Origin of the sequence: Aneurinibacillus sp. Ricciae_BoGa-3 (genome assembly GCF_028421645.1) — a bacterium.
In the GTDB taxonomy this organism is placed as follows: domain Bacteria; phylum Bacillota; class Bacilli; order Aneurinibacillales; family Aneurinibacillaceae; genus Aneurinibacillus_B.
Map to the genome: position 1 here is coordinate 167,047 of NZ_CP116888.1, position 56,766 is coordinate 223,812.

General features: G+C 37.4%; 62 protein-coding genes, 31 tRNA genes and 1 pseudogene (1 of these 94 only partly in view). 50 read left to right on the plus strand and 44 right to left on the minus strand.

Annotated features, from left to right (window positions below; translation table 11 throughout):
* The 17 genes from PP175_RS26360 to PP175_RS26440 all read right to left on the minus strand — a co-directional run.
* On the minus strand, positions 1-127 hold the 5' portion of the coding sequence (locus PP175_RS26360; protein ID WP_272444086.1) for a hypothetical protein. Its footprint begins 32 nt before the window's first position; the window shows 127 of its 159 coding nt (coding positions 1-127); it begins with the start codon at positions 125-127; the stop codon falls past the left edge of the window.
* Between the two features lie 171 nt (positions 128-298).
* Positions 299-496, minus strand: a complete 198-nt coding sequence (locus PP175_RS26365; RefSeq protein WP_272444087.1) for a hypothetical protein — start codon at positions 494-496, stop codon at positions 299-301.
* 104 nt (positions 497-600) lie between these two features.
* Complete coding sequence (gene iscB / locus PP175_RS26370; RefSeq protein ID WP_272444088.1) at positions 601-1,887, minus strand: RNA-guided endonuclease IscB; 1,287 nt, start codon at positions 1,885-1,887, stop codon at positions 601-603.
* A gap of 792 nt (positions 1,888-2,679) precedes the next feature.
* Positions 2,680-2,949 (minus strand): hypothetical protein, encoded by a 270-nt coding sequence (locus tag PP175_RS26375; RefSeq protein ID WP_272444089.1) that lies wholly within the window; start codon positions 2,947-2,949, stop codon positions 2,680-2,682.
* Positions 2,950-3,052: 103 nt separating this feature from the next.
* Positions 3,053-5,887: a transglycosylase domain-containing protein gene (locus PP175_RS26380; protein ID WP_272444090.1), complete on the minus strand. Its 2,835-nt coding sequence runs from the start codon at positions 5,885-5,887 to the stop codon at positions 3,053-3,055.
* Positions 5,888-6,589: 702 nt separating this feature from the next.
* Positions 6,590-7,423, minus strand: coding sequence for a 3'-5' exonuclease family protein (locus PP175_RS26385; protein WP_272444091.1), 834 nt, complete (start codon positions 7,421-7,423; stop codon positions 6,590-6,592).
* Positions 7,424-7,553: 130 nt separating this feature from the next.
* Complete coding sequence (locus PP175_RS26390; protein ID WP_272444092.1) at positions 7,554-9,881, minus strand: DUF2325 domain-containing protein; 2,328 nt, start codon at positions 9,879-9,881, stop codon at positions 7,554-7,556.
* A gap of 248 nt (positions 9,882-10,129) precedes the next feature.
* Entirely contained in the window at positions 10,130-10,261 is a 132-nt protein-coding gene (locus PP175_RS26395; RefSeq protein ID WP_272444093.1) for a hypothetical protein, read from the minus strand.
* A gap of 23 nt (positions 10,262-10,284) precedes the next feature.
* Positions 10,285-10,407, minus strand: a complete 123-nt coding sequence (locus PP175_RS26400) for a hypothetical protein (protein WP_272444094.1) — start codon at positions 10,405-10,407, stop codon at positions 10,285-10,287.
* A 340-nt stretch (positions 10,408-10,747) separates the two neighbouring features.
* Positions 10,748-11,194: a hypothetical protein gene (locus PP175_RS26405; RefSeq protein WP_272444095.1), complete on the minus strand. Its 447-nt coding sequence runs from the start codon at positions 11,192-11,194 to the stop codon at positions 10,748-10,750.
* Positions 11,195-11,256: 62 nt separating this feature from the next.
* Positions 11,257-11,640, minus strand: coding sequence for a hypothetical protein (locus tag PP175_RS26410; RefSeq protein WP_272444096.1), 384 nt, complete (start codon positions 11,638-11,640; stop codon positions 11,257-11,259).
* Positions 11,641-11,892: 252 nt separating this feature from the next.
* The gene (locus PP175_RS26415; protein ID WP_272444097.1) at positions 11,893-12,201 is read right to left on the minus strand and encodes a hypothetical protein; all 309 of its coding nucleotides are present in this window, start codon (positions 12,199-12,201) and stop codon (positions 11,893-11,895) included.
* Positions 12,202-12,425: 224 nt separating this feature from the next.
* A complete protein-coding gene (pth2, locus tag PP175_RS26420) occupies positions 12,426-12,863 on the minus strand; it encodes an aminoacyl-tRNA hydrolase (protein WP_442870502.1) in 438 nt (145 codons plus the stop codon).
* Between the two features lie 263 nt (positions 12,864-13,126).
* Positions 13,127-13,201, minus strand: a tRNA-Asn gene (locus tag PP175_RS26425).
* 1,035 nt (positions 13,202-14,236) lie between these two features.
* Entirely contained in the window at positions 14,237-14,686 is a 450-nt protein-coding gene (locus tag PP175_RS26430) for a hypothetical protein (protein ID WP_272444099.1), read from the minus strand.
* A gap of 153 nt (positions 14,687-14,839) precedes the next feature.
* Positions 14,840-14,913 (minus strand) — tRNA-Gly (locus PP175_RS26435).
* 1 nt (position 14,914) lies between these two features.
* A tRNA-Arg gene (locus PP175_RS26440) sits at positions 14,915-14,990 on the minus strand.
* Positions 14,991-15,188: 198 nt separating this feature from the next.
* Between PP175_RS26440 and PP175_RS26445 the strand changes: the two genes are divergently transcribed.
* Positions 15,189-15,551: a hypothetical protein gene (locus PP175_RS26445; RefSeq protein ID WP_272444100.1), complete on the plus strand. Its 363-nt coding sequence runs from the start codon at positions 15,189-15,191 to the stop codon at positions 15,549-15,551.
* Positions 15,552-15,603: 52 nt separating this feature from the next.
* Here the strand turns inward: PP175_RS26445 and PP175_RS26450 are convergent, their stop codons facing one another.
* From PP175_RS26450 to dnaN, 3 genes are read right to left on the minus strand one after another with little or no spacing between them, the layout of a single operon-like run.
* On the minus strand, positions 15,604-15,879 hold the full coding sequence (locus tag PP175_RS26450) for a PQ-loop domain-containing transporter (protein ID WP_272444101.1): 276 nt from the start codon (positions 15,877-15,879) through the stop codon (positions 15,604-15,606).
* Entirely contained in the window at positions 15,876-16,220 is a 345-nt protein-coding gene (locus tag PP175_RS26455) for a hypothetical protein (RefSeq protein ID WP_272444102.1), read from the minus strand. The genes PP175_RS26450 and PP175_RS26455 overlap by 4 nt, the downstream gene beginning before the upstream one ends.
* A gap of 19 nt (positions 16,221-16,239) precedes the next feature.
* The gene (gene dnaN / locus PP175_RS26460) at positions 16,240-17,346 is read right to left on the minus strand and encodes a DNA polymerase III subunit beta (protein ID WP_272444103.1); all 1,107 of its coding nucleotides are present in this window, start codon (positions 17,344-17,346) and stop codon (positions 16,240-16,242) included.
* A 561-nt stretch (positions 17,347-17,907) separates the two neighbouring features.
* Between dnaN and PP175_RS26465 the strand changes: the two genes are divergently transcribed.
* Together PP175_RS26465 and PP175_RS26470 are read left to right on the plus strand one after the other, a co-directional pair.
* On the plus strand, positions 17,908-18,342 hold the full coding sequence (locus PP175_RS26465; RefSeq protein WP_272444104.1) for a hypothetical protein: 435 nt from the start codon (positions 17,908-17,910) through the stop codon (positions 18,340-18,342).
* A gap of 23 nt (positions 18,343-18,365) precedes the next feature.
* Positions 18,366-18,920, plus strand: coding sequence for a hypothetical protein (locus tag PP175_RS26470; RefSeq protein ID WP_272444105.1), 555 nt, complete (start codon positions 18,366-18,368; stop codon positions 18,918-18,920).
* A gap of 82 nt (positions 18,921-19,002) precedes the next feature.
* Here the strand turns inward: PP175_RS26470 and PP175_RS26475 are convergent, their stop codons facing one another.
* Positions 19,003-19,638 carry a hypothetical protein gene (locus PP175_RS26475; protein ID WP_272444106.1) on the minus strand — a complete coding sequence of 212 codons (636 nt, stop codon included), beginning with the start codon at positions 19,636-19,638 and terminating at the stop codon, positions 19,003-19,005.
* A 251-nt stretch (positions 19,639-19,889) separates the two neighbouring features.
* Here PP175_RS26475 and PP175_RS26480 point away from each other — a divergent pair, with 251 nt between their 5' ends.
* Positions 19,890-20,369: a hypothetical protein gene (locus tag PP175_RS26480; protein ID WP_272444107.1), complete on the plus strand. Its 480-nt coding sequence runs from the start codon at positions 19,890-19,892 to the stop codon at positions 20,367-20,369.
* Between the two features lie 333 nt (positions 20,370-20,702).
* Here the strand turns inward: PP175_RS26480 and PP175_RS26485 are convergent, their stop codons facing one another.
* Together PP175_RS26485 and PP175_RS26490 are read right to left on the minus strand one after the other, a co-directional pair.
* Positions 20,703-20,912, minus strand: coding sequence for a hypothetical protein (locus tag PP175_RS26485; protein WP_272444108.1), 210 nt, complete (start codon positions 20,910-20,912; stop codon positions 20,703-20,705).
* Positions 20,913-21,215: 303 nt separating this feature from the next.
* Complete coding sequence (locus tag PP175_RS26490; protein WP_272444109.1) at positions 21,216-22,184, minus strand: 3'-5' exonuclease; 969 nt, start codon at positions 22,182-22,184, stop codon at positions 21,216-21,218.
* 258 nt (positions 22,185-22,442) lie between these two features.
* Between PP175_RS26490 and PP175_RS26495 the strand changes: the two genes are divergently transcribed.
* The gene (locus tag PP175_RS26495) at positions 22,443-23,594 is read left to right on the plus strand and encodes a hypothetical protein (protein WP_272444110.1); all 1,152 of its coding nucleotides are present in this window, start codon (positions 22,443-22,445) and stop codon (positions 23,592-23,594) included.
* A 910-nt stretch (positions 23,595-24,504) separates the two neighbouring features.
* Here the strand turns inward: PP175_RS26495 and PP175_RS26500 are convergent.
* A complete protein-coding gene (locus tag PP175_RS26500; protein WP_272444111.1) occupies positions 24,505-25,983 on the minus strand; it encodes a recombinase family protein in 1,479 nt (492 codons plus the stop codon).
* Complete coding sequence (locus PP175_RS26505) at positions 25,980-26,189, minus strand: hypothetical protein (RefSeq protein WP_272444112.1); 210 nt, start codon at positions 26,187-26,189, stop codon at positions 25,980-25,982. The genes PP175_RS26500 and PP175_RS26505 overlap by 4 nt, the downstream gene beginning before the upstream one ends.
* Positions 26,190-26,381: 192 nt before the next feature.
* Here PP175_RS26505 and PP175_RS26510 point away from each other — a divergent pair, with 192 nt between their 5' ends.
* From PP175_RS26510 to PP175_RS26535, 6 genes are all read left to right on the plus strand, one after another.
* Positions 26,382-26,777, plus strand: a complete 396-nt coding sequence (locus PP175_RS26510; RefSeq protein WP_272444113.1) for a hypothetical protein — start codon at positions 26,382-26,384, stop codon at positions 26,775-26,777.
* A gap of 1,669 nt (positions 26,778-28,446) precedes the next feature.
* Positions 28,447-28,677 (plus strand): hypothetical protein, encoded by a 231-nt coding sequence (locus PP175_RS26515; RefSeq protein WP_272444114.1) that lies wholly within the window; start codon positions 28,447-28,449, stop codon positions 28,675-28,677.
* A gap of 34 nt (positions 28,678-28,711) precedes the next feature.
* Entirely contained in the window at positions 28,712-28,888 is a 177-nt protein-coding gene (locus PP175_RS26520) for a hypothetical protein (RefSeq protein ID WP_272444115.1), read from the plus strand.
* Positions 28,889-28,922: 34 nt separating this feature from the next.
* Complete coding sequence (locus tag PP175_RS26525) at positions 28,923-29,300, plus strand: DNA ligase LigA-related protein (RefSeq protein WP_272444116.1); 378 nt, start codon at positions 28,923-28,925, stop codon at positions 29,298-29,300.
* Positions 29,182-30,975, plus strand: a complete 1,794-nt coding sequence (gene ligA, locus PP175_RS26530) for an NAD-dependent DNA ligase LigA (RefSeq protein ID WP_334314242.1) — start codon at positions 29,182-29,184, stop codon at positions 30,973-30,975. Before PP175_RS26525 ends, ligA begins: the two co-directional genes overlap by 119 nt.
* A gap of 74 nt (positions 30,976-31,049) precedes the next feature.
* Positions 31,050-31,736, plus strand: coding sequence for a hypothetical protein (locus PP175_RS26535; protein WP_272444118.1), 687 nt, complete (start codon positions 31,050-31,052; stop codon positions 31,734-31,736).
* 49 nt (positions 31,737-31,785) lie between these two features.
* Here the strand turns inward: PP175_RS26535 and PP175_RS26540 are convergent, their stop codons facing one another.
* The 10 genes from PP175_RS26540 to PP175_RS26585 all read right to left on the minus strand — a co-directional run bounded on the left by PP175_RS26540 (position 31,786) and on the right by PP175_RS26585 (position 38,720).
* Positions 31,786-32,238: a hypothetical protein gene (locus PP175_RS26540; RefSeq protein ID WP_272444119.1), complete on the minus strand. Its 453-nt coding sequence runs from the start codon at positions 32,236-32,238 to the stop codon at positions 31,786-31,788.
* A gap of 210 nt (positions 32,239-32,448) precedes the next feature.
* A complete protein-coding gene (locus tag PP175_RS26545; protein WP_272444120.1) occupies positions 32,449-32,724 on the minus strand; it encodes a hypothetical protein in 276 nt (91 codons plus the stop codon).
* A 69-nt stretch (positions 32,725-32,793) separates the two neighbouring features.
* Positions 32,794-33,489: a hypothetical protein gene (locus PP175_RS26550; protein WP_272444121.1), complete on the minus strand. Its 696-nt coding sequence runs from the start codon at positions 33,487-33,489 to the stop codon at positions 32,794-32,796.
* 59 nt (positions 33,490-33,548) lie between these two features.
* A complete protein-coding gene (gene lepB / locus PP175_RS26555; protein WP_272444122.1) occupies positions 33,549-34,103 on the minus strand; it encodes a signal peptidase I in 555 nt (184 codons plus the stop codon).
* Between the two features lie 30 nt (positions 34,104-34,133).
* Positions 34,134-34,862 (minus strand): hypothetical protein, encoded by a 729-nt coding sequence (locus PP175_RS26560; RefSeq protein WP_272444123.1) that lies wholly within the window; start codon positions 34,860-34,862, stop codon positions 34,134-34,136.
* Positions 34,863-35,013: 151 nt separating this feature from the next.
* On the minus strand, positions 35,014-35,940 hold the full coding sequence (locus PP175_RS26565) for a CPBP family intramembrane glutamic endopeptidase (RefSeq protein ID WP_272444124.1): 927 nt from the start codon (positions 35,938-35,940) through the stop codon (positions 35,014-35,016).
* A 74-nt stretch (positions 35,941-36,014) separates the two neighbouring features.
* Positions 36,015-36,572, minus strand: a complete 558-nt coding sequence (locus tag PP175_RS26570; RefSeq protein ID WP_272444125.1) for an HNH endonuclease — start codon at positions 36,570-36,572, stop codon at positions 36,015-36,017.
* A 207-nt stretch (positions 36,573-36,779) separates the two neighbouring features.
* The gene (gene ssb, locus PP175_RS26575; RefSeq protein ID WP_272444126.1) at positions 36,780-37,244 is read right to left on the minus strand and encodes a single-stranded DNA-binding protein; all 465 of its coding nucleotides are present in this window, start codon (positions 37,242-37,244) and stop codon (positions 36,780-36,782) included.
* A 106-nt stretch (positions 37,245-37,350) separates the two neighbouring features.
* Complete coding sequence (locus PP175_RS26580; protein WP_272444127.1) at positions 37,351-37,995, minus strand: YfbR-like 5'-deoxynucleotidase; 645 nt, start codon at positions 37,993-37,995, stop codon at positions 37,351-37,353.
* Positions 37,996-38,009: 14 nt separating this feature from the next.
* The gene (locus tag PP175_RS26585) at positions 38,010-38,720 is read right to left on the minus strand and encodes a hypothetical protein (RefSeq protein ID WP_272444128.1); all 711 of its coding nucleotides are present in this window, start codon (positions 38,718-38,720) and stop codon (positions 38,010-38,012) included.
* Positions 38,721-38,904: 184 nt separating this feature from the next.
* Here PP175_RS26585 and PP175_RS26590 point away from each other — a divergent pair, with 184 nt between their 5' ends.
* The 38 genes from PP175_RS26590 (at position 38,905) to PP175_RS26775 (ending at position 47,004) form a co-directional block, all read left to right on the plus strand.
* On the plus strand, positions 38,905-39,336 hold the full coding sequence (locus tag PP175_RS26590) for a hypothetical protein (RefSeq protein WP_272444129.1): 432 nt from the start codon (positions 38,905-38,907) through the stop codon (positions 39,334-39,336).
* Positions 39,337-39,757: 421 nt separating this feature from the next.
* A tRNA-Ser gene (locus tag PP175_RS26595) sits at positions 39,758-39,847 on the plus strand.
* A 3-nt stretch (positions 39,848-39,850) separates the two neighbouring features.
* Positions 39,851-39,927, plus strand: a tRNA-Cys gene (locus PP175_RS26600).
* Between the two features lie 4 nt (positions 39,928-39,931).
* A tRNA-Thr gene (locus PP175_RS26605) sits at positions 39,932-40,007 on the plus strand.
* A gap of 4 nt (positions 40,008-40,011) precedes the next feature.
* Positions 40,012-40,086, plus strand: a tRNA-Asn gene (locus PP175_RS26610).
* A gap of 161 nt (positions 40,087-40,247) precedes the next feature.
* Positions 40,248-40,469 (plus strand): hypothetical protein, encoded by a 222-nt coding sequence (locus PP175_RS26615; protein WP_272444130.1) that lies wholly within the window; start codon positions 40,248-40,250, stop codon positions 40,467-40,469.
* A 95-nt stretch (positions 40,470-40,564) separates the two neighbouring features.
* Positions 40,565-40,855 carry a hypothetical protein gene (locus PP175_RS26620; RefSeq protein WP_272444131.1) on the plus strand — a complete coding sequence of 97 codons (291 nt, stop codon included), beginning with the start codon at positions 40,565-40,567 and terminating at the stop codon, positions 40,853-40,855.
* Positions 40,856-40,877: 22 nt separating this feature from the next.
* A tRNA-Asp gene (locus tag PP175_RS26625) sits at positions 40,878-40,951 on the plus strand.
* A gap of 3 nt (positions 40,952-40,954) precedes the next feature.
* A tRNA-Gln gene (locus PP175_RS26630) sits at positions 40,955-41,030 on the plus strand.
* Between the two features lie 4 nt (positions 41,031-41,034).
* A tRNA-Asn gene (locus tag PP175_RS26635) sits at positions 41,035-41,110 on the plus strand.
* 1 nt (position 41,111) lies between these two features.
* A tRNA-Trp gene (locus tag PP175_RS26640) sits at positions 41,112-41,185 on the plus strand.
* 3 nt (positions 41,186-41,188) lie between these two features.
* Positions 41,189-41,263, plus strand: a tRNA-Asp gene (locus tag PP175_RS26645).
* An 81-nt stretch (positions 41,264-41,344) separates the two neighbouring features.
* Positions 41,345-41,428: transfer RNA gene (locus PP175_RS26650), tRNA-Leu, on the plus strand.
* A 179-nt stretch (positions 41,429-41,607) separates the two neighbouring features.
* A complete protein-coding gene (locus PP175_RS26655) occupies positions 41,608-41,823 on the plus strand; it encodes a YiaA/YiaB family inner membrane protein (RefSeq protein WP_272444132.1) in 216 nt (71 codons plus the stop codon).
* A 133-nt stretch (positions 41,824-41,956) separates the two neighbouring features.
* A tRNA-Ile gene (locus PP175_RS26660) sits at positions 41,957-42,032 on the plus strand.
* A gap of 5 nt (positions 42,033-42,037) precedes the next feature.
* Positions 42,038-42,128 (plus strand) — tRNA-Ser (locus tag PP175_RS26665).
* A 1-nt stretch (position 42,129) separates the two neighbouring features.
* Positions 42,130-42,205: transfer RNA gene (locus PP175_RS26670), tRNA-Ile, on the plus strand.
* Between the two features lie 4 nt (positions 42,206-42,209).
* A tRNA-Glu gene (locus PP175_RS26675) sits at positions 42,210-42,284 on the plus strand.
* A 74-nt stretch (positions 42,285-42,358) separates the two neighbouring features.
* Entirely contained in the window at positions 42,359-42,790 is a 432-nt protein-coding gene (locus PP175_RS26680; protein ID WP_272444133.1) for a GatB/YqeY domain-containing protein, read from the plus strand.
* 44 nt (positions 42,791-42,834) lie between these two features.
* Positions 42,835-42,909 (plus strand) — tRNA-Glu (locus tag PP175_RS26685).
* 5 nt (positions 42,910-42,914) lie between these two features.
* Positions 42,915-42,991 (plus strand) — tRNA-Met (locus PP175_RS26690).
* A 110-nt stretch (positions 42,992-43,101) separates the two neighbouring features.
* A tRNA-Leu gene (locus PP175_RS26695) sits at positions 43,102-43,183 on the plus strand.
* A 1-nt stretch (position 43,184) separates the two neighbouring features.
* Positions 43,185-43,261 (plus strand) — tRNA-Pro (locus PP175_RS26700).
* Positions 43,262-43,336: 75 nt separating this feature from the next.
* Positions 43,337-43,397 (plus strand) — tRNA-OTHER (locus tag PP175_RS26705).
* 8 nt (positions 43,398-43,405) lie between these two features.
* Positions 43,406-43,488, plus strand: a tRNA-OTHER gene (locus PP175_RS26710).
* Between the two features lie 176 nt (positions 43,489-43,664).
* Positions 43,665-43,742 (plus strand) — tRNA-Pro (locus tag PP175_RS26715).
* Position 43,743: 1 nt separating this feature from the next.
* Positions 43,744-43,819: transfer RNA gene (locus PP175_RS26720), tRNA-Val, on the plus strand.
* 5 nt (positions 43,820-43,824) lie between these two features.
* Positions 43,825-43,898, plus strand: a tRNA-Met gene (locus tag PP175_RS26725).
* 132 nt (positions 43,899-44,030) lie between these two features.
* A tRNA-Leu gene (locus PP175_RS26730) sits at positions 44,031-44,115 on the plus strand.
* Positions 44,116-44,509: 394 nt separating this feature from the next.
* Positions 44,510-44,601 (plus strand) — tRNA-His (locus PP175_RS26735).
* 8 nt (positions 44,602-44,609) lie between these two features.
* Positions 44,610-44,696, plus strand: a tRNA-Tyr gene (locus PP175_RS26740).
* Between the two features lie 15 nt (positions 44,697-44,711).
* A tRNA-Tyr gene (locus PP175_RS26745) sits at positions 44,712-44,800 on the plus strand.
* A gap of 5 nt (positions 44,801-44,805) precedes the next feature.
* Positions 44,806-44,897: transfer RNA gene (locus tag PP175_RS26750), tRNA-Ser, on the plus strand.
* A gap of 28 nt (positions 44,898-44,925) precedes the next feature.
* On the plus strand, positions 44,926-45,156 hold the full coding sequence (locus PP175_RS26755) for a hypothetical protein (protein WP_272444134.1): 231 nt from the start codon (positions 44,926-44,928) through the stop codon (positions 45,154-45,156).
* 118 nt (positions 45,157-45,274) lie between these two features.
* Positions 45,275-45,586: a thioredoxin gene (trxA, locus tag PP175_RS26760; RefSeq protein WP_272444135.1), complete on the plus strand. Its 312-nt coding sequence runs from the start codon at positions 45,275-45,277 to the stop codon at positions 45,584-45,586.
* 146 nt (positions 45,587-45,732) lie between these two features.
* Positions 45,733-46,533, plus strand: a complete 801-nt coding sequence (locus PP175_RS26765; RefSeq protein WP_272444136.1) for a hypothetical protein — start codon at positions 45,733-45,735, stop codon at positions 46,531-46,533.
* Between the two features lie 48 nt (positions 46,534-46,581).
* Positions 46,582-46,854 carry a hypothetical protein gene (locus PP175_RS26770; protein WP_272444137.1) on the plus strand — a complete coding sequence of 91 codons (273 nt, stop codon included), beginning with the start codon at positions 46,582-46,584 and terminating at the stop codon, positions 46,852-46,854.
* Entirely contained in the window at positions 46,855-47,004 is a 150-nt protein-coding gene (locus tag PP175_RS26775) for a hypothetical protein (RefSeq protein WP_272444138.1), read from the plus strand.
* Between the two features lie 46 nt (positions 47,005-47,050).
* Here the strand turns inward: PP175_RS26775 and PP175_RS26780 are convergent, their stop codons facing one another.
* The 4 genes and pseudogenes from PP175_RS26780 to tnpA form a co-directional block, all read right to left on the minus strand.
* On the minus strand, positions 47,051-47,770 hold the full coding sequence (locus tag PP175_RS26780; RefSeq protein ID WP_272444139.1) for a hypothetical protein: 720 nt from the start codon (positions 47,768-47,770) through the stop codon (positions 47,051-47,053).
* Positions 47,771-48,056: 286 nt separating this feature from the next.
* Positions 48,057-48,422 carry a hypothetical protein gene (locus PP175_RS26785; RefSeq protein ID WP_272444140.1) on the minus strand — a complete coding sequence of 122 codons (366 nt, stop codon included), beginning with the start codon at positions 48,420-48,422 and terminating at the stop codon, positions 48,057-48,059.
* A 320-nt stretch (positions 48,423-48,742) separates the two neighbouring features.
* Positions 48,743-49,820, minus strand: a pseudogene (locus PP175_RS26790) (RNA-guided endonuclease TnpB family protein).
* Positions 49,821-49,825: 5 nt separating this feature from the next.
* Positions 49,826-50,224, minus strand: a complete 399-nt coding sequence (gene tnpA / locus PP175_RS26795; RefSeq protein WP_272444141.1) for an IS200/IS605 family transposase — start codon at positions 50,222-50,224, stop codon at positions 49,826-49,828.
* A 406-nt stretch (positions 50,225-50,630) separates the two neighbouring features.
* On the opposite strand from tnpA, the gene PP175_RS26800 reads away from it, so the two are divergent.
* A complete protein-coding gene (locus PP175_RS26800; RefSeq protein WP_272444142.1) occupies positions 50,631-52,016 on the plus strand; it encodes a hypothetical protein in 1,386 nt (461 codons plus the stop codon).
* Between the two features lie 81 nt (positions 52,017-52,097).
* On the opposite strand, the gene PP175_RS26805 is transcribed toward PP175_RS26800, so the two are convergent.
* The 5 genes from PP175_RS26805 to PP175_RS26825 form a co-directional block, all read right to left on the minus strand.
* Positions 52,098-52,439, minus strand: a complete 342-nt coding sequence (locus PP175_RS26805; protein WP_272444143.1) for an ASCH domain-containing protein — start codon at positions 52,437-52,439, stop codon at positions 52,098-52,100.
* Between the two features lie 4 nt (positions 52,440-52,443).
* Positions 52,444-52,578: a hypothetical protein gene (locus tag PP175_RS26810; RefSeq protein ID WP_272444144.1), complete on the minus strand. Its 135-nt coding sequence runs from the start codon at positions 52,576-52,578 to the stop codon at positions 52,444-52,446.
* A gap of 18 nt (positions 52,579-52,596) precedes the next feature.
* The gene (locus PP175_RS26815) at positions 52,597-53,415 is read right to left on the minus strand and encodes a hypothetical protein (RefSeq protein ID WP_272444145.1); all 819 of its coding nucleotides are present in this window, start codon (positions 53,413-53,415) and stop codon (positions 52,597-52,599) included.
* 297 nt (positions 53,416-53,712) lie between these two features.
* Positions 53,713-55,083 carry a hypothetical protein gene (locus tag PP175_RS26820; RefSeq protein ID WP_272444146.1) on the minus strand — a complete coding sequence of 457 codons (1,371 nt, stop codon included), beginning with the start codon at positions 55,081-55,083 and terminating at the stop codon, positions 53,713-53,715.
* A gap of 223 nt (positions 55,084-55,306) precedes the next feature.
* Positions 55,307-56,479, minus strand: a complete 1,173-nt coding sequence (locus PP175_RS26825) for an RNA-guided endonuclease InsQ/TnpB family protein (RefSeq protein WP_272444147.1) — start codon at positions 56,477-56,479, stop codon at positions 55,307-55,309.
* Positions 56,480-56,766: the final 287 nt, after the last annotated feature.

A 56,766-nucleotide genomic window follows, 5' to 3' on the forward strand; every position in this document is an offset into this window, starting at 1 on the left:
TCAAGGAATTCAAAACATCTTGAACGTCTCGTCCAAAACCGCTTAAATCGGTATCTTTTTTGTATTTCTCCAAAATAACGTTAAAGGCTTTAATTTTGATGTCATCAGGTAAATTTAAAAGGTTCATTTTTGTATCTCCTCTCTGTTATTGGTTTTGACTGTTCTACTTTATTGTATACATAGTATCGAGAAGATATTATCATTTTAATATTAACTATGTAAAAAGTCAAGGTTTACCAAGTCTAACCCTCATAAAAAAGGAAAAAGCCCCCATATAGGGAAGCTTAACCGTTTGACATTATTTAACTTCGACTTCACACCAACCCGTCAGTTCAGAAAAAGCAACGACCTCTTTGCTTCCATCTTCGAGTTCTACATACAGTCCAAAGCCTTCCACTTCATCCAGAACGATAGCTGTTGGATTTTCAGCTTCCGTGATTTGATTATCCCGATAATATAAAATTACGGTTTTACCTTTAAATTCCGATGCTCGCATCTTTATCTCTCCTTTGTTAGTAAATGTTGTCTTTTTATATTTACTTCCTTCTATTACAGAGCACTTAGCATTCACAGAACTTAGTCGCAGGAAGCCCATCGCCTTTAGGCATGGGAGGAATGCGATGCCTTTGCTTCCTGCAACTGATAGCTATACCCGTCAAATCGTTGAATGATTTGACAATGTTTATAGTTGATTCCTTGGGCGATTCGTTTACCATCTTTATTTTTAATATCAAAACTTCCCGTTTTGCGACAAGCAACTTCGCCATACCACGTACCTTTGTATTTTCCCTTTGGAACAATAGCTTTTATCATGTCGCCAGTTTGAAATCCAAATACCGTTTTTTGTCGCATCAGGTATCCTCTTGGAAACCCAAATTGATTCACATTCGTGCGACAATGAGAGCCACGACCTTTTGCTTTGATGTGCAATACTTGATTTGTTTTCAATTGCAATGAAGGGGGTGTCGATTCTCCTATGCAACACGCATCATAGTGATGGTCTTTTGGAAGTCCAACGGCAATACGGTTCATTTTGGTTCTTGCTCCTGTGCCACACTCCACAGATAGCCCCGTTGCTTGTAATATTCCATAAATTTTCCAACGTGTGGCATTGACAACGGCAGAATCTTTAAAAAAGGCAACATTTCCTTTGACGTGGGGAAACCCAAATTCCTCTGCTGTTTGGTTCCCTTTCCGTTGATTACAGTCATGACAAGCAATGGTTAGGTTATCTAAACGATTGGAGCCTCCTCTTGATTTTGGAAGAATATGTTCCACTTCCAACGGAATATTCCTTTTGCCACAATACGCACAAGTGCGATGATATCGTTCTAAGAGATACTGACGCACCTCATAGCCCATCAACGTTCCTTGTTGGTATTCCACACCCGTTATGCTTGGATTTTGTAATAGTTGCGTATCAAACTTGACATTTTCATAGGAAATGTCAGTAAGGGGAATGATTTTTTGGAATCGGTTCACCCATGTTGCAATGTTATGGACACGACTTTGTAAGGAAGGGGGAACCCAACCTTTTTTCCGTTTACGATTAACAAAACGTGGTGGACGATATCGCAAATTCTTGGAACGTCTGCGTCTGCGATAAGCCTTTCTTTTTTCCAAAAGCTCTGTAATATCGGAACGGTGATGTAATTGTGCCATAAAAACAACTTTATCTTGCTGTAAAATGGCAAGCCCTGTATGGCGACTACCATAATCAATTTTTAAACGATAATTTTGTGCCTTTGTGGAAATTGATTCATTCAAAATAATGGTAAATGGATACCTTTTGAAAATTTTGGCTTTCTCTTGTTTTAATAGTTTCCTTGCTTTGGCTGAATGACAAGGGTCTAATGGTTTTCTATTGGTATCTAAGACAAAGACCATAATAGAATTACTCCTTTCCTCGCCCGAAGGCGGTAACATTCTACTCGACCATATTGAAAGAGCTTGTTCAACTTACCGCACCGACTCGTACCACCCAAGTCTTTTAACGATAAACGACAGTAGCAACGGACTGTAGAAGCATCCGTTGGTGTCATGACCCCATCAATGTAGCGGATTTGCACCGCTTGGTCTGGTCATAATAAGGCTTTTACAAGCCCACGCTTTTTAAGCGTGTGGTTTATGACACCACCAAAACCCGATTAACATCAAGGGTAATCGAAATAAAACGAGTTTCCCACACAGGTAAAGTAAAGCAAAGATTACTATTATAAGTTCTCCAACCAATGTTCCAAAATCGACTATCCAAAATAAGGGACGTAAAATCGGAATTTGCTTCATCGTTTCCCAAGTACCTATCATCTTACTTACCTCCGAATATTTCTACTCTCCACAACTCTTACTTCCACAAGTCGGACAAGGACGACAAGTTCCCACAATTTGTTCAAACACGGTTTCACAGCAATAGCATTCTATGAACGTGGTTTTAAGAGTCATCTGATTTGAATTTTTACCTTCTAATAGTTGTTTTTCCATTGGATAAACATCCTTTCTCGTATGTGTTTAGTAACACCTGTTTTCTAATCTTCTTGTATCTTATTCACTTCATGTTAGATTCATAAATCCTCTTTATTTATATGAACAATTACATATTTCTTTATATTCTTTTACAAACGCTTAAGACAATTTTAGAAAATGATAAAAATAAAACCCCCTACATTTATTAGGGAGTTTTTACAAAAAGGCTTGTTCCTTTTCCTTTTCTTCCACTTCAGCCGTTTCTTCTTTCGCATAGAAAGACAAAAGCTCTTGTAATCGATTTCTCTCTTTTGAACTGTAATTCACGGCTCCACACATTTTACATTTTTGAATACGAGCCGCTACAGGCATTGAGGTATGTTTGTTAATCTGCAGATGAACCGTCGCACGTTTGCTTACCGTTTCTCCGTTGCATTTGGGACAAGCATTATCCACTGTCGCTTGCTCATTTTTACTTGTTCTCACTGGATTGACGCTCCTTTTTTTTGAGATTTTAATCAATTATATCATCAATTTAGATTATAAACAATAAAATAAGGCTACTATGAAGTTCATAGTAGCCCATTTGTTACGGTGCAGTAATTCCGCTAGATGAAACGGGAGGCGCAACGGTTTGGTTACTTGCCCCTGTATCCGTTCCAGTAGATGTAGAGGATTCATGTGGTGTCGTAACCGAAGACGTTCCTCCTTGCTGATTGACGGGTTGATTCGGGTCAACAGGCGAACTATTTGTGGTTTGTCCACTCACATCGGCTGGATTAGAACTAGGAATAGGTGCAGGTGATTGAGATGCATTTACTACACCAGGATTCATCTGATTTTGGTTGTTCGGTTGAACAGGTGCAACATTTGTTTGCGTTGGTACATTTGTTTTTGGCTGTGCTTGATTCACTGGCTTTTGAACCGTCGGTTGTACAGGAACCATTACTTGTGGAGGCAACACAGGAGCAGGATGTTCTACTGCATAACGTTCTGCGTCCAATCGTTGTACCTCATTGTTGTAGCGGTCGATTAAGGGATAATAGGCATCCTGATGTTTAACATCGTCAATCAGCCTTTTCGTGCTAGTTATCAGAGCATCTATAAACATAAAATCATTCGGACTTAAAACATGGGCGTTCTCTAATTGTGTGACATTCGTATTTGCATAGGTTTCTCTTTGCGTTTCCTGTTCCTGAGTCAACCCGAATTTCTTATAATCATTTTTCCTTGCTTCTTCTTCGGCTCTTGCCTTAGCCCTTGCCTTAGCTTCTGCCTCCGCTATGGCTTTGTCCCGAAGCTCGACATAAATTTTTGGAATCAATTCTTTTGTCCACCATCCATGACTATCATTGGCATCCACTTCTCCTGTGTATGGATTATGGTACATATACGAAATGCGGGACGGAACCGTAAAGTCTTTACTTGGCAGTCCCTTATGAATGGCTAACATGTAATTGTGCCAAATCTCCCCTGGATAGGTTCTTCCATATAATTGCGGAATGGCAACAGGATTGTCGTTACCCACCCACACAACTGTTGTATTGTACGGGGTGTACCCTGCAAACCATCCATCTTTTGAATCGTCTGTCGTACCTGTTTTGGCGGCAGTTGGAATATTGTAAATCCCTAATCCATGACCAGTGGAGTGTTCACCCGTTACAACCCCTTTTAGTACATCGGTCATCAAATAAGAGGCTCCGCTGTCGTAGATTTGTTTGGTATCGTGTTTGTTTTCATACAACACCGTATTGGTAACATCCTCTATTTTACTGATTCCAGTTGGACGAATGTACTGTCCATTATGTTCAAGCGTAGCATAGGCTCCTGCCATCTCCAGCGGAGTTGTTCCATACGTAAATCCACCAATCCCAATAATCGGATTTTTATCTTGGTTGACAATATTACTAAACTCCATGTTGGTTAAATATTTAACCATATTGCCTGCCCCATATTTCTCAACAATTTTAAAAGGAATGGTGTTGAGTGAAAGATTGACAGCAAATCGCATATCAACACTTCCGTAAAAGGTATGCTCTGCATTAATAGGTCCATTCGTGATAGCATCATCCACCATCGTAGAAGATGCCAACATGCCCCTCTCAAAGGCAGGTGTATAAGCAACTAACGGTTTAATACTAGAACCAGGTTGCCGATAAGAAAGGAAGGCACGGTTAAAGGTATTGGCTACCTCTGATTGGGTTCTGCCACCTACAATGGCAACGACATCCCCTGTTTGATTATCAATGCTTACGCCCGCTCCCTGTGTTTTGTACAGACCTGTATTCGAATTTTTATCTGAAAAATCGGTTAAACCTTTGTTGATACTATCCTGCAAAAGTTGTTGTTTTTGTAAATCGATGGTGGAATGAATTTGATACCCACCGTTGCGAATTTGCTTATACACTTCATTAAACAATTCGTTAAAATTAGCGTTGTACGTAGCTCTTTCCGCTTCCGAAGCGAAGGCATACTTAAAAGTGAAACCTTCATGCTCCATGAGTAGCTTTGTTGCACTGCTCAACACAAAAGAAATCGCATAGCTATCAGGTTTTATCTTTTCCTTCTGCAGGTGAAGCACAATCTTTTCGGAAAGTGCCTTTTGATATTCCGCTTGAGTAATTAAATGCAAATTTCTCATATTAGTGAGAATAAGATTTCTTCTTTGGAGCGCATAATTCATATGTTGAATCGGATTGTAATGACTTGGATTGTTTGGTACACCCGCCAACAGTGCAACCTCTGAGAGTGTTAAATCTTTTGATGGTTTGCTAAAGTACATTCTGGAAGCCGTATCGATTCCATAAGCACCACTCCCAAAATAAATATTGTTCACATAGTATTCCATGATTTGGTCTTTGGAATATATCTTTTCTAGCTTAATGGCAATAAGCATTTCTTCTAGCTTGCGAGAAAATCGTTGCTCACTATTCAAGAATACATTTTTTACAAGCTGTTGGGTGATGGTACTTCCGCCTTGTGTAATTCTTCCTTTGTGTTGTATCATCGAAGCCAACGCTCGAAAGTTTGCTTTCACATCTACCCCATTGTGTTGCATGAAGCGATTATCTTCAATGGCGACAAAGGCATTTTTGGTGTACCGATTCATATTTTGGCTATCCACATAATAATAGTGATGGTCTGCCAACTTCGTCATGACATTGCCTTTGTTATCATAAAGAACGGTATCTGTTCGACTTTTAAAGGTTCCTTCATTAATGGATGCTATCTTTTTGTTCGAATCATCCACGATAGCTTGCATGGCAGGTTTATATTTGAATGCCAGTACGGACACTGCGCCTACACCCATCACAAAAAGAGACAAAACCGTTATCCCCGTTACTTTCCTAACCTTTTTCCACCGTCGTTTCCTTTTTTCTTTCTTCACCCTCTTTATTTCTTTACGGTTTTCTTCGTCTTGCAAAGGTCTCCCCTCCTGTTTCTATCTGTAAGGATGAACGTTTACTCTTCCTTATTTATTATTTAGTCATATTTTTATTTATGTAGCTTATAGTCAATATTATTATAGGAGTTTTAAGTAAAAAGGTCAATTTTATTTTACAAATAAAAAACACCCAAAGCGGGTGTTCGCTGTAAACTATGTAGACCCACCCCAGGGCTTCCGCCCTGGGGCGTATTACGAGCAGATGAATAGAAATGATTTAGATGGTGTAAGAACATGAAGCAAATGATGAATCAGTGTTGCTTTGTATCAACTTCTCTAATTCTTTCATTCATGCCACTCTCCTTTTCAGTGTAAATAGATATTTACCTTGATTTGAATCGTGCTACTTGTTGCTCTCATGCTAGATTATATACCGCTCACCGAATCCTATAACTTTACCTCTTTGATTTTGACGTTTTCTCTTCATCTCGTCTCGCTCAAACGTTGTTCGACACATTTTATGGGTTGGAATTCCTAAAAAAGCCAACAATAGTAACAAGTAAAGTTAAAAGAGGAGGCATTCGTATGCAAGAACGACATTATACAGGAAATGACGAGTTCAAATTTTTTAGGGGAATGATATGGGGAATCTTATTCAGCTTCCCATTATGGGCGATTATCATCCTAATCAGTAGATTTCTATGGCACTACTTTCGTTAAACAAAAAAAAGCACCTGGTGTTTAGATAGACACAGATGCTTTTTCTTTTTGTATCGAGTCGTCGTCCTCTGTGTCAAACAAACGAATCATCAGTTGTTCAAGAGATTTCGCTTCGCCCACTCGTATTTGATTTACCCGTTCATCTTCCGAAACATCGGTTGGATAAGCAACTCCTTCAAACGTTAATCCATAACCTTTTCCTTTGGACTTACATTCTATCGAAATATGCCATCCTTCTGCCATTTTTTTAACCAGTATTGCCTCTCCGTTTGTATTCGCTTTTCTTATGGTTAAACGAGGAATTTCTCTCTTTGGTTGCTCTTTTTCTTTTGGATGTTTAATTTTGACAAATACATCCTTATTGCGTTTGACATCAAATTTAAAATGTTGAACCAAATTGAGGGTATTAAAACACCGTTGTTTTGCAGACGTACCATTGCCAACAAAGCTTAATCCATAGATGTCCAAAAAGTCCTCAAGCGAAAGATTATCGCCAACACCCATACGGTAACTCATTTCATTTTTGATATTCCAATATTGGTAGTTCATAATTTTATAGAAGTCTTTTGTTTTCGATTTGTAGTTAACTTCTTTGGATAGCTCTGTCAGTCTTTGCATCTCCACCATCTCAAAGGTTATAAATTTGCACGTATAGGGTGACCCAACCCATGCTTCAAATTCGGTCAGCATCCCGACAAGTGATGCATTCACTTTATTATCCAGTTCATATTCAAACGTAGAAAGCAATTGTAATTCTGGATTGGTTCTAAAGGCAACCAGTTTCATCTCCGTATTAATTTCTGTTTTTGTCTTGTTTTCTTCCAGGTTAAAAAAAACATAATCGGGTATCTGCACTTTTTACTTCCCTCCTATTCTATATCTGTTCAATTTTTACCATTATAGTTGGATTCGAACAAGGTTAATAGCGTTTTTCAACACTATCTGTCCGAATAAAAAAAGGAAGCCCGAAGGCTCCCGATTGATTTCAAATGACTTGCGTATCTTCGCTTACCGTGGATTCAAATTGTTCTAAAAGACGATTAGCCCCTTCAAACTCAGAATAAATGACAGGTACATCTAACGGTTCCTCTTTGATTCGCCACATATTGTCGTGGGAAACAAATTCCGTCACCACCAACACGGCATCTTTTTCCTTTAAAGCACTTTTAATTTTCCCCCACGAAAGATACCCATCAATAACATTTGCTCGACATCCCTTCTTTAGGAAAGCCATCTTATAGGAATTTTCATAGGTGATATTTCCAATAATGAGTACTTCTTTCGTAACGTCAATTTTTTCATACGCATTTGATTTTTTTACAACAGAAGAACTATTGGAACCTACCGTTTTACGTTTACTTTCTGGTGTTGCTTCATCTTTTTTCGTAAACAAATAATTGTTAAATTCATCGATTTTAATGATTTGTCCTGATTCAACAGCATAGGGTAGGTCTTTTAAAATAACGACTTCACCTGAGAGCTTTTGCAAGTATGGTGTTTCATTTTTTATTTGTACGACACCGAACTCCCCATTTTGATAATAGGAGGATAAGGTATAAAACTTCGGAATGTTATATACGCTGATGACTTCATCTTCATGAAGACAAAGAATTTGTTGTTCTTTCAACTCTTCTTGAGAATCCTTTACCATTTTAAAAAGTTCTTCACCTGTCTCAATATCTCGTACCAGTACACCATTCGGAAATACCTTTAGGACATAATACACGCTTTGCCCTCTGGATTTAATGGATTTTAAATAATGGTCAGCATTAAAGTGTAACGGGCGATAAAATCGAATAAATTGATTTTTTGCGTCAACCGCCACAATTTGTTTGTCTCTTAATTGGATGGAGGAAGGGATGTTTTCTAGTTTCACTAAACTCCCGTTTGCTTTTTCTATAAACACATCCGCTCCCTGAATGGATACCATAGCAAACTCGTGAATCGAATAATCCCGTTCATGTTCTTCAAACTTACTTACATATGCCCACCTGAAATGTCCTTCTTCATCCACTTTCACGAATTGCCATTCCCCAATATAAGTTGAAGCAGAGAGGTCTTTGATTTCTATTCGACTTTGATTAGGAAACACGATGTAATGTGTATTATTTTCAATCATACAATAACCGATTTTTGGTGTTGGCTTGATGCTATCTGTGTGTAGCTCATTGTTTTCGGAAATTGCCTCTTTCGGTTTTACAAAAGGTGTAAGAATGTTAGATAAGGATTCTGTGAAACCATTCGTATCTAAAAACTCTTGAAGCATATTTTCTACTGTTCTATCTTGGAGTTCCTGGATTCGTTTTTTACAATCACGAATCTCCCCCGTTTTATCCCTCAACTCTGATTTTAACGTTGCCACCTGCAGATTGAGATTTTCAATCATGGTTGTATACATCGTCATTGGCTTTTCTTTTAAATGAGTTAAGTCGGATGTTAATTTTTCGATTTGTTGGTCTTTCTTTTGGATGTCTGCATAGAGCCGATTCACCATTTCTTTATCTGCAATATCTTCGGTTTTGTTTTCTAAATCTGCAACCTTTTTATTCAATTCCTTTACTTCATTCGTCAGTTTACGCTGGCTTTCTTTTTGTTTGGTATAAACATCTTCTTTACGTTTCATTTGGGATTCTAATTTTTCAATGGTTATCGCTTGTTGTTTGCTCAGTATCTTATAATGTTGGGTATCTAACTCTTTGATTTCATTAAATTTCTGAAATAGCTTAACAAAAATGCTAAATCTTAATTCTTGACCTATCTTGGACAGTCCACCTTTGCCCTTTACATCAAACAAGAGCTTATCCATTTTAGCGGTCAACGCAATGAGACCCAATGTATTTAAAATCGGCTTATCTTTCATACAATATTTTTCTAAAAATTCATCGGGTGAAACCTCATCTTCTAAGTCTCCTGCATGATAAGAATCCATTAAGGTGGTGATATTCTTATGAAATAACATTTCAACAAATCGCTGGATAGCTAGAATTTTAGTACTGAAAACAACGGCATCGGGGTCAAAAGAAAATCGGTAAGCATTGACGTATATCAAAGGTGTTAATTGCGTTTCTTCAAATTGGCGGGTAAATTTGTCCATTACTTCTTCTTTTGATAGTTTTCGTAACTTGGCTCCTATGTATTTTTGAGACATTTTATTGAAATCTTTTAGAATTTCTGGATGGTCACATATCAAGTCTACTTCTTCTTCGCTTTTGTGAGAAATCAAAAAATTGAGAAATAGAAGCTCCCATTTATCTAGTTCATTACAGAATTGGTGAATAGGGAAGTCCTGTTTCGATAAAAAATCAATCAACATAATGTTTATCCTTTCTTTTGTGGTAATTTTGGATTCTTTTTATCGTACCATAGCCAAATATCTAAAACACCCCTGTTTTTACCTCATTATTTTTCTTTATAAACCCTATTATCGGCATTTTATTCCAAAAATATTTATTAAAAATAAAAAGCCACAAAGTTTTTTTAACCTGTGGCTTTTCTTTTATAAACTTGTAACTTCATTTCAATCATAATTTTATGAAAGAAATTTTCTCAGCGTACCGATATCTATTCATCATCTTCTGCGAGGCCATCGGAATCATCCGAATCAAAGCCTCGATTCAGACAATCGTAGCAAATGTCTTCCTCGTATCCATTTATCGAGATAACCACCCTGCCGCAAACTCTGCAATAATTCATGTTCATTTTCCTCCTAATTTAAGTTACTCCATTTGATTCAGGATATCTTCAATTTCCCCATATACCCGTTCATGGTCGCCTTTTTCGACATTGTCTTTCCACTCTTCTAACTGTTCTTTTGTTATAATCCAGCTATCCTTTGCCATCTATAAACACTCCCTTTAATAAGTAAAAAGCTTTTCCCTTGTTTCTGAAAACTTTTATATTCTACTCAATAACCCTTTGATTTATTTTGCGAAAAACGTCTCTCAACGCAAGCGTATCAAGGGGTTTACCCTTCTTATAACTTTCGGAAAACATAAACCTATATATTGCAGAAAAAACAGTGCTTTTTATGTTGGGAAAAAGGCTTCTTTAAGATAGTGAAAATCTTTTTTTGAAAAGTCATGTCTTCCTTAAAACCTCTCTCATTCAACGCCGATGCGTTAAAGAATCGGAACCACAAAAAAAGGAGCAGGAACCTCCAGAATCCTTACCCCCTTTGTGTTAACAAGCTAAAACCAATTCTTTTAAACATCTTTCTTGTTCACCAGAAGATACTTCTACTCTACCATTCTGGAAAATGACGAAAGTTGTTCCTTCTCCTTCAAAACAGAGAGAATCAATATCCACTTCATCCTCATAATAAAGGCTTTGCAGTAGCCCAATTAGATGGGTTATGTCCGATAAACGAAGGGGTTCTATGCTTTCTGTGAAAATACGATGAAGATACCCATTAATCGTTTGCATTAACTCTAATGAGAGTTCTGTTTCAAATGAGAGGGATATACAATATTTTTGCTTTCCATAGTGTTCGATTAGATTTCTTGCATTGCGTGAAGTCAATATAAATTGACGCACGTTGAAGGGGTACATCCTCTCTAATACATCCCTATATCCTTTAATAGAATAATCATAAGGAATGGCTACAAAGGAATCGTCAGCAAAAAACAAGGCATCGGTGTACTCCTTTTTTTATTAGACTGACCGTTTCGTCAAACCTTTCGGTAAAGATTTCAAACAGCTTGTACTCGACCACATAACTCCCTCCTTACGTTTAATTTTCTCTTGGCATGGGTGGTTATCGGTTTTAACTGTAAACTATGCCTAGCAATCCGCACCACATGCGAATCGAGAGTCGTTATTTCGAGATGAAGTATTCCATTTTCATCCAACCATTCGTTTACTTGATGGTGGGATACCTCTTGATGAAATTCATAATTGTCGTCAATAAAATTTTTATACAAAGCATTGAGATTAAGCACCCCATTACATATAACGTCACGCAACAAAGTATTATTCATTAGGGAATGAGGGAATGCCTTTAATTGATACCTGTTATCCTGGTAAATACAACTATGTATAAATACTCGCTTATCAAATACTTTTAAAATGACCATTTTTATATCCTCCATCTTTATTTCTAAAACGTTTATCCATTACATCTATGTTAAAGGCAGTTATTTATCATCCAGACAGACAAAAGAGAGTATGTGAAGGGGAGTACACATACTCTCTTTAAAAATAGGGGGGAGAAGTTACCACTAAGGGGTAAAAGGGTAGTTGTTTACATGTGGTACACACAAATAACAACGAAAAACAGATGGCTAATCTGTTCTATATGCTTATCTTATCATTATTTTAGACTATAGTCAATATTTAATTCTTCGTCTTCTATTGTGTTGTTTCAGTGTGTTAAAAAAATGCTCTTGGGCGTTTCCATTGAGATTTGCTAACAATCGCATCGCTCTATTTTCATTTCGGTCAATCAAAAGGGTTTCCAGAATGCTTTTATAGAACGTAAAATTGCGTTCCTCGATATCCACCAAAACTTGTTTAGCGTTGGATGATTCAGCCCTTTGAATTCTTAGTGCTTTTCTTTCCTCAAAAGCCTTGATATAACGGTGAATCGGTTGATGCATGACTCTGTCGAATAATTCTTCTATGTTTACTGTTTGCATTTAATTTGTTCCTCCACAAATGTTTAGTGGCTTTATGTAACGTCTATTTTAAGTAAAACGATTACGCACACCATGTATAATAGTCCATTATATACTGTTTTTAGTCTATAGTCTATATATTTCTTTTCAATGAAAAAAGCACGAATCCAATGTCGTGCCTTCTATCTCTTGTAGGTACAATAGAAATCTGGGTTTTTCCAGCGTCTAGTGACTATTTCATTTCATTAGAGTAAGGTAAGGTTTCCTGTTATGCTATCAATGGCATCCGCATCAGCGGGACCTATCGCTAGGCATGTCTTTGTCCGTACACCATGAAATTCGGTTTGACCAGAATCCGTAATTAAGGCTACGGGTAAATTCGCATCTTTTGCTTGGTGATAAATTGAAACCAATTCCTCCTCCGAATTAGCACGTACACATATCTTCGTGAATTTATCATCCATCCAATCAAGCATGTCTAATGTAAGGGAGATTGGATATGTTTGTTCTTCTAACACAGGGTATCCCTTTTCACGGCAAAATGTCTCGAACATGTCCATGAAATTTTTATCTGTTTTTACTCTATCGAGAAATACTTTTAAAGCGGCGTGCGCACCCTGTGCTACCATCTTTCCTTTTCTCATATTCAAATCATTTCGCATGACAATCACTTGTTTAATCACTTTTATCATCCTTTCTACTTATCAAAAATAGCACATTTAATGGAACGATGGTAATTTTCTCTTCCTCTCGTCCGTTCCATTTTTACCCTTTCAATATAAAAGAGGATGGTTATTATCCCATCCCCTCGTTGTTATTGGTTACACCATTTTTGAGTATGTTGTACATACTGTGCTAAATCTTTGTATTCGTTGGATACTCGTCCGAGAAGTGCTTGTAAACGGGCATTCAGCCTATGTGTCTAATCATCCTTTTTATGTTTAAATGGCTCTGGAGGTCGGATTCGAACCGACAGCCCCCTGGTTAACAGCCAGGTGCTCCACCGTTGAGCTACTCCAGAATAAGCGGAGAGGGTTTATCGCTCCACCGACCTACCCTCGTCAGAGAGAACTCTGATTGGTTGTTTACATCATATCAATATTTTTTATTTTAGTCAATAGTGAATATCAAATATTTTATAGTCTAATTTGTTAAACAGCATGAAGTATGTGAACAAGAACAAAAAGAAACTGTTGTTCATGACAAACTTGTAGATACAGAGGCAAAAAAAGAAACGGCATCTGATGGAACAGAAACCGTTTCAGCAATAAATGTTCAAACCACTTCTAATTCTCGGCAAAGGAAAAAGTGGTTGAAACGTACGATAAACAAGTTAATGAAAATACGAAAGATATGTCGTTTGGAGAGGATTTTATACGTATAACGTATAAAGAATCCACTCGTAGAACAACAAGCTGACTTTTCGACTGAATTCGTTCTGCAAGTTGAACGAGAAACAAAAGAAAGCCAATTAATACAGCACTCATAATTACATTCGTAATTGTACACTAAAACCGACAACATTACCTGTCGTAACAGGTAAATATTGTACTCAATCCCCACCAATTGAGGTCGTTACAAAGGTCTCGATAGATTACTGCCATAACCTATCTGCGTGGGGCGGGTCACTCACGACCCTCCTCACTCCCTCTGCAACATTATCCCTAAACCTGTTTCCTGGCAGGAAATCAGGCTTACCTAATCCAAATTTTCCTACGACCCAACCTTCGTAGCTTTAAGTTCCTGCAAGCAGAGTTAAATTACAGGCACTCTCCCTCCCCAAGTCTTCTCTGAAAATCCCTCAGACTCTGCCATGCCCATCCAGTGCTTCGACATGGGGTACACCTCTGTTTTTACTCCTCTTGAAGCGTCTCGTCTCCAAACGTTCAACAGTTCAACGAGGATGATTCTCGACTACCAACCCTCAGATAGCCGAAGGATTAAGTCTATGTGTACAACGCGATAATCGCTACACGCTCTCTCCACTCCAGGAAAGGTTTCCTTATCCTTGTCCCACTCCCTTACTTGCTCAACCTTTAGTGGGCATTCCTAAGTATTATTTATGCAATTGAGGAAACGAAAATGGTTTAGTCGTTGAGTAATGAGACAATTTCCAATCATTATCCTCAAATACAAACTGTAAGTAATCATAGCTTAAAAATTCGTCGTTACTAAACAAATCTGGTGTCGTATCTGTCCCAAATAGGCTATCCGTCTCTCTGTCAGTTTCACGATGAACACGAACCAGCATATAGGAAAGACCATTCTGGTAGGTGTAATCTATAATATCTGCATCAACAAATTTTTGATTGCCGTAGACAAGAATACGATAATTTTTTGCTTCCAGATATCTCTGATACCCTTTAGACAATTTTCCTTCTAAAAATAAGCTAAACTTTCCTGTCAGAAAAGCATCTCCTACTTTAGCAAACACAATCTCCACATGTTCTTTAAATTGCTTCTCGTCAAAATATGGAAACTGTTTTTTTATTATTGAAATGTCCATTTGGGGGTTTCTTTTTTTGTTTATGAATTTCGGAACCATCCAAAATCCAGTGATTAACCATATCAATGGAAAGAGGATTATCGGGTAATAATAAGCTGGAATTGAGGTTGAAAAATGAATAAAACTCACCTCCACTGCCGTGAATAGTGGTATTGGAGCGGCTGATGGGAATCGAACCCACGTCATCTGCTTGGAAGGCAGAGGTTTTACCATTAAACTACAGCCGCATGGCGGGGATAGCAGGATTCGAACCTGCGACACTCGACTTAGAAGGTTGATGCTCTATCCACTGAGCTATATCCCCAAGGTAGTTTTATATCCTATACATTTTCTTCTCATGTATTCCTTTTTGATGGTTCTATCATAACACTATATTAGACTAAAGTCAATATATTTATATTTATTGTTTATATTCATTTATTAGTTGGAAAAGAACCGAATAAGATATACAGAACAGATTAAACAGGTGTTTAGATTAAACAGTTCAAAAGGAGAAATGAACATGAGAAAGTCTCACAACACTGAATTGATACGAACATTTTTTTCGGAAACGATGCCACGCATTGCAACCAATCTAGAACGGCTAGTTTCAACGATGGAACAAAATCAACAGAATCAAACACAGATGATTCAAGACATCGTAAGAGAAGGAATCGAACAGGTAAGTGCTACTTCCGCTCCCACTGACATCAAAGAACAGATTGAGCGCATGAGTAAAGAAGACGATAAAATGCTCAATCATTTCTTTCAAATTGCCAAATCAGGTTTGAATGGAAAAGAACAAACGGAACTGCAGAGGGCTTTTGATGACATGACGAAAAAGAGAAGAGAGAATTTTAAAGGACTTATAGCAAGTCTGAATTAGTAGACTAAAAAGAGGGCTGGATTACTTTTATCAAAGTACCGCCCTCTTTTTTTTACTTTTGTGTCCGATACACCATAAGCAGGGTCAGCATGATGACATCTATGACTAACGACAACGAGTTGGTCAGAAGAAAAGCCATGCCTGCATGATGTATCACCAAATAAATACCGTAAACCTCCATTAGTCCCATACCAAATAGGAACAGACAATACGTACTTAAATGAAAATCACCCACTGATTTTGTTTTTAAAATTTTAACAATCTGTGGAATGTTACCAACGGATAGAATAATCCCCCCCATTAACTGTAACACATCAAAAAAATTCATAACGACCTCCTTGAACGGTTTTCTTCCTTTTTCCAATATTGCCGATTCATTTCCGACACGATGACATTATCTTTGATTATCGGTTCATCTTTCTCTTCTCGAAATAAAGCGGGATAAGAAGAGGTTACAGATATGGTTAATGCCATTCCGCTACAGCCAAACCCAAATTTCTCTTGCATCAATTTTGCTACAGAAAGGATGTTAAACTTGGTATTCCCCTGGCTTTTATATTCCTCTACGCATTCATCAAACATATTCATGTAATCTTTTTGGCTAAATTTACGTTGATGGGTTAAGATAACGGGAATTTGGTCTGCTTTGTGTAATTGATAATTAAACATGTGATTCACCTCATTTTTTTTAGATAGAAGGACGAACTGGCAACACCATATGTTTATAGGCTTTGTTGCCCACCGCTTCCAAAATACATGGACTCATGTTATTGATAAATCCAAAGGACACCCGCTCACCAGCCATTACGGTTAAGGCTAAAAGTAAATAGCTCAAATTAAACGTGATGGATAAGGGTTCCCCTGTCATATTTGCTTCGATGGTCTCCTCGATATTTCCTGATTCCGTAGCAATCTGTACATCAACCACATCATCTTCAATTTTCAAAGAAACCAATGCCAACTTACTTTTTGGAATAAATACCGTTGCACGCTCCAAAATATTCAAAAGTGCGTTTTTATCGATAATCGCTTTTGTTACAGCCTTCATCCCAAATATTTTTTTGTATTGGATGAATTCACCCGTTAACAATGTCGTTTGTATCCTAACACCATCAACAATGAATAATAGTCCTTTATCAGAGAAAGAAATGTGAACTGTTGCATTCTTATATGACGCTAGAATTCGCCCAACTTCAACCAGCGAATCTACAGGAACAACGACTTCTTTTTCACCTGTCACTTCTGTTACCTTACAAATTTTAAGAGACATGCGGTATCCATCTGTGGAGACTAATGTCAGATAATTTCCTTCCACTTTAAATAAGATTCCTGAAAGAATCGGACGACTTTCGTTTTTAATCGTCGAACCCGATGTTTGCTTAATGCTTTCAATAAGGCTTACCCCATCTATTTCAAACGACGTGGTAGACGCAAACGATTCAAGTTGCGGATATTCGTCTGCATTTGCTGTTTTAATGGTCATTTTTGATGCTTCTATTTCAAGCACCAATTCATCATTCTCTGTCCTCAAAGTAATCTCGATATCTTTTTTGATTTTTTTCAAAATCGCATCTAACAGTTTACCTTCCACACACACGCTTCCTTGTTGTATAACGGAAGCCGAACAGTTAGAAATCACAGAAAGTACACCGTCCGTTGAAGTTAGGGTGACACCGTCTGCTTTGGCTTCGACGAGCAGATTTTTCAAGATAGGTTGTTCAGTTTTCGTTGGAATCGCCTTTAAGTTCATCCCTATCTGTTTTGCCAAGATTTTTTTAGGAATCTTAAATTCCACTTTTTCACCCCCTTTCCATCTTTATTGACTATAAACAATATTTTAGAATGATTAACTGCGTTTGTAAATGTGTTTGGTCATTTTTTATGTATGCGTAGGCAAAAAAAATAAGAGGGATGCAAAAAACACCCTCTTATCTCCTGTTACAAGTAGTTCTCCCCCTCAAAAGAACGCAACTTGTGTCAGGCAAGCAACTGCTCCAAAAGAAACACGTTGAGCTAACTTAGGAATTCTGAACTTTATCCCTTCGCTTTCGTTGATAAGTACAAAACATAACTTAACCAACAAATAGCTTAGTAAGATGGTTCCCACCTTAAGTAACATGTTTGCCTCTCCTTTTGTTTGTATTTGAAACACGAGAATGTGTGTTTCACCTAATTCATGTGTTTATTCATTATATGCACGTCCATTCAATTCATAAGAAACGGTAAAATAATGGGTTAGTTAATTAATTCTTTCCATTTTATTGACTATATGCTATAATACATTTACAGAATACCATAAGCAATTTATCGGGCTAAATCATGCCTAATCAAATATTTTGAAAGAAGGAACACAGCGATGATGTTAATAGATGTTATGAAAGAAGTATCTTTTGAAGGAGTAAAACGCCAATTGTTACTTACGCACCGCCCATTTGAAGGTGTAATGGACGAATTCAAAGCGTACTTTACAGCTATTCAATCCACCCCTTCAACCCTTCAACCTCTTGAAAGCCAAATTGTGATGAACCGTGAATTTTTTGAAACGGCTTATTTCATTCCGAATACAAAGCAGGATGTACGGGAATCCCTCACCACCTTTGTTCCATTAGAAACCATGCTGGCTTCACAGGTAAAACAACAAGACCTGGATGAACTGGATAAAGATATTATTGTGGCTGGTGCTTTGTGCATGCTCACCTCTAATGGAATCTGCTTTAACGAAGAGGAACGAAAACAGGAAATTGAGCGGACGAAAGAGCAGTTAAAAGAACTATCAAAAATTGCCATTTAATAAAAATAAGGACGGTATCAATCGTGGGAACGTCATCTTTGGCAGACCATTATATTTCTCGTTTTATGAATGAAGGAAGACCTTTTCTTATGCAGTTAATGGAACCTTTTCCTTGCCGTATTGATGAATCGTGTTATTGTTCATTCAATCCGAATCAAACACTACAGGATTATAAAGGTTCTCACATAACCGAACTTGATTATATTGAAAGTCCTGTACTCTTTTTTGATTTGGTCATCCAAAAGAACCGTTTATCGCTTCAAATGCCTGCTCTATCCATCTTTATCACGTTTGTTGACAGGTATGAACTCGTAGAGGCTGGCAAGCAAAAACCAGAGGCATTTCAACGAAGTTATGAATATCAATTTAGACCATCAGAAATCCAAGTACCTTTAAAACTGGAATCATATGAAGTCTTTTCTGCGACGGTGACAAGAGCTATATATGAATACCATCAGTCATTGATTGGGGCAATTTTAAACGGCAAAGTGGTTTCAATTGATGAAGGCTTTGTTCTGAAAATATCCGAGCAAGAAAGTAAAGTAATAATGGATGACAAATTTTTAAGTATGAACTAATAAAAGGAAGCCAGAGAGCTTCCTTTTATTTATTCTGTGAGACTCCCATCCGTGATTGGAGAAAAACAAGGAAAGCTTTCGCTTACCTCTCTTGCTCTTGTAGTGTTTTATATTTTTGTAAGAAATACATGATAGATGGTACAGTAGTGACTAACGCCCCCAATATAATGATTAGATTTTCTGTGATGGCAAAAAATCCAATCCAAAATGGTAATTTATATACGGGGATAGGGGTTACGTTCGATTGTTTCATACTGTTGGTTATCATATCGGACAAAAAATAAGCATCAGCCACAAAAAAGACAACAACTACACACATAACAAATGTCAACACTCCTTTGAATACTGTGGAGTCTTGAATCTTTTCTGCAGAATTTAAAATTTTTAGAAAAAGTGTAACTTCTTCATCCTTATTTTTACATTGGTCAGTTGATGAATTTTCCTCAGATGAATTTTTCTTCACAGATTTTGAGATGTAAGGCAGAAGTTGAAATAAGGATATCACAATGAGAATCATCGTAATTAATCCATTGTCCATTAGCCTTTCACTAACGATTCTTACTAATAGAATTAAAATAAAAAGAGGCAGTAACAAGATAGCACCCCAAACGTAAATGGGTCGCTGTGGATTTTTATATCTGTATTTGAAAAATAAAAAGCCACCGTAGAACAGTAATAGAACGATGAGTACGAACACAATCAAAAAAAACTTACTCAATTTACTCTCTCCCTTTAAACGATTTTCTCTCACAGTCATTCCAATTTTTATATGACGAATTGAGGAGAATTTATGCTCTTACCTTACCAAAATAATCCTTTTTAATAAATATAAAGATTTAATAAATTGCACATTGGCGAATAGCTTTAAGCAACAACGTTTATCTTAACAAACTTGTAAATAATATTTTACATATTATTATAAATAGACTACAATTGTATTAAAGATTAAAATATGAGGAGTGATAAAATATGCAAGTAAAAGTATTGGCTACATTGGAGTGGCATGAAGGTATTCCAGACGGAAAGCAAACCGTGTCGTTTGTTATTCCTGAATTTGATATTGCGAATAATAAAGAAGCGTGGGAAATTGGTCTTCAACTTTTAATTGAGTATGGCGTTCAACCTGAAACCATTAAGGATATTGAAACCTATAACGGTTCGCTTCAATTTTCTGCTCTGATGGGACGATTTGACCAACCGCTTGCACCGCATGCTACACGTTTTACCACAATGGCTGATGTCGAGATTACATACGACTATGTATGGGAACATCGGGGTAAAGTATACGAACTAAATGAGCTTTCGAATCAAACCGTTATTCCAATGGAAAAGAATTTCGAAACATGTGTGAAATGCGGGAGACCTTTAACCGAAGATAGTTCGAGAATAGAAAATTTAGCAGGGGTTACCTGTTGGAATTGTTATATGGAATCAAAGCAAACGAACTAACGTGTAACTAAAACCAATAAAAAAGGCATTCTCAATTACGATAACGGGTTCTCTTTTGAGGTGCAAACACTATAAATCGCATGATAAATGGGATGCTAAATCGCAATGTTTTAGCATCCTGTTTTTTGTTGGTATACCAACGTTTATAGCAAATTAACATACCAAATCGCATGGTAATTCGCAAAGCAAATAAACACTGGCGAATAAATTTTCTCTATTTGCTAATCGTGGACAGTGAATAAACGAATAAAAAGAAAAAAATACAAAGGGTAATCTACCTTTGTATTTTTATATACTTATCTTGGTTGAATGACGCACTACAAAATTATCGTTTTATTCGCATTGTGCTTTGAGAATAATTTTGGCTATTGCAATTTTTGCGTTGTTAAAAGTACGAGTCATTTTGCCATTGTATGTTCTCTTATCAACTCTTAATGTCTCCTGTTCCAATTTCAATATTTCATCGTTAATCTGCTTCGATGTCATATTTGCAAACCAACCTCTTTCTTGATAATCGTTTGCAAGAGAGCCTTTATCATACATTTTCATCATCCTTTTCTATTTCGTGAAATTTATCAAAAACGTTTTTGCCCATTCGTTTCACACTTTTTGCTTTCTCCTTTTATTATCTATCTCCTTCCTGTTCGTTAAGTTCAAAAGAACGCCTGTTACATAGAAACTACTATATGATATACAAAAGATTTTTAGAAAATGCAAAAACATGGCTAATTCGTTCGTGAATTGCCATGCTTTTTCGTGTGTTATTTAATCTGTTTTTTTACGTTTTGCACCTCAAAAGAGAACTCGTTACAATTATGAGGAATGCCTATTTTCTTTCCCTTTTCATTAGTTTCTGAAACTGCATAAATCATCTATGGTTTGAAGTTTTAAGAAGCGAAGAACGGTTTCACATAATGCATCAAAGTTAATGTTCTGCTTCACATCTTTGTTGTACCAGGTTCTTGTGTGAACATCAAAGTAGGCTGTGCCTACAGATAAGGTCACATAAAGTCTGCGAACGGCTTTGTTGGAAACGATTTTCTCCCAATACTTCACTCGTTTTACTCGATACTGAATTTCTTGCTCCTCTTTCGGCTCCTCTTCTACATTTGAATCTGCCTGCTCCAAGTCTGCATAAATGTCAACCGATGGGGTCTGAGATTCTTCCACCTCCATTTGTAACGCATAATTAAACAAATCAACCTGTTCATGCTGATTTTCCGCAAATGACGGATTAAACAACTGCGTGGCATACTTGTTCTTATAAATAAGGAGCATTTCGGCTGTTGCCATTGCATCATCTAAGGCCCTGTGATGATTAGTTAATTGGACGCCTAATTCCTCACACATTTCATTCAATTTGTGTCCAGACTTGTCGGGAAAATAAAGTTTAGAAAGTGGCAGAGTATCCACCACTTTATTCGTAGGATAAATACCCACTTTAGGGAAGAAGAACATGAAATATCTATCCCAATCGAATGTAGCATTATGAGCGACTACAATAGCATTCCTTAAAAACCGATAAAACTCTGGTAATACTTGTCCGTACACAGGCTTGCCCGCAACCATTTCATTGGTGATTCCTGTTATTTCGGTAGTCTTGGGATAAATCTTCCGTTCAGGATTAATGAGTTGGCTGTATGTGTCAATGATTTTTCCATCTTGTATTTTGACTGCCCCTATCTCAATAATCATTCCGCCCTTATCTGGTGAAAGGGCTGTGGTTTCTATATCCAATACAACAAAATCACTGCCTATGTGAAGAATATCATTCATTTCTTTTGCTTTTTCTATGGTGGTTTTTGCTTTTTCCACGGTCTCTCCTCCTTCTTCCGTTATGAACATAACCCCTGTTTTTTTAATTGCTATATTATAGTGAGGAAACGCCCACTTACATTCCTATGTATCATCCTTTTTATGATACAATTTATATTGTTTATAGTCAATAATTACATTTTTGTTTTTCATAGTGTCAATGTAAATAAATAAAGTGTATCAATTAAGTAAAATATAATTTACATATTTATTGTTTTAATATATAGTTTATGTATGTAATCCAGGAGGAAATATTGAATGAATACGTTAGTCCTATCTCTTAGAAAGAAGGAAATACATTTCGATGTTAAGGGAAATGTACAGGATGGAGAAGTAGTTGGGAAAGTTCATTGGTTTCGTGTAGTAAGAGATAATGATTACTTTTATATGAAGGAAAAACATTACGCTACATTAAAAGAAGCATTTAAAGCTCTCTATTCCAAGGTTAAACAGTATCCTAATACAACATACTTTCTCTACATGAACTATGAAGATAAAGTCATTGGAACAGAATGTACCACCCGTCTATTCAATGTACATATGTGTCAGAATGGTAAAGTGACGATTGACTTTGGATATGACCAAGATTTCTTTTGTTCACTCCATCCAAGGCAATCAACCATTATTTTTGAGGATGACCGAAACGAAGGAAACACCTTTCTGTTGGACTGGTTTCCCAAAAAACGCAATGTGAAACCTACTCCACTTCAAGCCCAAATCCAGTCCTTTAGAGAATTCAATGTGATGGATATTAAATTAAACGGACAGGTCAAGGATGAACAAAAAGCAAGGGTCTTTTCGGATTTGATGTTTTGCCTTAAAAATATCAACAAAATATTCACCATGACTGAATTTTTCGCTATTCGAGAAATTTTTTTCTCAAAATACAAAACTGCAAAGGGTAAATATGGAGCAAAACCATTAGCCATCTCCTTGAACCCACACTACCATGCCAATCGAGATTCTACTTATCATGAATACGGGCATTTACTTTTTGATGCGGGGCAAGAAGGCATTTATCGATATACGAACTCATACGGTTGTCCACGGGTTGACCGAACCAAAGCCATTGATAAAATGAATGACATCTTATCGCTTCTTTATGAAGAAACTACAATAACCGAGATAAAGAAACGAGCAGAATGGAAATCAAACCGCAGTAAATCCAAAGTGAAGTGCAAAAAAGTTGCCAAATACGAGGAGTATCTACTACAACCTACGGAAGTATTTGCTCGATTGTTTGAAGCTACTCTTCTCTTTTATGACCAGCAAAGAGGAGAAAACCTGGACTATAAACTGGATTTTACTGAAGAGGAAATTAAGAAAGCAGAACCTTTGCTGAAGGAGTATTTATCGCTTATTCGAGCCGATTACCAGGAAGATATACGTTTAGGAACTCCCGTTGTCTAACAAAAATAGGTAAAGCGTGAATTTAAAAGGACTAAACACAGTAATTGTTTTTGTTAGGAAATAGTGAAAGAGCCAACCTATTGACAGGCTGGCTCTTCTGAATGTTTCCAACTTGTTCCGTATATAAGATAAGACAGAACAAAAAAGACGGAAACACATTTTTCAGTTGTTACATTTTCCAGTTCAGATGTTTCAAAGGAAAGACTTTTCACTGGTTAAGAATCCAAACAGGAAGTTTGATTTAAGAAATTACCATTTCTTAAATGAACACGCATTAATTTGTGATAATTTCATTATATCATGAATTGCACTGGATATAACAGTCTATACAGGTCGTAGTCCGTTGAGGAATAGAAGTTTCTCCTCTAAGGAAGTTTACGAAGTTGTATCCAAACAGCATTCAAGACAGGAGAAAGTATTATTCTCGTTACATAATCATCTATCTTATTTCAAAAAAAGGAGGATGAACAAGATGCATATCTTTAAATCATTTAATCATACATTGAAAAAACTGCCCTATCCCCTTTTACTGCTTTTGTATATTTTTCTTACGGCTCTTCCGTTATGGATATATCAACAGATATCTCTCTTATCTACCCATGATTTCACACAAGGAATGGGTATTATTCTACTTCAAATCATTGTGCTGATAGCATTTCAAAAATATAAGAAACGAAAAAAAGAAGAGATTGTCACATCAGACGAATGTTTTGTTCTTCTTCCATCGACATTTCCTTTTTACCTCTTTTCTCTCTTTACAAGTCCCTATTTTCTTCACGTTTTATGTTTCATCCCTTTCTTACTGTCTTTGTTCATTCCCTATGCCTACATCTATAAGGCTGTAAGTTCTCTAAAATAAGACGCAATCCATTTGATAGAGGTGATTTCTCATTATTGAAAAATGACCTCTTTATTTTTTGAATTCGATTTCGACATAATCGGGATGTACCGTCACCCTATTAATAAAGTTTTGAACCACTACTTTTATTTCGGGTACGTTATTTTTTTTTACATATGTTTTGAACTGAGACAATAACTCCCGTATAATTTCGTCCGTTATGATAGTTTTAGACTTGGTTTGTTGTAAGGTATGGATATTTTGTATCAGGTTTTGTTTAACATTCTCTAATTCATCCATTTTTCGCAGGAAAGATTCATGTGTAAATCCTTTTGCTATCGCTGAAACGATATTTTCGATTTCATCTGATGTTTGTTTTAGTTGTTTGTGAAGTCTTCTTAATTCCGCTTGACTACTATCCTCTTTTTGAAAAATAAATTCATTTAACTTGTTTGTTAACAATGGGATTCTTTCTTCTTGAAAAAGATTTTGACAAAACACTTGAAGAACATAATCTTCTACATATTCCTTATTGATTTCTTTATTATGACATGTTTTTTTCTTATCTCGATTACCACAACGATACGTCACATATACGTTTTTATTGCGCCCTGCTACTCTTCGATTTCCTACCATAGCATGACCACATTCACTGCAAAAGATTAAACCTGAAAGTAAGTAAGTAGTAATCGCTCTATATGTACCTGACATTCTTTTGTTTCGCTTCATTTTTTCTTGTACTTTCATAAACTCATTTTCGCTAATAATAGCAGGAATCCCCCCTGGAATTTTGACAATTTCCTCTTCAGGTTTTCTTTGATTGCTTCTTTTCCCTTCCATATCTTTTCCAACTGATTTATTAAAAATGAACAACCCGTAGTACTTTTCGTTCACCAATAAATCGTGAATGCTATTTTTTCCAAACGGCTTACCTTTTTTCGTTTTATAGCCTAATTCGTTTAACTTCTTAATTATTTGGTTATAACCATATCCATCAAGGTACATGGAGTAGATTAAGCGTATACAGGATGCTTCTTGTTCATTAATAACATATTCTTTGGTCACTGGATGTACATCATAACCTAATGGTGGTTGCCCTCCCGTATGCTTGCATTGCAAAGCGGTTTCTTTCATACCCTTCATGACTTCACGCGAGAGATTTTTGCTATAATACTCTGCCATTCCTTCCAGAACGGATTCAAGTATGACGCTCTCAGGTGAATTATCTAGTTGTTCAAGAACACTAACTAGGCGTACTTTGTTTTTTGCTAGTTTTCGTTTGTAGAAGGCGCTGTCATATTTGTTTCTGGAAAATCGGTCAAGTTTGTGAACCAACACAGCCTCAAATTGACCATTAAAACTGTCTTCTATCAACCGTTGAAATTCGGGACGTTTGTCAACGGTAGCTGACTTAGCACGGTCAGCATAAATCTCAATGATATGAAAATGATGTTTCTTAGCATATTCTTCAATAGCTCGAACTTGTGCTTCAATAGATTCTTCCCGTTGGTTATCGCTAGAGTAACGAACATACATAACTGCAGACTTCATGATTCTGTTTCACCTATTACTCCGTTTTTAAATGATTGTATACCGATGTGACTTTCATAAATCTTATTTAATATTTTAAGTAAAGGCAAAATGGCTTCTTCATTCTCATAAAAAGATGGCATATTCGTTTTGGTTACTTCCGATTTAAACTTACGATGATAAAGATTTTCTCTTGAAATGATTGAATTAGCTATAATTTGAGCCAAAATAAGTTCCCCCTATTTATCAAATAACACGGCACTATTCATAATATTAAATTATTAGATATTATACCATGAGTTCTAAAGCATGTAAGAAAAAGTATCTTTTTTATTTTTTATTTATGTAAAATAAAATTTACATTTTTTATAAAATGTGATAGTTTTATATGTGTGATTCAATAACAGGGAGACAACAACATGGCATCCATTAAACAACGTATAAACAAAGAAGATATTCTGTTCATGGAAACACAAGAAGAAATTCTACACACCATTAGAAATCCCCTGGTGGATTGTCTTCTACAAATAGACAACGTCCTTCTAAAACCTTATCAGACAACAAAAGCCAGAAACAAATATCAATTTAAACTTTATGAGGTAGCGTTAGATACCAAAAATGACATGTTTTATGCCATTCTTAAACATATCGAAAATGTTGTACGCACGTTTGTTGAGACCATTAAACATTACCTGGAAGAAAAATACGATATCAAACTGAATTTTACGATAGGTGATACATGTGACTTTGCTCATTTATCCCTTGAAACGGTATACGGATTAATTGATAAAGAGTTACCAGACGCTTCCTTTTGACTGGAATTCACAGAAGAGGTAAATCGAGAACTTAAATGGAGCAAACAGGAAGTAGTCTTTTGTTGAGAATCGCTAACCTTCCCACACAAAAAGCCAACCTCGTACATACAAGGTTGGCTCTTGAGAATGCTCCCCCTTTATTCTGCATATAAGATAGAACAGAACAAAAAAGACGGGAAACACATGATTTAGGTGTTGCTTTTACCAGTTTAGACTTTCAATAGGAAAAAACCTTACACTGTATAAAGAAATCCAAAAGGTAGTTTGAATTAAGAAATTACAGTTTCTTAATTCAACACACTGAAATTCAAGATATATCTTATTATATCATGAATCGCACTGGATATAACAGTTTATATAGGTCGTATTTCCGTTGAGGAGTAGATTCTTTCTTTCCTCATGGAAAAGAATATCTACTTCATTTGTTCGAGTTTAATAATGAGGTAGGTGATAAACACTTTGAAATTTAACCTTCGCCATCTCATTCTAAATGGTTTGAGAACGTTTGTGGGAACACAGATTATAACGTTTTTCCCAGTGTTGTTTCCTTTAATAATTGTAGCTAATTTGTTGGGGATAATTGCTATCGACAAATATTATTGGAAACAACCGTTCTTTAATCACAAAAGAATGATTTGGAACTGCTTGCTCTTGGTTTGGAATATGGTTTCTGCCATGATTAGTGTAGAAGGACATGGACTTATTGCATTTGGTCTTAGTCTTCTCGTAAGTTGGTTAGGAACACTATTGTTTGAAACTAAGTAAGTTGTACGAAGGTATATCCTAAAGTGCATTCAGACGAGTAGAGTTTTCTTCTCGTTACATATACCCTCAAGCGATAAAAACATAATGTAAAAATATAAGTAAAGGAGTCATAAAATATGAGAGTCTTTAACATTACTATTAATAAATTAAGCCGATATTCTTCTTCCTTATTGTTCATTTCATATATTTTGCTGGCAGGTATTCCTCTATGCATAGACGCAAAAATGTCCTTTTTACCCATGCGGGATGTATTGGGATGCTTCTGTTTTATCTTTATTCAAATCATAGCTGTGATTGTTTTTAGAAGATACAAGCAAAGAAAAGGAGAATTCACACTTACAGTAGATGAAGGTTATATCTTTATGCCTTCCACTTTTCCTCTCTATTTATTGATTTACGTTACACCTTCTGTTTTATATTTTTCGTTATTCGTTCCGTTATTCCTTTCATTTTTGTTTCCAGTTGCCTATATGAACAAATTATGTAAGCCTTCCTCCACTTCAGTTTGAGTGGAGTTTTTCTATCCAACAAGAAGCGAAAAAGCATAACCAGGAATTAGGCTATATCGTATTAGAGTCCTAATCATATATAACGATTTATACGGTAGATTGGCGTTTAAATACCCAAAGACAATGCATTTTAGTTCTTAACCAAAGTACAGTATCCTTTCTAGGGGTGCTGTTCTTTTTTTATTTCACCGTTTTTGTAAATTATATTTTACTATTTATTAATTATATAGTACAATAAAAACAATATACATAGATAGTGAATCTTACTTAATTTCTCTGTTCGCCCTCTTTTTTCTTTGAATCAATCCCCTTTTTACAATCTACAATATAGTGATTTATATAAAAAAGGAAAGATATTATCTTACAGTGAAAAGGGAGAGATATTTATAGCAAGCATGATGAATGGTTATCATTATGACATGGCAAAGAAAGGCGCAAATGAATACGCTGTTCGAGTTGATGGAACAAAGGTCATTATGCGAAGCACTTACGCTTCGGCTTTAGATGTATACAATTACGTCAAAGAAACGATGATGGCAAGTGAGCAGTCCTATTCTGTTGAACTCGTTAAAGAATATGACGCAAAAACGAAATCCCGTATGGATGTCGTTGTGAAAAGTGCGTAACGCTTTTACTTATTTTACAAAAGGAGAGATTTTAATGAAGACCTCGTTGGATGTTGTGAATTCAGGTTATAATGCTATTATTCAAAACGGTGAGTCATTTAGCATCGTAGGCGGTAAGGAAAACATTTTGTTCGTACAACACGCACAAACAAAAGAAATCACTTCCATTGCAGTTGAAAACGTTCAAAACTTCTGCACACAACAAAAATAAAAGGAAAGAACTACTTATAGGGAGGAACTTAACAATGGCAAACGAAATCGTATTAGATAAGGATTCTGCAAAGCAACGTATCGCATTTCTTCAAGAGGAAGTCACTAAACATGACAAACTCTATGAAATGAACAATCCAATTATCACCGATACGGAGTATGACAAACTCTATAGGGAACTTGTACAGTTGGAACTGGCGAATCCAGAGTTCATCACACCAGAATCCCCAACTCAACGCATTGTTGCGGTGATGGTAGATGGTTTAAAAAAAGGTAACACACTCGACTCCGATGTTGTCTCAGGAAAAAGTTCACACAGGAGAAGAAATTGTGAAATTCAGCAAAAAAGCCAACAGCCGTATTATCGCTCAACAAAAACTGGATGGACTTACCATTGTTCTTACCTACGATAATGGAGACTTACAGTTAGCCGTGACGAGAGGCAATGGGTATATTGGCCAGGCGGTTACACACAACGTTCGCACGTTCAAAGATGTACCCAAACACATTCTTTTCCAAGGAAAATTGGAAGTACGCATGGAAGCAGTCATTCCTTTCGTGGAATTCCAACGAATTAATGTCAATGGGGAATATGCTAATGCTCGTAACTTGGCTTCTGGAACGATGTCTCAACTGGATGCTAACATTGCCAAAGACCGAAACATGATGGGAATTGTGTTTGATTTGGTATCTGCAGAAGGTGTAGAATTCTCTACCGATGTAGAAATGTTAGAGTTCTTAAAAACTCAAGGATTCCATGTGGTTCCATATGAGGTCTTTGACAACACTGAAGAAGGCATAACGGCTTTGGTAGACTACTGTCTCACCTATCATAAGACGATTCGAAAAACCCTACCCTATCAGATTGATGGATTGGTTCTTAAATTTGACGATTTGGAGATTCGTGAGGAGTTAGGTTACACCGCTAAATTTCCACGTTGGGGCTGTGCCTTTAAGTTTGAATCGGAAGATGCGACAACCACACTAAATAAGGTTGTAGAGCAGGTTGGAAAAAGTGGACAAATTACGCCTGTTGCTGAATTTGATACCGTGGAAATTGATGGGGTTAAAATCAGTCGTGCAACCCTTCATAATTACGGAAATGTATCGGACAAAGAATACTATGTTGGTGGGAAGTTACGTAAAGGAAAAGACATTCGTATTGGAGACCGTATTGTTGTCACCAGAGCAAATGATGTCATTCCGCAAGTGGTTCAAAGTATTAAGGATGTTCGTACTGGAAATGAACAAATTATTGAAGCTCCTACCCACTGCCCTGCATGTGGTTCCCCTACTGAATGGGATGGAGAAAACCTATTCTGTACAGGACTCGATTGCAGACCGCAATTAGAAGGTAAGCTTGAACATTTCGTCAGTCGAAAAACACTTAATATTGATGGATTAGGCGATAAAACCATCAAACTACTGTTGGAAAAAGGATTTATCTCTTCCGTCACGGATATTTATAAGCTCCATGAAAATGAAGCGGAAATCACCACAATGGATGGGTTCGGTAAGAAGAAATATGATAAAATGATAGAGGGAATTGAAGCATCGAAGAAAAATCCTCTCCATCGTGTGCTATATGCTTTGTCTATTCGTCATATTGGTGAATCATCATCAAAAGATGTATCTAAATCCTTCAAGAACATGGATGAAATCATTGAGCTTTCCAAGGATGTTGATGCGTTCCGTGCCAAACTCCTTACCATTAATGATTTTGGAAGCACCATGACCGAAAGTATGGTTGACTTCTTTACCAACGTGAAGAACATTGAAGCGATTCGTGAACTTCAAGCCGTTGGATTTACAATGGAAAGTGAGTATCAGGGACAAGCTCCTGCAGGAACCTCTCTAGAAGGGAAAACCTTCGTAATTACAGGGAAACTTTCCAAAGGTAGAGATGAATTCAAATCACTAATTGAATCTTTAGGTGGCAAAGTAAGTGGTTCGGTTAGCAAGAAAACCACTTATCTCTTGATGGGTGATGGTGAAGAAGGTTCTTCCAAACACCAGAAAGCCTTGGAATTAGCCGAATTCGTCACCATCCTTAACGAGGAAGCTTTCAATAAACTAATTGAGGCGTAACAGGAGAAAATATAAAGCTAAAAAGAAAGGCTTCTCTAATTAAAGAGGAGCCTTTCTTTTAAGAGGGAGGAATAATGGTGAGCGAATATCATGTAACGAATATGGATATCCGTTACAAGGAAGTCTTCTTTACTGTAAACGAGAAGTCTAAGTATAAAATTCCAAGCAAGATGTATCCCGTTTCCAGTAAAAAGAACCTGGTGCTTTTTCATAGCGAGAATACGGTTCCGCTTACACGAGATGATGTGATTAAAGCTATCGATAATATTGACCTTCCCATTGGACGTTGTTATTCCAACTCCGAACGCATTCGTCTAATCGGAGAACAAATAGGCGTTTCCTTAGAATTCTATTCTGGATGGGTTTTTAAAATTGGAGATATGCCTAAACATCACGCCTGGATAGTCTATCAACACCAGGAAGGCATCAGTATTATTGATTCCCTTAAAGAAAATTTATTTAGAGAAGCCGCTAATCGTTATCCAGTTGATTACACGCAAGCCGATTGGAGAAAGCAAGCCACTCAATCCGTTAAGAAGGTTAGTAAAGAGCTTCCTTTCAACCATCAACAAATCATCATCGGACAAGCATTAGTAGGTATGTTGTACGTGGGTTCCCCTGATACAATCGACAATGCCCGTAAACTCTACAACGATACCATAGATGTATTTCCTAACCACCCTTCTTACCTGGGTGAAGGAGATAATACACAAGGAAGAAGCAAGCTACAAGAGGAGTTTGCTAGAAATGGCATTATATAAAGAGGAAGCAAAAAAGAGACCTATTCGGTCTCTTTTCGCATTTCCTATACTATTGCGTCTGTTCAGTCTTCGCTTCTACATCAAATAGTCGTTTATTTAACAGTTGGATTTTGGTTTCCTTTACATCCATCTGTTTTTTTATGTGAGAAAGCATTCCAATAACAGATTCTTCTTGTGCTTGTTCAATACGGTCAACCGTTTCTTTTATGTTTTGCACGTCTTTTTGCATGAGGCTTAATCGATTATCCATTCTTTCTTGATTTTCCTCGATGACACTAAATCTTTTATCTGCTCTTTCCTGATTATCTTCTATAGAACTTAGGCGTTTTTCTACTCTTCCCTGATTATCCTCTATAGAACTTAGGCGTTTTTCTACTCTTTCCTGATTATGCTGAATGGAATTTAATCTTTCATCTGTTCTTTCTTGATTTTGCTGTAGTCTTTCCATTTGTTCTTGCATCCGTTTTTGCCCTTCAAGTAACTGCTTAAGTAGTTCCTCCAAGACAATCACTCCTTTAGATTTATTATACCATCTGACATCAATATTTCCTGTAAGAACTTTTTTCAGCTTGCCAATCCTGTTTTTATCTTTTCATCTCTCCTTTATGAAATTAGAATATTCTAGTCTATTGTCTGTGTTTGTAAATTATATGTAGTTGGTTCATATTAATAAAAAAGATGGTAGGATTTTGTTTCCCGCCATCTCTCTGGTTCATTTTTTGGTTGTCTGTGTCTGATTCATCATGTTTGACACTTGATTTAAGTTATCCGTAGATTGTTGCATCCTTTGTTGCATATCATTCATGACACTTTGCGTGGTTAGTTCTTTACCAGTTGCCATATAGTATTTGTATTTGATTGCATCCATTGTTCCACCGATATTGGTATAAGAAACGAATAAAAACAATAAAACAAACAAGCTCAATACTTTAAAACAGACTTTTGTAATAAAAATAATGATTCTGGCAAAAAATTCCCATAGCACCATTCACCGTCCCTCCTTTAGTTAGCGTAAATCAAAATATTTTATAAAAAAATAGGAAGGCTTCGCTTCCTATTAAATCGCCATTTTAAGCTGATAGAAATCCTCGACTTCTTTTTTGACTTCCTTTATGCCCTCACAAATGACATCCAACCGTTCTTGTTTTTCTACTTCTTCAATCTTGATTTGAAACGTAAAATCAATGCAGTACCCGTTTTCATCTCTATCAAAATAAACAAGTCCTGACTGATATTCAAACAATTCTTGTGGGTATGTGAGCATTTCTTTCAGTTGATTAAAGATAGCACCCAAACGTAAAACAGCAAACTTCTCAACAAATCCTCTTTTCTTCATTAAATTCAAAAGGTCTTCTTCTTTGACATCAAAGTATGACATCGTAAATTCTCCATCCAGGCAAAATCTACGTGTAAGAAGAATGGCTTCCTTATCCAATTCACTTTCTGTTTTCAAGTGGTTAATCTCATGCTCTTCTAGCTTTTTATCGACTTCAGTACGAAGAATCTCATACTCCGCAAAAATCTCTTCTTTGCTTTTTGTGAATGCAGGTTTGGTGAGTAGATATGCTTGAAATTCATCGATTTTCATGGCTTCATCTTTGATGCACATGTACGTGTTCATATCCAGAACTTTGTTTTCCATCATCTGTTCAAGGGATAATATCAATGAATCTTTGATTAGCTTCGGATATTCCTTTTCCAACTCGACTTTATACTGAATGAGTTCCATCCCTTTTTGATTGATTTTGTTCATAGCCTACCTCCTTTACATTAATTTTTATATTCTATAATCCAACATGGCTTATCATAAGGTTATTTGTCCTGAATTTGGTTGATTGGGAATACACGAAACATGATTTTACCAATGATTTGTGACTTATCAACCAATCCCACTTCAGGGAATCTACTGTCGAGACTATTGCCTCGATTGTCACCCATTACAAAAATTTTATTGCTTGGAACAATAATATCCACATTTGCAATCGTTTGCTGTCCATGAATATAAGGCTCATTGAGCATGTTGTTATTTACAGTGACTTTTCCATCTTTGATTTGAATTCTATCTCCAGCAACCGCAATAACCCGTTTGATTAGCACTTTATCTTGAGCCAAGTTGGTGTTGAACACCACAATGTCTTTGTAGTGTGGCATGGTATTGTGATATGCGGTTCGATTCACCATTAAGTAATCTTTGTCATGTAAAGTAGGATACATCGATGTACCCATTACAAGGGTCGGTTTCACAAAGGTTGTCACGATAATAGCCACAAGAAATGCGATAACAATTACAATTAGCCAGTCCTTGACTTCTTTCCATAGTTTTATTGGTTTAATTGGGTCTTCTTGTTCGTTTAATTTAGGTTCCAAAAAGCATCATCCTCCTTTTTTATTCCAAAATTATTTCTTTAATTTCATCAATCCTTTTATGATTTCTTCTCGTATGGATAAGAATGTGACCTCTGTCACTTCCACTTTCAGACGATACAACGTACAGACGCTATACATAGAATCCTTTTCATGAACGACCTTCTTTTCAATTTCTTCTATATCTGACTGAAAAGCAAAGCACTTCTCAATTACGTCTTTGATATTCGGGGCATGGGTACGAATGATTTTATCCACTTCACCAGGATTTAGATTGTAGTATTCAAAGTTATTAAAGACTTGAATGAAAATTTCTATTTCACTGTTAGGGTTTGAATCAAAAGATATTTTATATATGAGTTCCTTTTCAAAGGATAACAGTTCTTTATCGATGGAATTATCAAGCCGATTTTTCGCCCCTTTGATGTTGAATTTCGCTAAAAAATTCGCATCAAATAATTTGTCACGAAGCGTCTGCTCATTCTCTTTAATATATTTTAATTTCATTTCAAGTTCATAGATGTCATTAAAATGATTTTTTAAATCCGTTAAGGCATCCGAAACTATTTTATCAAACGTAATCTTCGTGATGCTCAAAATTTTATCTTCGTCGATTTCAACTAATTGACCAAAGTCAGTGACAAGTATAACAGAATGAGCACTTACCCCTAAGACAATGCCTTTCACATTACGTAAAGTATGGTCTGTATTTTCACTTTCAATTTGTAAGCGGTTGTTAATTTTTATCTCGTCAAAATTCAAATACGGTTCCTCCTTCATATGTTTTTATTATAATATAGCAACCTCATGGACTGATACGAATAGCAGGTTCTATAGGGTTTGAATCATAACATTATAGTTTTTTACAGGCAATAAAATAGCCTTTCTATTTTGTAAGAAAGGCTTGGGATGTTTAAGTTAGTTTCGTTAAAAATAAAATTGAAAGGAAATAACAAACAAACGGTACACTGACATAAAGATAGCTCCATCTATTTTTTCGTTTTTCTTTCTCTTCTTCAATTACTTCATATTCGATAAGCGGTTGGGGATTCCATTTTTTCAGCTTCTTAAAGAGAAAACGGGTCACCCAAATCGAAAATGCAAAAAGTAAAAGGACCATGATAACGGCAAAAACGATAACGGATGGAGGCATAGAAGAAGGCATGGGTGTGCTTTGTGTTGGCTTTTGCACGTTCCCTAGTAACGCCACGCCAATAACAGCAATGGTATTATTGGTGGCATGTGCTATCATTCCTGGAATAATGGAGTTGGTGGTATAAAGCAGGTAGCCAAGCAAAATTCCTAAAAGGAATGGGGCAACAAAATTGTAAGGGTTCATATGAAACATGCCAAAAAGAAAGGCAATGTATACAATCGCAAACCGTTTGCTCTTATGTTGCATGCCACGAATCAGAATACCTCTAAACATGGCTTCTTCTAAGATGCCTGGTAGAATCCCAACACCTAGCAGTCCAATGCAAAAGTTTAGCTGTTGCATGAGATTCACGTTATCAAACGTTTTGGGCATGCTGGGAAGCATTGAGATAACACAGGCATTAAGTCCTGCAATCACAGGATACATAACAATCGGGATTATCATGCTTACGAGAGCGGTTTTCCATCCGATTGGGTTCAGTCTAAGAAAAGATTGGATGCTTTGTTTTCTTTTGTACTTCCAGGTAAAAAAGATAACAGGAGGGGCAACCAAAATCAATTCATTAAGAAGAACATAAAGGTTCATTGAAGGATTTAAAACGGAGATACCAACACTTCCTGCTATAAAATAAAGAAAAAATAAGAAGTAGGTGAGGTTGGCTTTTCTAAAGGTTAATGGGTTCATTCTTCCCTCCTCTTCACATTTTTGTTTCTATCATAGTGAAAGGACGCATCCGTTACCATACAAAATGTGCTCAATCAATCCTTACGTGTTAAAACACTTAAATCTAATTCCCACTCCATTTTGCTTCTCATTTCAAAGAGTTGGAATGCTTCTGCAATATATTTCAATACATCTTCATCTTTCCATCCATTTACCTTTTTGATATGTTCTCGTACGATTTCTTCCATGCCATGTGTCAGGGCGTATCCCCAATGTTTGGTCTTATGGCATTTCACACATAAGGCTTGTAACCCTTCTAGCCTTTGCACTTGGGTTTTGCTATTATATGACCAGATTTCATGAGATTCCACAGGATGTTGTTCCCCTACTCCTCCGCAAATTTCACATTTGTAGCCCGCTCGTCTGTAGACGGCTCTTCGTAAGGTATCCCAATCCTCCTTCATTTCAGAGCGCACGTTATGTTCCCAATTGGAGGCGGGAACCAATTCTACGGTTAAAGGGATAAATGGATTAAAAATCGAGATGACTTTATCTTCTGGTACATAAAAACTTTTCATCCGCCCATCATATTTGGCTCCATATTGTACCGCTAAGTCTTCATATTCATTTGGCACTCGTATTCTTGTTTTCAATGGCTTCTCTCCTTTCTTGATGTTATTTTATGGGATAAAGCGAAAATTCAATCGCATTGGCATTTCCTTGTACTGCCTTGTCATCATGTTTAGAAACAAAAAAGAGACCTATAGGGGTCTCCATTCATTGTTTATCTGTATGTTTTATGTACGCAAAAAGAGGTCAATTATGACCTCTTTAGAGATACTTTTTTTAACTTGTTTCCCTTAAAATGGTAAATCGTCATCACTGATGTCAATTGGTCTTTGGTCACCAGCAAATGGATTTTCATTTGATTGTTGTGAACTACTTGAATTTGAATGAGTAGCATTCGAATTAGTAGCATTCGAACCAGCAGAAGCATTCGAACCAGTAGGAGCACTTAAGAATTGAACTTGTTCAGCCACAACTTCTGTGACATAAACACGTCGTCCCTCCCCATTTTCATAATTGCGAACCTGGATACGACCCACAACAGCGGCTTGCTGTCCTTTTTTGAGATACTGCGAACATAATTCGGCTTGTTGTCTCCAAACAACAACGGGGATAAAATCAGTTTCCCGTTCGCCTTGTTGATTCGTCGTTCTACGGTCAATTGCTAATGTAAATGTACCAACTGCAACACCATTTGGCGTGTAGCGTAATTCAACGTCCTTGGTTAATCTTCCTGTTAAAACTGCATTGTTAATCATAAGTAAAAACATCCTTTCCTATTCAGGTCAATTTTGTAGTTTTTAACTACGCCTGTTTCATCAAATTTATATATCATATACAAAAGAAAAAAATATAATTCCTTGATTAAGAAATCAAGCTCTTTTCGTCTTTAATCGATTCAATGAAACGATAGACGTTTTCGCCATAATACTCCCGAATATCAAGACCAAGCTCGCCTAGATTTTCTTTCAGGAAGTATTTCACGCTCGCTAAGTCGATGGTAATGAGGCTTTCTGTTACGGACACTAAAATTTCGCCAAAGTCTTCTTGATTACCCAACTTGATTTCCTCAACGGATTCAAAAATGGTATCAATGATGTCAGCCGCACGTAGGATTTCCCCTTCAAGCGTACCGTCTTTGGCATAGAGAATATACTGTCGATACTCTTCTATCCATTCTTGCGGAATAATCTTGGTAAATTTTTCGTTGAACACAATAATTTCTGCTTCATCAACGGCTTTCTTCATCGCTTCGGTGATGCGTTTCGTTTTGCTTAAAATGTCACCTGTGAAGAGTTCCACTTCATCATGCGAAATGCAACGTTCTAGAAGCAATCCCATGTTCACGTTGTTTCCATATTGTGTTTCAATCTTCGCTAACCCTTGTGCAATCTTTGCCACTGACCAGGAATGTTCAGCTACACTACGTTGCTTAAACTTAAATAAATTTTGGTAACGTTTCAGATGCATCAATCCACGAATTTTGTACATATAGGTTCCAAACGACATACATTTCTCCTCCTTTATTCAGGTGTGACAATCTCATAGCCATATTTGGCTGAAAAACTTTCCGCTACCGAATACTGCATGTTTTCAAAAGGCTTGATTTCATCTCGTAATCGCTCAACCGCTAACCGTTGACTTATCACTCGTTGTTCCACTTCCATTGAAGCTTCCAGATAATCTTTGTATTTATTCAACACTTCTTTTTCAAAGTGTTTTTTTCGAAACACAATTTGTGCTTTCTGTAGTGGGTTCTTTGCGTAAGAGAGAATATTGTTTTTATATCCTTCATATTCTTGCATGCCTTTAAGCAAGGTTTCGTACTCCGCTTCCATAGAGGCAAGCTTCGTTTTTTCTTTTGCAATTATGCTATGCCGTGCAATGATGAACTTCTTCTCATAAATATTGAGGATACCTACTTCTTCTTCTCCGTAACACAATGACAATGGAGCGGGATAGCGATTGCTATCATAAATGAATTCAAAGTCTTTTAATGTGCGTGATAAATGCGGAACCAATAGCTGATAAAGATAATCCTGCAGTTCATGGATTTCTACAGTTTCACCTATCAGTTCGGGAGATTGTTCAACGACATGAGTTAGTAGATTTTCAGAACCACTCCTAAATAAATCGGTGAGAATGACGTCTGGATTTTCTTTTGCTTGGATTAATAACGCCATGTAGGTGTCGAGTCTTGTTTTGGCGTATTGGAGTAAAGTTTCGAAATCCATTTCGTTCCTCGATTCTAAAAAAATTCTCTAAATTCATTATAACACACTATAACTCTTTTACAATACTGTAAAGTAATTTTTACAATTTATTTTGTATATAGTGCAATAGAATATAGGAGAGGGGCAATCGTTATCTATTAAAGCAACTTTCAATTAAAGAAATCGAGTAGAAAGGAGGATTCAAATGGAATTAAAAAATAGCGTTGAAACCGTCATTATAAAACGTTTAAAAAGAAATCAAATGCTTCTTGGCGTCTCCATCCTTATCGCTTTAGGTGTGGCTTACATGGGGATGCGGGCTGGATATACCTATGACCTTTTTGCTCTTTATTTTGTTATCATGGGGGCTTTTACGCTTCCTGCCATTCATCAATGTAAAAAAGACTTGCTCGCTTTCCAGAGGAATCGTTTAAGTTTTACAGAGGGAAAGTTAGTGGATGTGTTCCCCGAAAAAGATGGGAGTGGGATGTGGACTCTTTTTCTTAAAGTTCAAGGAGAAAAAGAAATCGTGGAATTTAGTGTTCCCACCCAACCATCCGTCTCAGTGGATGCCACTATCAAAGTGCATCACACACCACTCTTAAAAGTACCTGTTCGTGTAGATATCGTAGGATAAACGTCAGCCCCTCCCCATTCTATTGAATATCTTGTTATTTTCCTGCATATAAAAAGAGAAGTCATAGACAACCTAGATAAAGCTAGAACCACTCTACGACATTTTTTTTCGAATAAAACCGTTGACAATAGTCTATAGTGATGATATATTGATTTCAAGTTCAACAAAACAGCAAAATTTTACAAGAGAAATGGAGGTAATTGGATTATGTTATTCTTATCAACATCAACTTTAGAACAACCATCATATAGTCAAAATGTGAACCATGATAATCAATGGCTTATTCTTGACTGCCAATTTACCGACAACTCAACACATCGATATACGAGGAACAAACATCGTTTTTGATACGATTACTTTTTGCCAATCACAATAATTTGAGATGACAAGGGTTGTTCTTCGGAGCAACCCTTTTTGTTATGGAGAGGTAGTCCAACGGTAAGACAACAGACTGCTACTCTGTCGGGAAGTGTGCCTTCCTTTGTGGGTTCGAATCCCATCCTCTCCGCCATATGCAAGTGTACCCAAGTCTGGTACGGAAATGGATTGCAAATCCATCTGTCGTAGGTTCAAATCCTATCACTTGCTCCACTTTGCTGGATTAGCTCAATCGGTAGAGCACCTGATTTGTAATCAGGGGGTTAGGAGTTCGATTCTCTTATTCAGCACCATAATTCCGAAGTAGCTCAACGGTAGAGCGTCTGACTGTTAATCAGATGGTTGTTGGTTCGATTCCGACCTTCGGAGCCATCTATGAGGTGACTACATTAGAAATGTTAACTCGCAGGGGTATCGCATGAGTGAAAGGCTCATGGCGTAGGCACACGGATGCGTCCACACGCCCTGGGGAAGTGCCTGTTGGTGTGAATCCAACTCACCTCACTACTTATTTAAGGAAGTGAAAAGTTAAGATGTCCTTTCAAATTAAAGACAAACGTACTGGAAATTTTCTTGATGAACATCATCACTTGTACGGACAGGTATACGTCAATCAATACGGCAATGCTTACTACATTTATGAAGCAGAGGACGATGATGGTGACCTAACGGAATACGTCTCCAAATTGGACGATGACTACGAAGTTGTTTTTGATGGAAAACAATCTGACCGTGATTCCAAAACCGATAAGTAACGATAAAAACGAAGAAGCGATTGATAAAGGAGGAGAAACCCTGATGAAAATAAAGAAAACCGCCTTCTAAGTACCTGAAAGGAGGTGCTTAGAAAATGAGTCGCAGTTATAAGAAACAGCCCATCATTAAAGACCACGATTCAGGTAAAGCAGGCAAAAACTTTGCCAACCGAAAAGTAAGGCGATACAAACAAGCCTTACCTAATGGGAAAGCCTATCGTAAAATTTACGAAACGTATGATGTCCATGATTATGTATCAAGGTATTCGTATGAAAACTTCCAACACGATAAAGAAGCGGAAGAAAAACAAGTCCAAAACGGAACAAGAAATTATCGTTTCTGTTTAAGTGAACATGATTGGGCGAAGTATTATAAATGGAAATAGGGAAAATTCTTCCCATTCCAATGGTGGATTCGTACAACGGCAGTACAATCGGCTGTCTACCGATTAACAGGGGTTCAACTCCCCTATCCATCGCCATATTGGAGAGTAGCCAAGTTGGTAAGGCACACGACTTTGACTCGTGTATGCAGGGGTTCGAGTCCCTTCTCTCCAACCAATATTGAGAAGTAGCTCAGTTGGTAGAGCATTCGTCTGTTAAACGAATGGTCATGGGTTCGAGTCCCATCTTCTCAGCCATAGGGGTATAGTTTAACGGTAGAACAGGGGTCTCCAAAACCTCTGATGTAGGTTCGATTCCTACTGCCCCTGCCAAATGGTGGATTCGTATAGTGGTTAATACAATCGGCTGTCTACCGAATAACAGGGGTTCGATTCCCCTATTCACCGCCATAATCGGAGGATAGTGTTAATGGAAAACACGCTTGGTCGCTACTTGCTTATCGGTTCGATTCCGTGCCTCCGACCAATTATACAGGAGTGATGGAATGGCAGACATGACAGACTTAAAATCTGTCGCCTATGGGCGTGGGGGTTCGACTCCCCTCTCCTGTACCAAAACGTTAGACACTCATATATTATAGCCTAGAGGTTCAGGGGTCTCCTTAATCCCTTTGAGTGCAAGCAGTTTTAAGCAAATGAAGATGTTCCTGCTTATTAAAAACATCTTCGATTACATTCCGTTATTTTTCATTCCCTTTGTGTATATCGTTACATAAAAAAAGGGGGGTGAAAGATTGAAACGAAAAAACACAACCGCATTTACTTTTTTAGCCTGGTTTTCCTTTGTTGCCGCTGTGATTGCCATGTACATCGGTATTTACACGTTGCAAGAACCGCTTTCCGTTAAAGGATATTATGCGGTAACAGCCGCTTTTCTTATCATGTCATCTTTTGTACTACAAAAAACCATACGTGATAACGAGGACAACAAAGACCAGGATGAAGAATAAATAGACATAGGGTTCGCAAAGTGCAAAACACAATCAGGAAGTTGGATTTGTTTCCTCAAAGTGTGAACACAAGCTGTAAAAAAGCACCGAAAGACTAATCCCCTTTTAGGCAGGCTTTACCACTTTTCATTCTACTGCTATAGCTCAGTCGGCAGAGCACCATCCTGATAAGATGGAGGTCAGTGGTTCAATTCCACTTGGCAGTACCAAATATGGGGGGTTGGCAGAGAGGTAATGCTTCGGTCTTGAAAACCGATGACTACGTGATGAGCGTAGCGGGGGTTCGATTCCCTTACCCTCCTCCATACTGGTGTAGCTCAAGCGGAAGAGCATACAACTTATAATTGTAAGGTTGGTGGTTCAAACCCACCCATCAGTACCAATGTGGCGTGTTCGTCAAGTGGCTAAGACAATTGGCTTTCTCCCAATTATCGTGGGTTCAATTCCCACACACGCTACCATTTATCGCTAGGAAAAACAGAAATTTAGGACTGTCTTTTACCATACAAACTCAAACAGAAAGAAGGATTGTATCATGACGATGCAAGAGCGAATCATGGCAGAAATGAAAGAAGCCATGAAGCAAAAAGAAACGGTGCGAAAAGGCGTGCTTACCCTTTTACGTGCTGGATTATCCAATGCAGAAAAAGAAAAACGTTCTCCACTAACGGAAGCCGAAGAAATCGCAATCGTCCAACGAGAACTCAAACAAACTCGACAATCTTTAGCGGAAGCTGAAAAAGCAAACCGACAGGATATTGTGGAACAAGAGACAGCCAAAATTGTGGTGATACAAGCCTATCTACCTGCCCAAATGTCCAAGGAAGAAATCAAGGATGCCCTTGAAAAACTTGGTGTGGTAAAAGGGATGACGATAGGTGATGCGATGAAACTCGCAAAAGGTTCTCTTGCTGGTAAAGCTGAAAACGGGCTTATTTCGCAAGTTGTACGAGAACTGATAGCTTAACAAAAAAATGTGAAGGGAAAGAGGATTCTCTCCCCTTCCGCAATGGCGTGTTCGTCAAGTGGTTAAGACAATTGGCTTTCTACCAATTATCGTGGGTTCGATTCCCACACACGCTACCAATTATCGCAGAGGGCAAGGCTTGGTTAGTCTGGTGAGGCTCATACCCTTACAACGGTGGTTCGATTCCATCCTCTGCAACCAAATGGGAGAACACTTGAAATGTAATGGACAATCCGTTGATTGTCGCACGGTAGGCTCACTACCTACTTCTCCCTCCTCCTTTTTTATCCCGTTTCTTTTCTAACTTGTATATCGGAGTGGCGGAATCGCAGACGCAATTGCCTTAGAAGCAGGTCGAAAGACGTAAGGGTTCAAGTTCCTTCTCCGATACCATCAGGGTATCGTTCAGTTTGGAAGAACGTCTGTATAGGGAACAGAAGGTCGTAGGTTCAAATCCTACTACCCTGACCATACAAAAATTTTTTACGCAATATCAAATTGACTTTAGTCTATAAACAAAATATAATTGTTTATAGAAAACTTAATGGGTGCATCGCTCAGTGATAGAGCAATCGGAATGTCGAAGGTTCGAATCCTTCTGCACCCCACCTTGTCGTCGGAATGATGGAAATGGCAGACAAAGCGTTGAAAAGCGTGGAACCGAATGGTTCGTGAGGGTTCGAATCCCTCTTCCGACTTCCTTTGATTATCGGGGTGAGGTTTAGAAAGAAAGTTGGGTGAAATGATATATCTTAGCTTTCTCTTCTAACTTGGGTGAGACTCCCAACATTCCGTAAACTTTCTGGTTGAGAGTTTTGTCTTATGATAAGACACTTTGGCGGATATGTATTCGTTATCTATCCGCCACTTTTTTCAGGATATAGCTCAGTTTGGCTAGAGCACATACCTTGGGAGTATGGGGTCGCAGGTTCAAATCCTGCTATTCTGACCATAGGGGATTAACTCAGTGTGTAGAGTGCTTGGTTTACACCCAAGAAGTCATCCGTTCGAATCGGATATCCCCTACCAATTATCGCAGAGTAGTGTAGTGGTAAAACAGAGGATTCATTCTCCTTATTCGGGGGTTCGATTCCCCCCTCTGCAACCAATATGGAGTTTTTTTGGACAGAATTCAATCTTGTTCTGTGCAGGGTTTGGAGTCGTGATAGTTTGTTCTGAGTTGTTATCCAAGAAAACAGCGTGTTAAATTCCTATAAATTTATCTAGCAACCTTACTATTGTCGGAGTGACGGAATGGCAGACGTGGCACACTCAAAATGTGTTGTCCTCGTGACGTGAGGGTTCGACTCCCTTCTCCGACACCATTTCAAACAAAACAAAATTTCATCCTATCGTTGATGTTCTGATTGTGGCGAAATACGTAGACGCTATCACGTAGAGTATCACTTATAGAATCCTTCATTTGTAGCCTATAGGTGCAGAATTCATAAGGAACCTGGGAACATACTACTCATGTCGGCAGAGACCAGTACGCAAAATGGATATATCTTTCCGTCGAAAGATTGAAAAAAGGGCATTTAATAGTCGCAAATCATTTGGTGAATCCTTATGAATCTATCTGACAAGCCCCCTGTAACGTACAGTGGTAGACAAATGAACGCTATAAGGCGACATAAACGGTTACGATACTCATGTATGGTGGAAATCCATACCTTTCAGAACACGAACGATGGAATGAATGATTCCATGCAAATAATGGTGAGTGTGGTGGGATTAGGCAGTACACGCTGGACTGTGAATCCAGTAGCGTCTTCGGACGCTTGCGAGTTCGACTCTCGTCATTCACCCCAAATATTATGGGTAGATATCCAAATTGGTGAAGGAAGCGGTCTGTAAAACCGTAACGTAAGAAACATTGTTGGTTCGAGTCCAACTCTACCCGCCATATTATTTCTGATTTGGGCAGGTATCCAAGAGGCTGAAGGACGCAGACTGTAAATCTGTTGCCATGTGCTAAACACGTTGGTTCAAATCCAACCCTGCCCACCATATATAGAGGAGTACCCAAGCGGTGAAGGGGCTTGATTGGAAATCAAGTAGCAGGACGCAAGTTCTGGCGTGGGTTCAAATCCCATCTCCTCTGCCATATAAATCTTAAAAAGAGGATGATTTCATTGGATACTAGAAAAGAACTACAACATTTATTGAGAAAAGGAAAAAAAGAGAAACCTTACACACACGCTTCCCATATCATTCGATATTCTGTTGATGACGGCGTTACAACAGATTTTGTAACCTGTTTATCAGACCAAATCGAAATGGCATTTAACTTTCTCATGGAAAAGAAAGCAAATTTTATTATTATTAATGAACTTGGAAAAGTTGCTATGTCGTATAATCGATAAACAACTACATATTGGTCAAAAGCGTATCACGTAGATACGCTTTTTTTAATTTTACAAAGTTATTATCTTCTTCTTATTGCGTAAAATATATGACCATTAAAAATAAGGAGGTTACTTTATGTTATCTGTGACAATGAACAACTTTGAACAAGAAGTAGAAAAATCCGATAGATTGGTTGTCCTTGATTTTTGGGCAACATGGTGTGGACCTTGCCGTGCGGTTGCCCCTGTTTTTCAATCGGTATCAGAAAAAATATCCGATGTCACATTCGGCAAAGTCGATGTGGATGAACAACCAAGTTTAGCAAGTAAATTTCAGATTATGAGCATCCCTACCATCCTGGCTATTAAGAATGGTGATGTCATAGACCAACATATCGGTGCAATTTCTAAAGATGACCTCGTAAAATTTGTTAAGAAGAATCAATAAAAATCCGCTCCCCCCGCAATCGGGGGGCTTTTTAATTTGATGGAATGCCCCACCCCTACTGCTTATGATTTTTTCTCTGCTCACTATAATATAAAAATTACACAAAACAGGGAAATACACATTTACTTAAAAAGGGAGAGATTACCATGCAATTGGTCAAAATCATAAGTGGGGGAATAGAGTTAGTAGAAGGAATCGTTCTGTATAACAACGGCAAGGCGTTAACGGTTCTTTCAACTAAGGGAAATCATCAGGTAATTCCACTGCATGTCACCCATCACATTGTTGTGGTTAGAAACCTAACGATTAAAGAAGAAATTGAGGTTTCCAGCATTCTTTCAACACATATCAAAATAGAAAAAACCAAAGCACAACTGCTCTTTGAAATGTTCCAATTTCATTCTTCTATAAATCCGAACAAAATCACAGAATTGAAAAAGGAACTTAACCAAGAAATTCGGTTTGCTTTTGAACAGGAACGCTATGTCATTCAATTAATAAAGGATGGACATCCACAACCCGCTCGCAACCGCTTGAACTTAGCGGATATTGAAGGAGAACTAACAGAAGTAGGTCATCAATCCCTTCAATTTTTAATCGATACGCAAGCGTTATTCCTTGATGAAAAAGGTGACTTCCATTTTGGTGTCGATTTCGTTGAACTTAGTGAAGCAGAACCGACAAAAGATGAATTAATCGGTATTTTAGAGGAGATTGTTCCTCTTTTTCACGAAGAGCCTGATAACAGTCTGGTTTCAAAAGAACTTGAAGTACTCTTGTCGGTAATGAAAAACAAGTTAGACGAATTGTTGGTGCTGTACCAAACCTACGTTGGAAATCACAATCCTCACCTGGTTGACATTATGCAACAACAATTCAGGGAAATCAAAGCGTTATTTCATCACATGATGATTCGTTTGCAACAGGCATCGGTTATCGGTGAATAGTGAAAAATTCGTACAAAACATCCGTTAATATACAATAGGAGGAAAATAGTGATAGAGAAAAGAGCGAGTCAACAATTGATAGAGATTTCAAATCGGATTCTCAACGAACTTTCTACGGAAGAACGTGAACTATTTCTTCAACAATTAGATAGCATACGATTCAAGGGAACTGCCATACACTCTAATATGTGTGGAAGTCTTGACATCCAACATTCAAACTTAATGGAGTATGAAGAAGATGGGAAACGTGCCTGTTTGGATTGTACAGCTAAACCTATGATAGAAGAAAAAGGGTCATACTCTGCAGAAAGGTTGATATAAATGGCAAAAAAGAAAGATTCATTTACGAATATAGATTGGTTAAAAGCCATTCAACAAATGACTAAAAAGACTGCCATTATCAACGTGAAAAATGCTGAGAAAAACAAAGCATCAAATGAAAGTTCTAAAAAAATAAAAGGATTTTCGTAAAAAAAGAGAGGTTGGATAAGGTTTTCTTATCCTTCCCCTCTTTTCTTTATTTGGATTGTGTTTGTGTAAGTGAAACCCCATTTGGATTATAAAGCAAAGCTGTTGTCAAAGGCGTGGAATATTGGTTAACATCAGCAAAAGCATAAACCACATTTTGATACATAACAAATGTATAGCAATGTAGAGCGTTTCCTATGTCATTTTTGTGATTCTGCACAACATTTATCATGAATTGCTTTTTATCCGTGTCCGAAAGCCCTTTAAAGGACTCCCACAAGGTTTGCGTAGGGATTTGGATGAACATCACGGCTTGCGACGGTTGAACCGCTGTAGAGCTTTGATTTGCACCATTTAACACGATTCGATTTGTATTCTGTTCTAACTGTTGAATGGTAAGGGTGTTTGTATTGGATGTCGTGGTGTAGGTTGGCGTATAACTTGAACTCGGTATGTAAGTCGTGGAGTAAGTCGAAGATGGGAAAGTATAAGAAGAAGGCAAGCTTCCTCCATAATTAGCAGGAGGCGTCACTTTCGTCCCTTCTTTCCCCGTATATGGGTTCACATTTCCTGCTGTAGACCAATTGTTATAGAAATTGCCATCTGGACTAGAACGGTAATGCGGTGCTACATAGGTTCCATCTTTACGAGTATAACCTTTTACATGAACCACTCCTCCTTTTGCAAAAGCATCGACAGGAAATCCAACAAGCAGAATAGCGACGATAAACAAAGCCCAAAATCTTTTGAAACCCTTTGTAACCTTCAATGTATCTACCCCTTTTAACTAAATTTGTTACCTTCTAATTATACAATATTTTCCTCTGTTTTTTATCTCCTTTTTTGTGGGCTTCTTAATTTTTCTTATGGACGTTATCCATGTACAGATGACGGAACAAAACAAAAATGGAGATTGCCTATGATGATATTGATTGGGTATATGACTACAGCTTTACCGATGTATTTGGCACGAGATTTTTCTTGTTCCAGTTTAGTAAATGAACCCTATTATACAAAAAAGAGGATGGATACGATTTAAATATCCACCCTCTTTTCTATTCTTCAATCAACTTTTCCAGTCTCTTTATCAAACGTTCTACGCTCTCTTTATCCACGCTCATTGCCTGTTTATCCGTAATCGAGGAGGTATCTTCACCCTTCAACCACTTCCACAGATAAAAGGCTTCATAGCCTCTCGATTGTTGAATTTCAGGTGCGTAAATTCCTCTGCCGACACCCAACGCTAGAATTTCCTTTTCTGCTTTTTCAATGATTTGACGTATCTGATACCCGACATCTTCATTGGCTTCGATTTCGTTAAATACGGCATCATCTGTAATATGCATAAGCTGTAACAAATAACTGCGCATATAGTTCTCAGTTGATTTTGTTAGTACCTCTTCAATGTTAATGTTTCTCACATCTATTTTCTCCTCTATTTTTTTGTCATCCAGTTATTAAATGAATCTCTACACAACTCCCACTACAACCAGTGGTTGGCAAGCACTATCTCAATATGAAGTAGTTGTAGGAAAAAGGTTTAAACATAATTTGTGTCGTCTACATTTTTAATACGTTATAATAGTTGAGACTCCCACGGCTGTAAGCCGCAAGCCCTACACCTTACGGTGTGACGGGTGGGATTCTTGAATGACTAAGCGTTCGCAGTCCATTTCTGTTTTGAACAGCCTTCAAGATGAGGGCATCTCATTGCCCCTCCTAAGACAGTGCGTATAGCATCTTAGGCTGATTGACTGTTACCATCAACCACAGGTGCATATCGAATATTCATAGCACCGACTGAATCGCGATGTTTTTCGAATCCGCATTTACACTTGTATTTTCTGTCTTGTGCCTTGTTTTTTTTCAGAACATTTCGGACATGTCTGGCTTGTATACGCAGGATTCACAAATTCAACTTGAATACCTTCCAAATTCGCTTTGTATTCGATGAATTGAGATAAGCGATAAAATGACCAAGTATGCAGATTCTTTTCGTTTTTACGGCTTGTTCTTGCCGTCTGTCTGATGTTCGCTAATTGCTCCAAGCGAATGACAGAAATTTTATTGTCTTTTGCAAAATTTACGACGGCACGACTCACTTTATGGTCTTGGTCTTTCATCCAGCGTTGTTCCTTATCTTTTGAACTGCGAATGGCATTTAACTTTTTCTTTTTGCCTAATACTTTGCGTTCAGAACGGTACTTACGCTTCATGTACTTGTTTTGCCTGCCGTTCCCAAAAAAGCGTACCTTTTCATCATCTGTGACAGCAACCGCAGGAACTTTTAAACCTAAATCGACACCCATGACTTTTAAGCCTGTTCCTTCAACGGTAGGAATAGTGACAGAAATTTGGGCAATCCATTTATCTGCTTTCTGTGTGATTCGAAGCGTACCTAATTTGTGTTTCAGCAAATTAAAATTGCGATTTTCTTTATCAATCATCAAAGCACGAATAGGTGTTTTAATTGCCTTTCCATCAATCATGATAGGCATTGAAATGTGCGTGAAGTCAAACGAATAGTTTTGGTTGTTCCAAATGCAGACAGGTTTTTTCAAGACAGGAACGGTAGTGAATTTGCTTTTCTTCACTTTCTTAAACACGCTTTTAGCGTCCTTGATAGCTTGATTTTTAACGGCACTTGGCAAAGAAGCTGAAATATCTTTACTTGAATTTTTTGTGCTTTTCTTTTTAGCAACCATTTCAAATACAAGCGAGTTGATGGTGGAAATGTATTTTTTACTCATTTCCTGCAAGATATTTGCCTGTTCTTTTGTCGGAAGCAATTTGATTTTAACTGTGATGGTCTGCGACATAGCATTCACCCCCTTGTCTTTTGTTGTTCGACATAACGCTTTATCGTTTCATTTGATACATTACCTGCGGTAGAAACAAAATAGGAGCGTGTCCATAGACTGGGCAAGTGCCGAAGGTGCGGAAACTCTTCACGCAATTTTTTAGAAGTCACTCCTTTGATTTTTGCCATAATATCAGCAGGACTGAGTGTAGGTAGTGCGTTGAGAAACATATGCGTATGGTCTTTGTCACATTCTAAAGCGACAATAACGATTTTTAGTTCTTCACATATTTCTTGGACTAATTGTTTGAATCGTTTCTCTACATAAACATGAAGGAATATTTTCCTTCTATATCGAGGGCAGAAAACGAAGCGATAGTTGATTAATGATACGGTTGTGTTTGTTTTTCTGTATTCGTTCATATACACATTGTTTCAGTTTATAATTATAAACTGAAACAGATATACAATAAATATAAAGTGGAATTTTCAGATACTTGAAGTACCACCAAACCTTGTGGTTTTTAGTGGCACTCCGTATCTGACCTCACTTTCATCCCACCCCTAAAGGGGGTGCTATCACACCGTAGTGGCCTTTCTCGTTCGGAAAATCTGTAAGCCCATTTAGAAGCTACTTTTTTATAGTTCTATGATAACACACTAAAACCATTTAGTAAATTTTATTTTACATTTAAACATATAAGGTCCCTCACCTAAAAACGGTGAAAACTGGACTACTAATTGACATTTGATTATCGATTGCTATACTAGAAAGGACAAGAGTGGTAAATTATTTTTTACATTGTCATGATATGACGGGGGTATAAAGGTGAAGAAAAACATATTGACTGAAGCCAAGATAAGGAAGAATCGGACAAGAGGCACGGTTGAAATGATACTCGAACGAGTAACCAACATGGATTTGAGTTCTCTCTTGTCTAATATCTTTATTCACACGGATAATCCAGTAGCAAAGGAATTAACCCGAAAATATGAATCGCAGTTGATTCTAGCTGTAGAAAACCCCGAAGAATTTAAAAACAATCTACACGACTTCTATTCCGAAACGGCTCGTTACATTAAGAAAAACCAATTGTTTGAGGAGTTCTTTTCATTTTGTTACTTTGTATACTCTTCACTTTCCGCAAAACAATCTGATATAACGGTGGATGTACCAGAGGCTTTATATGCCTATTATGACATTCTCTTTCAGCAAATGAATTATTTTGTTTCACACCCTAAACTTGTGTACGGATTGGACAAGAACGGAAAACCAATGGCAAGAAATGAACCGTTCCCTTACTTAGATACCGTGATGATGTCGCTATATGAACAGATGGACAAGAAGATGAAACCAGAAGACGTATATAAACGCCTGAATAAACTTGGCTATAACATAAAAAATGAACAGCAATTTATGTTTTACCAAACTAGTGACCATTTGCTGACGAACATGATTCTCGTCATGGCTTATTTTATAAACGAAGACACTATCCAAATTAACCCGAACAGTTTATATTTGGTGTCGCAGGGAATTTCAAGCCCAGACAGTGCTTATCCGACGGATATCTATAAACAACTCTTAAAAGAAAAACGGTATTTTCTCCCCAAAAAAGGAGTCAAATCGATTTATCAGAACTGCGGAGAAATCCAAGAGATTTTTTACCAGGAAGTCTTTACCGATAATCGCATTGTGCTTCTTTATAAAGTAACCGCCACAGATGGTAAAGAGTTCTCAGGATTCTACGATAATAAGTTGGAATTATTCTTTTCACCTTGGAAGGATACGAGACAAAAAATGGGTGAAATGATTCATCTTGATATGGAGAATTTCATATTGGAGAATTATTGTTATCTGACAACTGACATCAGTGAAAGCCTAAAAGAATTAGGGATTGGAAAACGGTTGTATTTAAAAAATGAGGTTCCCCTCCTATCCTTAAAACCGCTCCCTTCCGTCGAATTTCTATATGAAGAGGAAAGCGAAAATGAGAAAAGTGGCAAAGGAACAGGACAAAATTTTAGACTGTTTGATAAACAAAAGTATCAAGAGTCTATCACGCATATGAACCCTCAAATCAGACGACTTCCTGAAGGCTGGAAAGCCTCTGAAGAAGCGATGGCGCTCGCCAAAGAGTATCATTTCGTTCTGCGTGAAGGTGAAACATTTGTCCGTCCCTTTGAGCGAAAATCCTATAAGAAAAAAGCTAAATAGAAACGGTAGGCTCTAAATAAACAAAAAAAGGCGTGGGAGGAGACCTCCTACGTCTTTTATTTGCTCTTTATCTCTTCCATATTAAGATAGATTAACCCATATCACGGCTCCTAGCGGGTGTTGGTACGGCAGAGGCTCCTTAAAGGGTTGTGGATTGCCTAACACCCAAGCGTGAATCCTTTTGTACGGTAACGGGTTTATATCGGTATTAGGGATACAGTGGAGATGCTCACTGTGTTGGTATTCCTCTTCTGTTAAACGCCTGCTGTCCAACACCTCTACTGTACCCCATACACAACCTGTACCGCTCTTAATCAACGCAATCTTTCCTCGAATGGTTGTGTGTGAACCTCGTATTTCCCAAGGCTTCTTCCCCTCTAAAATCAGGTCTATCCAGGGTAATTTTACAATTAGCCCTTTCATGTACCTACGAACCCTGCCGTTTTTCCCCAAAATGTTCAAGGACATCCTCTACAAACTGTTTCACTTGTTTGGATTTTGCGTAATTACTTTCACGTATGTGCTCCATGACAGAAGCTAACGTTTCGACATCAATACCCATGTTCCATTCTCCTTTTTATCATCGCATTTTCACTTGATACAGAACAAAGCTAATCACAAAGGTTATGAACGAAAATAAAACCGCTATGCTTGAAAAAGCCAATACATAAGCATTATATGTACTGATACTGACAATTAAGTTGTAACTGTTGAGATGAAGTTGAGTGGCAACCAAATTAAACAACACAATCAGGATGTAAATCGTGATAAGTCCACCCGTCGCTCCTTTAATATCCGCCTTGCTCAATGCAATATGAGACGAAATACAAACGGCAAGATAGATAAACAACCAAAAGAGTGGGTTCATCAAATTGTGGACGGTAAACAAGCTCTTTGCGATTGCCATCATTGATACACCTAACATTTTTAAGAAGTTGAGATTTATTGCTTCTGATGTCACATGATATACCAATAAGTTCTTAAATGTTTCATAAGAATGAGGAACCAGGAGATACATGCAGAGAATTAGAGATGCAATCCCACTAAAGATGGGACCTATTCCAATGAAGAAGTTGCCCACACGTTGATATAGGCTCAACCGATTGTAGGAATGCTCCACAAATCCCAAAACCCCATTCGGGTCATTTAGTTGCAACCAGCGCACTTTTGTTACCCGATGCCGCCATACGAAACACTGGAATAAATGTCCATTTTCATGAATTGGGGTTCCTATCCAAGCGGTAGCAAGTATCGCCTTTTGTCCAAAAGCTCGACCTAAATACGCATTTGACCTTTTTTCTAGTTCCCCTAACAAAAACCCAACCCCGATTAATGCTCCGACTAAATAAAGCATTTCGATTAAACTTAATCCTAATAATTGTACCCACGATGTATTCATCTTATCTTACGTCTTCCTCTCTGCTCTCTTGCTTTTTAGTATCTATCTCTTTTTAGCGTGGAGATTATTTTTTTTCAAATTCTTCTGCTGTATCCTGTATTTTTTTACCGTCTATCAATATTTCCGTATCATCGGAAACCCATCCATAATCGCAATCAAGTCTTTTTTCGTTATCATATTATGTTTTTGTAAATTATTTTTTACATTTACATATATATATGATATATCTTATATCTTTTATTGTCAAGACAAAAAGAAAAACCCATCTCAATTCGAGACAGGTTTTGTTCTCTATTTTTACTCTAAATTTTGTAAAAGTTGATAAGCGACTAACAGTTGTTTTTTCCCTGTTTCCGTCCGTAGATAACGGATGTCCAAATCTCCAAGTCGCACGCGGTCATTGGAATCACAGTCCTTAAATCGTAAAAACAAATCAATGGCTCGGTCTTTGTCCTTGATTTTTTTCATCTGATGGATTTTACGTAATCCTACTTCATCCCGAATCGCATGATAAATCATAATGAATTTGACAATTTCAAGGTCTTCATCAGTAAGACCCTTCCCTTTCAAGTTGAGCTTCTCCATTTTTAAGACACTCTTCATTCCATGCCCTTCATCTTCATAATCATGTGTACGTCCGATATCATGCCAAAGGGAGGCATAAGCTAAGATTCGTGTATCAGATGTACTTAAACTATCCAGGTAAGACATCAATAAGGCATGGAACAAAACCCGTTTGATATGACGCTTGCCATGAATGCCTTCTGGTTTATGAAACCAACTGGATTTAAGTTGGCGGAAAGCGAAATCTTGATACATATCAATATATCCCGCTTTTTTTAGTTCTTCGATTAACTCTTTATCTAGGTTATAGAAACCCATATCGTGAATATTTTCTACATGTTCAGGAAGTACAAGGATTTCTTCTTCATCCCTTCTCCGAATGTAATCCACGACATGGTCAATATGAACCTGCGCTTGGTAGATTTTACTCTCTTCTGAATTGAATCGCACAGCAAACTTTGTCGCTACATCGAAGTCCAGCGTCCATGAATACGCCTGTGTTACGTCTGCAGAAAGGTCTTCTACCCCACGATAGACGGTTACATAACCATTTTCATCCGTTAACAAATCTTTTGTAAATAACCTATCGGGATTAGACGCAAAAAGTCCACGAATAATGGACTTATCAATATCTTGAAAACCATATTCACTCTTTATGTAGCGTGAACGGAATACGTTATATCGTTGTTCTGTTGGAATGTCATCAAGATGGGTTAGATAATGGTCAAAAGCAAATTGAGCATGGATAACAGCATAAAACTGTTCGTATTGCCCATTATCCCAAAGTTTTTTCAACGAATGTTTCTGCTGTTCTGCAGTTTCTTGCACACGAAATTCCTGAATGACTTGTTTCCTTAGTTCTGGAACGGGAACATAAGCGTCACCATCAATATACCAATAAGGGAATAGTCCAGATTTAGAGATATAAACCTTATCAGGAGACAATCCTTCCTCTTTTAGCATGTGTCTTATCTCTTCATAACTTTCAATTAACCCTCTCATACTCTTGATACGAGCAAAGGTATCTTCACGTAACGGTAGCAAATCCTTTTTTCGCAGTGGGCTTTTAATCGAGTGAAAGAGGGATTCTGTTTTTTCGCTCATGAGTTCATTCTCCATTCTCTATTCCAGGCTTTTGTTAAACCCTAATTTATTATGAATCTCCCACCACTTAGCAAAGCTTGAAGTTGGGGTTTCTTCTCTTTCAAGTCAAGAAGTTCCTAAAAGACCTTCGGTCTTTTGCTTTCACGAAGAAAGAGATTCTTCTCGTCTCTATAAGAAGCAACATCTTTCGATGGGTGGATTCGCACCTTCTACTACTCCCCAACTATGCGGGTCGTAGATACGTGGGAAGAGCTTCCACTTCCCAAGGTTCAAATGAACCTCGTAATGATTCACTCAATATATTTTTGGCTCCGTGAATATCTCGGTGAGAGGTATACCCACAGTGACAACGATAATTTCGAGTGGACACTTTCTTTTTTCGTTTACAAACAGGACATGTTTGACTGCTATAGGCTTCACTTACAAAGAAAACTTTAATTCCTTGAGTATTTCCCTTGTATTTCAAATACTCTTTGGTTTTGCCAAAACTCCAATTAGATAGTTTCTGATTGGTCTTTTTGCGTTTCTTTTTCCTGGTATTTCGTTGTACCCCTTCAGGATTGCCGACATAGATATCGGAAATCTTCTGTTGGATACACCAATCCACAAACGCTTTGGTGGTTTTGTGTAAGGCATCTCGCAATTGATGTTCGCTTTTGGAAAGAATGTACCGTTTTGCTCGTTGGTACTTTTTCCATTGGCGAGAACCTTTTTTACAATGACTTTGACGTTTTTGGAGTTCGCCTATTTTTTTATTACGCAAACGGTGCAGACTTCGCATCTTACGACCTGACACCAGAAGGCTTTCTCCATTTTCACAAAACGAAGCGATGGTATGGATTTCTCCCATATCTACGGCACAAGAAAAACCTTTTTCATAAGGTTGTTCCTCTTGTCCATCTTCGTAAGAAACAGATAAATAGAGTCCATTATCATAGCAAAGTTCGATTTCTTTGATATCGCCTTTAGGAAGGTGTTTGGCATGTAATACCAAGGGAGGAACACGTTTCCCGTGGAATATCCCTAATGACAACGAAATCGTGCCGTTATCTGAAATGGAAAAAGCTTTATCTACCCATTTCGTATTGAAATGATTCTTCATTTTATGAGGATATCGAGCCGTTTTAATTCCTTTTTGAATGGCTTTGTGGGTACTCTCTCTGGCATCCAAATATTTATGAGCCACCGCTTGAATGCTCTGACTATGAAGACGATATTTCCCTTTAAGATGTTTTTGGAGTTCTGATTTTGCTATCCATTTTTTGTGAGTAAGGAAATAATTTTTTGCTTCCACAAGACAATCATTCCAAATCTCAGCAGAAATACGGTTACACTCAAACAATTGCTGAATAGTACTTGGAGAAGCAGAAAAATAAATCTTTTGCCCTCGATACATAGGGATGATTCACCTCCTTTTGTATGAATTTCTATTATTATACAAGAAAAAAGAAAAGCGATTCATCCCCCACCTATAGAGGAAGGGGACTTCTCGCAAAACATGTTAAATCACTGGTACTCTTTGCTCAGGTACTTCGTATGTATATGCATATTATAATTTAATAATATAACATAAATATTTAATTGTAAATTTTATTTTACCAGCATTTCCATTGATACATATAATAATAGGGAGCATAACAGCCCCCTTTATTATACGGACACTAAATTCTGTTGTTTTTGTTG

Bases quoted from the DNA above. Each gene is read 5' to 3' on its own strand.
- PP175_RS26365 (WP_272444087.1), bottom strand. From the start codon at position 496: ATGCGAGCATCGGAATTTAAAGGTAAAACCGTAATTTTATATTATCGG.
- iscB (WP_272444088.1), bottom strand. From the start codon at position 1,887: ATGGTCTTTGTCTTAGATACCAATAGAAAACCATTAGACCCTTGTCAT.
- PP175_RS26390 (WP_272444092.1), bottom strand. From the start codon at position 9,881: ATGTTGATTGATTTTTTATCGAAACAGGACTTCCCTATTCACCAATTC.
- PP175_RS26395 (WP_272444093.1), bottom strand. From the start codon at position 10,261: ATGAATTATTGCAGAGTTTGCGGCAGGGTGGTTATCTCGATAAATGGA.
- PP175_RS26400 (WP_272444094.1), bottom strand. From the start codon at position 10,407: ATGGCAAAGGATAGCTGGATTATAACAAAAGAACAGTTAGAAGAGTGG.
- PP175_RS26410 (WP_272444096.1), bottom strand. From the start codon at position 11,640: ATGGTCATTTTAAAAGTATTTGATAAGCGAGTATTTATACATAGTTGT.
- PP175_RS26415 (WP_272444097.1), bottom strand. From the start codon at position 12,201: ATGCAAACAGTAAACATAGAAGAATTATTCGACAGAGTCATGCATCAA.
- PP175_RS26430 (WP_272444099.1), bottom strand. From the start codon at position 14,686: ATGGACATTTCAATAATAAAAAAACAGTTTCCATATTTTGACGAGAAG.
- PP175_RS26445 (WP_272444100.1), top strand. From the start codon at position 15,189: ATGAGAAAGTCTCACAACACTGAATTGATACGAACATTTTTTTCGGAA.
- PP175_RS26450 (WP_272444101.1), bottom strand. From the start codon at position 15,879: ATGAATTTTTTTGATGTGTTACAGTTAATGGGGGGGATTATTCTATCC.
- PP175_RS26455 (WP_272444102.1), bottom strand. From the start codon at position 16,220: ATGTTTAATTATCAATTACACAAAGCAGACCAAATTCCCGTTATCTTA.
- PP175_RS26465 (WP_272444104.1), top strand. From the start codon at position 17,908: ATGATGTTAATAGATGTTATGAAAGAAGTATCTTTTGAAGGAGTAAAA.
- PP175_RS26480 (WP_272444107.1), top strand. From the start codon at position 19,890: ATGCAAGTAAAAGTATTGGCTACATTGGAGTGGCATGAAGGTATTCCA.
- PP175_RS26485 (WP_272444108.1), bottom strand. From the start codon at position 20,912: ATGTATGATAAAGGCTCTCTTGCAAACGATTATCAAGAAAGAGGTTGG.
- PP175_RS26495 (WP_272444110.1), top strand. From the start codon at position 22,443: ATGAATACGTTAGTCCTATCTCTTAGAAAGAAGGAAATACATTTCGAT.
- PP175_RS26500 (WP_272444111.1), bottom strand. From the start codon at position 25,983: ATGAAGTCTGCAGTTATGTATGTTCGTTACTCTAGCGATAACCAACGG.
- PP175_RS26510 (WP_272444113.1), top strand. From the start codon at position 26,382: ATGGCATCCATTAAACAACGTATAAACAAAGAAGATATTCTGTTCATG.
- PP175_RS26515 (WP_272444114.1), top strand. From the start codon at position 28,447: ATGATGAATGGTTATCATTATGACATGGCAAAGAAAGGCGCAAATGAA.
- PP175_RS26520 (WP_272444115.1), top strand. From the start codon at position 28,712: ATGAAGACCTCGTTGGATGTTGTGAATTCAGGTTATAATGCTATTATT.
- PP175_RS26525 (WP_272444116.1), top strand. From the start codon at position 28,923: ATGGCAAACGAAATCGTATTAGATAAGGATTCTGCAAAGCAACGTATC.
- PP175_RS26535 (WP_272444118.1), top strand. From the start codon at position 31,050: ATGGTGAGCGAATATCATGTAACGAATATGGATATCCGTTACAAGGAA.
- PP175_RS26545 (WP_272444120.1), bottom strand. From the start codon at position 32,724: ATGGTGCTATGGGAATTTTTTGCCAGAATCATTATTTTTATTACAAAA.
- PP175_RS26550 (WP_272444121.1), bottom strand. From the start codon at position 33,489: ATGAACAAAATCAATCAAAAAGGGATGGAACTCATTCAGTATAAAGTC.
- PP175_RS26565 (WP_272444124.1), bottom strand. From the start codon at position 35,940: ATGAACCCATTAACCTTTAGAAAAGCCAACCTCACCTACTTCTTATTT.
- ssb (WP_272444126.1), bottom strand. From the start codon at position 37,244: ATGATTAACAATGCAGTTTTAACAGGAAGATTAACCAAGGACGTTGAA.
- PP175_RS26580 (WP_272444127.1), bottom strand. From the start codon at position 37,995: ATGTCGTTTGGAACCTATATGTACAAAATTCGTGGATTGATGCATCTG.
- PP175_RS26585 (WP_272444128.1), bottom strand. From the start codon at position 38,720: ATGGATTTCGAAACTTTACTCCAATACGCCAAAACAAGACTCGACACC.
- PP175_RS26590 (WP_272444129.1), top strand. From the start codon at position 38,905: ATGGAATTAAAAAATAGCGTTGAAACCGTCATTATAAAACGTTTAAAA.
- PP175_RS26615 (WP_272444130.1), top strand. From the start codon at position 40,248: ATGTCCTTTCAAATTAAAGACAAACGTACTGGAAATTTTCTTGATGAA.
- PP175_RS26620 (WP_272444131.1), top strand. From the start codon at position 40,565: ATGAGTCGCAGTTATAAGAAACAGCCCATCATTAAAGACCACGATTCA.
- PP175_RS26680 (WP_272444133.1), top strand. From the start codon at position 42,359: ATGACGATGCAAGAGCGAATCATGGCAGAAATGAAAGAAGCCATGAAG.
- trxA (WP_272444135.1), top strand. From the start codon at position 45,275: ATGTTATCTGTGACAATGAACAACTTTGAACAAGAAGTAGAAAAATCC.
- PP175_RS26765 (WP_272444136.1), top strand. From the start codon at position 45,733: ATGCAATTGGTCAAAATCATAAGTGGGGGAATAGAGTTAGTAGAAGGA.
- PP175_RS26775 (WP_272444138.1), top strand. From the start codon at position 46,855: ATGGCAAAAAAGAAAGATTCATTTACGAATATAGATTGGTTAAAAGCC.
- tnpA (WP_272444141.1), bottom strand. From the start codon at position 50,224: ATGAACGAATACAGAAAAACAAACACAACCGTATCATTAATCAACTAT.
- PP175_RS26805 (WP_272444143.1), bottom strand. From the start codon at position 52,439: ATGAAAGGGCTAATTGTAAAATTACCCTGGATAGACCTGATTTTAGAG.
- PP175_RS26810 (WP_272444144.1), bottom strand. From the start codon at position 52,578: ATGGGTATTGATGTCGAAACGTTAGCTTCTGTCATGGAGCACATACGT.
- PP175_RS26815 (WP_272444145.1), bottom strand. From the start codon at position 53,415: ATGAATACATCGTGGGTACAATTATTAGGATTAAGTTTAATCGAAATG.
- PP175_RS26820 (WP_272444146.1), bottom strand. From the start codon at position 55,083: ATGAGCGAAAAAACAGAATCCCTCTTTCACTCGATTAAAAGCCCACTG.
- PP175_RS26825 (WP_272444147.1), bottom strand. From the start codon at position 56,479: ATGTATCGAGGGCAAAAGATTTATTTTTCTGCTTCTCCAAGTACTATT.